The organism is Tenacibaculum salmonis (genome assembly GCF_041053065.1).
GTDB classification, from domain to species: domain Bacteria; phylum Bacteroidota; class Bacteroidia; order Flavobacteriales; family Flavobacteriaceae; genus Polaribacter; species Polaribacter pacificus_A.
Genome location: NZ_JBFCVV010000001.1, coordinates 1,045,344 through 1,103,014, shown reverse-complemented (window position 1 = coordinate 1,103,014; position 57,671 = coordinate 1,045,344). Strand labels below are relative to the sequence as shown.

51 protein-coding genes and 6 tRNA genes (1 of these 57 only partly in view) are annotated in these 57,671 nt (G+C 29.2%); 36 read left to right on the top strand and 21 right to left on the bottom strand.

Translation table 11 applies throughout. The features are described 5' to 3' along the window. Positions 1-38: 38 nt before the first annotated feature. The 15 genes from AB0T67_RS04700 (at position 39) to AB0T67_RS04630 (ending at position 13,627) form a co-directional block, all read left to right on the top strand. Positions 39-112 (top strand) — tRNA-Thr (locus AB0T67_RS04700). Between the two features lie 40 nt (positions 113-152). Continuing rightward, positions 153-235, top strand: a tRNA-Tyr gene (locus AB0T67_RS04695). A 72-nt stretch (positions 236-307) separates the two neighbouring features. After that, positions 308-380: transfer RNA gene (locus AB0T67_RS04690), tRNA-Gly, on the top strand. A 14-nt stretch (positions 381-394) separates the two neighbouring features. Further along, positions 395-467: transfer RNA gene (locus AB0T67_RS04685), tRNA-Thr, on the top strand. Positions 468-544: 77 nt separating this feature from the next. Continuing rightward, complete coding sequence (tuf, locus tag AB0T67_RS04680; RefSeq protein ID WP_369219355.1) at positions 545-1,732, top strand: elongation factor Tu; 1,188 nt, start codon at positions 545-547, stop codon at positions 1,730-1,732. Positions 1,733-1,801: 69 nt separating this feature from the next. Further along, positions 1,802-1,873 (top strand) — tRNA-Trp (locus AB0T67_RS04675). Between the two features lie 53 nt (positions 1,874-1,926). After that, complete coding sequence (secE, locus tag AB0T67_RS04670; RefSeq protein WP_271231572.1) at positions 1,927-2,118, top strand: preprotein translocase subunit SecE; 192 nt, start codon at positions 1,927-1,929, stop codon at positions 2,116-2,118. 2 nt (positions 2,119-2,120) lie between these two features. Then, positions 2,121-2,669 (top strand): transcription termination/antitermination protein NusG, encoded by a 549-nt coding sequence (nusG, locus tag AB0T67_RS04665; protein WP_271231573.1) that lies wholly within the window; start codon positions 2,121-2,123, stop codon positions 2,667-2,669. A gap of 68 nt (positions 2,670-2,737) precedes the next feature. Next, complete coding sequence (rplK, locus tag AB0T67_RS04660) at positions 2,738-3,175, top strand: 50S ribosomal protein L11 (protein ID WP_271231574.1); 438 nt, start codon at positions 2,738-2,740, stop codon at positions 3,173-3,175. A 20-nt stretch (positions 3,176-3,195) separates the two neighbouring features. Beyond that, complete coding sequence (rplA, locus tag AB0T67_RS04655; RefSeq protein ID WP_271231575.1) at positions 3,196-3,885, top strand: 50S ribosomal protein L1; 690 nt, start codon at positions 3,196-3,198, stop codon at positions 3,883-3,885. 18 nt (positions 3,886-3,903) lie between these two features. Continuing rightward, a complete protein-coding gene (gene rplJ, locus AB0T67_RS04650) occupies positions 3,904-4,419 on the top strand; it encodes a 50S ribosomal protein L10 (protein WP_271231576.1) in 516 nt (171 codons plus the stop codon). A gap of 46 nt (positions 4,420-4,465) precedes the next feature. Beyond that, complete coding sequence (rplL, locus tag AB0T67_RS04645) at positions 4,466-4,837, top strand: 50S ribosomal protein L7/L12 (RefSeq protein ID WP_271231577.1); 372 nt, start codon at positions 4,466-4,468, stop codon at positions 4,835-4,837. Positions 4,838-5,068: 231 nt separating this feature from the next. After that, a complete protein-coding gene (gene rpoB / locus AB0T67_RS04640; protein WP_369219354.1) occupies positions 5,069-8,881 on the top strand; it encodes a DNA-directed RNA polymerase subunit beta in 3,813 nt (1,270 codons plus the stop codon). A gap of 107 nt (positions 8,882-8,988) precedes the next feature. Further along, a complete protein-coding gene (gene rpoC / locus AB0T67_RS04635) occupies positions 8,989-13,260 on the top strand; it encodes a DNA-directed RNA polymerase subunit beta' (protein ID WP_369219353.1) in 4,272 nt (1,423 codons plus the stop codon). A gap of 58 nt (positions 13,261-13,318) precedes the next feature. Continuing rightward, on the top strand, positions 13,319-13,627 hold the full coding sequence (locus tag AB0T67_RS04630) for a DUF3467 domain-containing protein (RefSeq protein WP_271231579.1): 309 nt from the start codon (positions 13,319-13,321) through the stop codon (positions 13,625-13,627). A gap of 57 nt (positions 13,628-13,684) precedes the next feature. Here AB0T67_RS04630 and AB0T67_RS04625 read toward each other — a convergent pair whose 3' ends face one another. Further along, positions 13,685-14,371 (bottom strand): Crp/Fnr family transcriptional regulator, encoded by a 687-nt coding sequence (locus tag AB0T67_RS04625; RefSeq protein WP_369219352.1) that lies wholly within the window; start codon positions 14,369-14,371, stop codon positions 13,685-13,687. Between the two features lie 103 nt (positions 14,372-14,474). Here AB0T67_RS04625 and AB0T67_RS04620 point away from each other — a divergent pair, with 103 nt between their 5' ends. From AB0T67_RS04620 to hemN, 3 genes are read left to right on the top strand one after another with little or no spacing between them, the layout of a single operon-like run. After that, on the top strand, positions 14,475-16,847 hold the full coding sequence (locus AB0T67_RS04620) for a heavy metal translocating P-type ATPase (protein ID WP_369219351.1): 2,373 nt from the start codon (positions 14,475-14,477) through the stop codon (positions 16,845-16,847). A 17-nt stretch (positions 16,848-16,864) separates the two neighbouring features. Further along, positions 16,865-17,197 (top strand): AraC family ligand binding domain-containing protein, encoded by a 333-nt coding sequence (locus AB0T67_RS04615; protein WP_369219350.1) that lies wholly within the window; start codon positions 16,865-16,867, stop codon positions 17,195-17,197. 51 nt (positions 17,198-17,248) lie between these two features. Next, entirely contained in the window at positions 17,249-18,610 is a 1,362-nt protein-coding gene (gene hemN, locus AB0T67_RS04610; RefSeq protein ID WP_369219349.1) for an oxygen-independent coproporphyrinogen III oxidase, read from the top strand. Positions 18,611-18,756: 146 nt separating this feature from the next. On the opposite strand, the gene AB0T67_RS04605 is transcribed toward hemN, so the two are convergent. After that, positions 18,757-18,830 (bottom strand) — tRNA-Met (locus AB0T67_RS04605). Between the two features lie 101 nt (positions 18,831-18,931). On the opposite strand from AB0T67_RS04605, the gene AB0T67_RS04600 reads away from it, so the two are divergent. Continuing rightward, entirely contained in the window at positions 18,932-19,312 is a 381-nt protein-coding gene (locus AB0T67_RS04600) for an START-like domain-containing protein (RefSeq protein ID WP_369219348.1), read from the top strand. Positions 19,313-19,409: 97 nt separating this feature from the next. Then, positions 19,410-20,240: an aminotransferase class IV gene (locus AB0T67_RS04595; RefSeq protein WP_369219347.1), complete on the top strand. Its 831-nt coding sequence runs from the start codon at positions 19,410-19,412 to the stop codon at positions 20,238-20,240. Here AB0T67_RS04595 and AB0T67_RS04590 read toward each other — a convergent pair. Together AB0T67_RS04590 and AB0T67_RS04585 are read right to left on the bottom strand one after the other, a co-directional pair. After that, entirely contained in the window at positions 20,237-20,794 is a 558-nt protein-coding gene (locus AB0T67_RS04590; protein WP_369219346.1) for a YqgE/AlgH family protein, read from the bottom strand. The genes AB0T67_RS04595 and AB0T67_RS04590 overlap by 4 nt on opposite strands. 239 nt (positions 20,795-21,033) lie before the next feature. Next, the gene (locus AB0T67_RS04585; RefSeq protein WP_369219345.1) at positions 21,034-21,933 is read right to left on the bottom strand and encodes a DUF6607 family protein; all 900 of its coding nucleotides are present in this window, start codon (positions 21,931-21,933) and stop codon (positions 21,034-21,036) included. Between the two features lie 96 nt (positions 21,934-22,029). Between AB0T67_RS04585 and AB0T67_RS04580 the strand changes: the two genes are divergently transcribed. Together AB0T67_RS04580 and AB0T67_RS04575 are read left to right on the top strand one after the other, a co-directional pair. Then, positions 22,030-24,096: a TonB-dependent receptor plug domain-containing protein gene (locus AB0T67_RS04580; RefSeq protein ID WP_369219344.1), complete on the top strand. Its 2,067-nt coding sequence runs from the start codon at positions 22,030-22,032 to the stop codon at positions 24,094-24,096. A gap of 22 nt (positions 24,097-24,118) precedes the next feature. Further along, positions 24,119-24,754 carry an HmuY family protein gene (locus AB0T67_RS04575; RefSeq protein ID WP_369219343.1) on the top strand — a complete coding sequence of 212 codons (636 nt, stop codon included), beginning with the start codon at positions 24,119-24,121 and terminating at the stop codon, positions 24,752-24,754. 71 nt (positions 24,755-24,825) lie between these two features. On the opposite strand, the gene uvrA is transcribed toward AB0T67_RS04575, so the two are convergent. Together uvrA and AB0T67_RS04565 are read right to left on the bottom strand one after the other, a co-directional pair. Continuing rightward, positions 24,826-27,615 (bottom strand): excinuclease ABC subunit UvrA, encoded by a 2,790-nt coding sequence (gene uvrA / locus AB0T67_RS04570; protein ID WP_369219342.1) that lies wholly within the window; start codon positions 27,613-27,615, stop codon positions 24,826-24,828. A 407-nt stretch (positions 27,616-28,022) separates the two neighbouring features. Continuing rightward, positions 28,023-28,883, bottom strand: coding sequence for a glycosyl hydrolase family 18 protein (locus AB0T67_RS04565; RefSeq protein WP_369219341.1), 861 nt, complete (start codon positions 28,881-28,883; stop codon positions 28,023-28,025). A 1,055-nt stretch (positions 28,884-29,938) separates the two neighbouring features. On the opposite strand from AB0T67_RS04565, the gene AB0T67_RS04560 reads away from it, so the two are divergent. Together AB0T67_RS04560 and AB0T67_RS04555 are read left to right on the top strand one after the other, a co-directional pair. Continuing rightward, the gene (locus AB0T67_RS04560) at positions 29,939-30,526 is read left to right on the top strand and encodes an RNA polymerase sigma factor (protein ID WP_271231589.1); all 588 of its coding nucleotides are present in this window, start codon (positions 29,939-29,941) and stop codon (positions 30,524-30,526) included. Positions 30,527-30,587: 61 nt separating this feature from the next. After that, the gene (locus tag AB0T67_RS04555) at positions 30,588-30,731 is read left to right on the top strand and encodes a hypothetical protein (RefSeq protein ID WP_369219340.1); all 144 of its coding nucleotides are present in this window, start codon (positions 30,588-30,590) and stop codon (positions 30,729-30,731) included. A 35-nt stretch (positions 30,732-30,766) separates the two neighbouring features. Here the strand turns inward: AB0T67_RS04555 and AB0T67_RS04550 are convergent, their stop codons facing one another. After that, a complete protein-coding gene (locus AB0T67_RS04550; protein WP_271231591.1) occupies positions 30,767-31,423 on the bottom strand; it encodes an endonuclease III domain-containing protein in 657 nt (218 codons plus the stop codon). Between the two features lie 124 nt (positions 31,424-31,547). Here AB0T67_RS04550 and bcp point away from each other — a divergent pair, with 124 nt between their 5' ends. Then, positions 31,548-32,000 (top strand): thioredoxin-dependent thiol peroxidase, encoded by a 453-nt coding sequence (gene bcp / locus AB0T67_RS04545; protein ID WP_369219339.1) that lies wholly within the window; start codon positions 31,548-31,550, stop codon positions 31,998-32,000. 50 nt (positions 32,001-32,050) lie between these two features. Here the strand turns inward: bcp and AB0T67_RS04540 are convergent, their stop codons facing one another. The 4 genes from AB0T67_RS04540 to AB0T67_RS04525 form a co-directional block, all read right to left on the bottom strand. After that, entirely contained in the window at positions 32,051-32,683 is a 633-nt protein-coding gene (locus AB0T67_RS04540; RefSeq protein ID WP_369219338.1) for an alpha/beta hydrolase, read from the bottom strand. 73 nt (positions 32,684-32,756) lie between these two features. Further along, positions 32,757-33,083: a hypothetical protein gene (locus tag AB0T67_RS04535; protein WP_369219337.1), complete on the bottom strand. Its 327-nt coding sequence runs from the start codon at positions 33,081-33,083 to the stop codon at positions 32,757-32,759. Positions 33,084-33,085: 2 nt separating this feature from the next. Continuing rightward, complete coding sequence (locus tag AB0T67_RS04530) at positions 33,086-34,345, bottom strand: dihydroorotase (RefSeq protein ID WP_369219336.1); 1,260 nt, start codon at positions 34,343-34,345, stop codon at positions 33,086-33,088. Next, positions 34,342-36,285, bottom strand: a complete 1,944-nt coding sequence (locus AB0T67_RS04525; protein WP_369219335.1) for a BatA domain-containing protein — start codon at positions 36,283-36,285, stop codon at positions 34,342-34,344. The genes AB0T67_RS04530 and AB0T67_RS04525 overlap by 4 nt, the downstream gene beginning before the upstream one ends. Positions 36,286-36,636: 351 nt before the next feature. Here AB0T67_RS04525 and bshC point away from each other — a divergent pair, with 351 nt between their 5' ends. Together bshC and rlmF are read left to right on the top strand one after the other, a co-directional pair. Beyond that, on the top strand, positions 36,637-38,229 hold the full coding sequence (gene bshC, locus AB0T67_RS04520) for a bacillithiol biosynthesis cysteine-adding enzyme BshC (protein WP_369219334.1): 1,593 nt from the start codon (positions 36,637-36,639) through the stop codon (positions 38,227-38,229). Then, positions 38,230-39,084, top strand: coding sequence for a 23S rRNA (adenine(1618)-N(6))-methyltransferase RlmF (rlmF, locus tag AB0T67_RS04515; protein WP_369219333.1), 855 nt, complete (start codon positions 38,230-38,232; stop codon positions 39,082-39,084). 136 nt (positions 39,085-39,220) lie between these two features. Here rlmF and AB0T67_RS04510 read toward each other — a convergent pair whose 3' ends face one another. The 6 genes from AB0T67_RS04510 to AB0T67_RS04485 all read right to left on the bottom strand — a co-directional run bounded on the left by AB0T67_RS04510 (position 39,221) and on the right by AB0T67_RS04485 (position 45,113). Then, positions 39,221-39,832 carry a WbqC family protein gene (locus AB0T67_RS04510; protein ID WP_369219332.1) on the bottom strand — a complete coding sequence of 204 codons (612 nt, stop codon included), beginning with the start codon at positions 39,830-39,832 and terminating at the stop codon, positions 39,221-39,223. 5 nt (positions 39,833-39,837) lie between these two features. Continuing rightward, positions 39,838-41,418: a signal peptidase I gene (lepB, locus tag AB0T67_RS04505; RefSeq protein WP_369219331.1), complete on the bottom strand. Its 1,581-nt coding sequence runs from the start codon at positions 41,416-41,418 to the stop codon at positions 39,838-39,840. Positions 41,419-41,498: 80 nt separating this feature from the next. Then, positions 41,499-42,203: a 4-hydroxy-tetrahydrodipicolinate reductase gene (gene dapB / locus AB0T67_RS04500; protein WP_369219330.1), complete on the bottom strand. Its 705-nt coding sequence runs from the start codon at positions 42,201-42,203 to the stop codon at positions 41,499-41,501. A gap of 1 nt (position 42,204) precedes the next feature. Then, positions 42,205-42,732, bottom strand: coding sequence for a DUF5683 domain-containing protein (locus AB0T67_RS04495; protein WP_369219329.1), 528 nt, complete (start codon positions 42,730-42,732; stop codon positions 42,205-42,207). 233 nt (positions 42,733-42,965) lie between these two features. Beyond that, the gene (gene dnaN / locus AB0T67_RS04490) at positions 42,966-44,084 is read right to left on the bottom strand and encodes a DNA polymerase III subunit beta (RefSeq protein WP_369219328.1); all 1,119 of its coding nucleotides are present in this window, start codon (positions 44,082-44,084) and stop codon (positions 42,966-42,968) included. An 84-nt stretch (positions 44,085-44,168) separates the two neighbouring features. Then, positions 44,169-45,113: a lipid A deacylase LpxR family protein gene (locus tag AB0T67_RS04485; protein ID WP_369219327.1), complete on the bottom strand. Its 945-nt coding sequence runs from the start codon at positions 45,111-45,113 to the stop codon at positions 44,169-44,171. A 69-nt stretch (positions 45,114-45,182) separates the two neighbouring features. On the opposite strand from AB0T67_RS04485, the gene ppk2 (AB0T67_RS04480) reads away from it, so the two are divergent. Together ppk2 (AB0T67_RS04480) and ppk2 (AB0T67_RS04475) are read left to right on the top strand one after the other, a co-directional pair. After that, entirely contained in the window at positions 45,183-46,052 is an 870-nt protein-coding gene (ppk2, locus tag AB0T67_RS04480) for a polyphosphate kinase 2 (RefSeq protein ID WP_271231603.1), read from the top strand. A gap of 1 nt (position 46,053) precedes the next feature. After that, positions 46,054-46,833: a polyphosphate kinase 2 gene (gene ppk2, locus AB0T67_RS04475; RefSeq protein ID WP_369219326.1), complete on the top strand. Its 780-nt coding sequence runs from the start codon at positions 46,054-46,056 to the stop codon at positions 46,831-46,833. A 1-nt stretch (position 46,834) separates the two neighbouring features. On the opposite strand, the gene AB0T67_RS04470 is transcribed toward ppk2 (AB0T67_RS04475), so the two are convergent. Beyond that, complete coding sequence (locus tag AB0T67_RS04470; protein WP_369219325.1) at positions 46,835-47,467, bottom strand: low molecular weight phosphatase family protein; 633 nt, start codon at positions 47,465-47,467, stop codon at positions 46,835-46,837. An 82-nt stretch (positions 47,468-47,549) separates the two neighbouring features. Between AB0T67_RS04470 and AB0T67_RS04465 the strand changes: the two genes are divergently transcribed. From AB0T67_RS04465 to AB0T67_RS04445, 5 genes are all read left to right on the top strand, one after another. Continuing rightward, the gene (locus tag AB0T67_RS04465; protein WP_369219324.1) at positions 47,550-48,098 is read left to right on the top strand and encodes a Smr/MutS family protein; all 549 of its coding nucleotides are present in this window, start codon (positions 47,550-47,552) and stop codon (positions 48,096-48,098) included. An 8-nt stretch (positions 48,099-48,106) separates the two neighbouring features. Next, positions 48,107-49,261 carry a cysteine desulfurase family protein gene (locus AB0T67_RS04460; RefSeq protein ID WP_369219323.1) on the top strand — a complete coding sequence of 385 codons (1,155 nt, stop codon included), beginning with the start codon at positions 48,107-48,109 and terminating at the stop codon, positions 49,259-49,261. A gap of 218 nt (positions 49,262-49,479) precedes the next feature. Then, on the top strand, positions 49,480-50,403 hold the full coding sequence (locus AB0T67_RS04455) for a PorP/SprF family type IX secretion system membrane protein (RefSeq protein WP_369219322.1): 924 nt from the start codon (positions 49,480-49,482) through the stop codon (positions 50,401-50,403). Between the two features lie 11 nt (positions 50,404-50,414). Then, positions 50,415-52,481, top strand: a complete 2,067-nt coding sequence (locus AB0T67_RS04450) for an OmpA family protein (protein WP_369219321.1) — start codon at positions 50,415-50,417, stop codon at positions 52,479-52,481. A gap of 5 nt (positions 52,482-52,486) precedes the next feature. Then, the gene (locus tag AB0T67_RS04445) at positions 52,487-52,867 is read left to right on the top strand and encodes a hypothetical protein (RefSeq protein ID WP_369219320.1); all 381 of its coding nucleotides are present in this window, start codon (positions 52,487-52,489) and stop codon (positions 52,865-52,867) included. A gap of 110 nt (positions 52,868-52,977) precedes the next feature. Here AB0T67_RS04445 and AB0T67_RS04440 read toward each other — a convergent pair whose 3' ends face one another. Then, positions 52,978-53,748: a zinc ribbon domain-containing protein gene (locus AB0T67_RS04440; protein ID WP_271231611.1), complete on the bottom strand. Its 771-nt coding sequence runs from the start codon at positions 53,746-53,748 to the stop codon at positions 52,978-52,980. Between the two features lie 6 nt (positions 53,749-53,754). Further along, positions 53,755-54,849 (bottom strand): Nif3-like dinuclear metal center hexameric protein, encoded by a 1,095-nt coding sequence (locus AB0T67_RS04435; RefSeq protein WP_369219319.1) that lies wholly within the window; start codon positions 54,847-54,849, stop codon positions 53,755-53,757. Positions 54,850-55,065: 216 nt separating this feature from the next. On the opposite strand from AB0T67_RS04435, the gene lpxK reads away from it, so the two are divergent. Continuing rightward, positions 55,066-56,094: a tetraacyldisaccharide 4'-kinase gene (gene lpxK / locus AB0T67_RS04430; protein WP_369219318.1), complete on the top strand. Its 1,029-nt coding sequence runs from the start codon at positions 55,066-55,068 to the stop codon at positions 56,092-56,094. A 57-nt stretch (positions 56,095-56,151) separates the two neighbouring features. Then, the gene (locus tag AB0T67_RS04425) at positions 56,152-56,610 is read left to right on the top strand and encodes a thioredoxin family protein (RefSeq protein WP_271231614.1); all 459 of its coding nucleotides are present in this window, start codon (positions 56,152-56,154) and stop codon (positions 56,608-56,610) included. Between the two features lie 53 nt (positions 56,611-56,663). Here AB0T67_RS04425 and AB0T67_RS04420 read toward each other — a convergent pair whose 3' ends face one another. Then, positions 56,664-57,671 carry the 3' portion of a mannose-1-phosphate guanylyltransferase gene (locus tag AB0T67_RS04420; RefSeq protein ID WP_369219317.1) on the bottom strand. It continues 51 nt past the right edge of the window, so 1,008 of the gene's 1,059 nt are visible here — the last part of the coding sequence; its start codon lies off the right edge, out of view; the stop codon is at positions 56,664-56,666.

Genomic DNA, 57,671 nt, shown 5'->3' with positions numbered 1-57,671 from the left:
GTTAGAAATAGCGGATTGTTTTTTATTGACAATTAAAAGCCGATGTAGCTCAGCTGGCTAGAGCAGCTGATTTGTAATCAGCAGGTCGTGGGTTCGAGTCCCTCCATTGGCTCAATAAAAAGATAAAGTTCATTAATATAATAAAATACCAAGGGGAGATACCAAAGCGGCCAACTGGGACGGACTGTAACTCCGTTGTTTTACGACTTCGCAGGTTCGAATCCTGCTCTCCCCACTTTTTTAAAATTTAATCAGTCAGTATGTTGAACTTCAACTTTTAATTCTTGATTGAAGGTTTTGAAAATGTGCGAAAGTAGCTCAGTTGGTAGAGCGTCAGCCTTCCAAGCTGAATGTCGCCAGTTCGAACCTGGTCTTTCGCTCTGAAATTATCCACGCCGGTGTAGCTCAGTTGGTAGAGCGCATCCTTGGTAGGGATGAGGTCATCGGTTCAAATCCGATCATTGGCTCTTTTTTTAGGGTTTTTTTGAAAAAGGATTTTAAAGTAATACTAAATATATTTAACTAAAGAATTAAAATTAATATCATGGCAAAAGAAACTTACGATCGTTCGAAGCCCCACTTAAACGTTGGTACTATTGGTCACGTAGATCACGGTAAAACTACATTAACTGCTGCTATCACAAAAGTATTAGCTGATGCAGGATTCTCTGAAGCTAGAGATTTTGATCAAATCGATAACGCACCAGAAGAAAAAGAAAGAGGTATTACAATTAACTCTTCTCACGTTGAATATGCAACTCAGAACCGTCACTACGCGCACGTAGACTGTCCAGGTCACGCGGATTACGTAAAGAACATGGTAACTGGTGCTGCTCAAATGGATGGAGCTATTTTAGTAGTAGCTGCAACTGATGGTCCTATGCCACAAACACGTGAGCACATTTTATTAGGTCGTCAAGTAGGTATTCCTCGTATGGTTGTTTTCTTGAATAAAGTTGACATGGTTGATGATGAGGAGTTACTTGAGTTAGTAGAAATGGAAGTAAGAGAGTTGTTATCTTTCTATGAGTATGATGGAGATAATGGTCCTGTGGTTTCAGGTTCAGCTTTAGGAGCTTTAAATGGTGAAGAGAAATGGGTTAACACTGTTTTAGAATTAATGGCTGCTGTTGATGCTTGGATTGAAGAGCCTTTAAGAGAAACTGAAAAGGATTTCTTAATGCCAATTGAAGATGTATTCTCTATTACTGGTCGTGGTACTGTTGCAACTGGTCGTATTGAAACAGGGATTATCAATTCTGGAGACCCTGTTGAAATTATAGGTATGGGTACTGAGAAGTTAACTTCTACTGTTACTGGTATTGAAATGTTCCGTCAAATCTTAGATAGAGGTGAGGCTGGAGATAATGCAGGTATCTTATTAAGAGGTATTGCTAAAGAAGATATTAAAAGAGGAATGGTGATTGTTAAGCCAGGATCTGTAACTCCACATGCTAAGTTTAAGGCTGAGGTGTATGTATTGAAAAAAGAAGAAGGTGGACGTCACACTCCATTCCATAATAACTATCGCCCTCAGTTTTACGTGCGTACTACTGATGTAACAGGAAATATTGTTTTACCTGAAGGAGTTGAAATGGTTATGCCTGGTGATAACTTAACTATTACTGTTGATTTAATTCAACCAATTGCATTAAACTTAGGTTTACAGTTTGCTATCCGTGAAGGAGGTAGAACAGTAGGTGCAGGTCAGGTTACTGAAATTTTAGACTAATTTATTAGTTTATAAATAATATAAAAAAAAAGGAGTCTCTTAAATGAGAGACTCCTTTTAAAATAAAATACGGGCGTAGTTCAGCGGTAGAGCACTGGTCTCCAAAACCAGGTGTCGGGAGTTCGAATCTCTCCGTCCGTGCATAATAAAGCGAGTTATAATGATAAATTATAGCTCGCTAAAAGAATAACAACATGAATAACTTTATAGAGTACATCAAGGGTTCTTTTGAAGAATTGAATACAAATATGACATGGTCTTCTCGTGAAGAAGCCCAAAAGTCTACTGTTGTAGTTGCGGCATTTACGATTGTTTTTGCTTTACTTGTAGCAGGAATAGATAGAGTTTTTCAAACAGGATTAGATAATTTCTTTAAAATGTTTTAATAATGGCTGACTCAGTAATGAAGTGGTATGTGGTAAGAGCAGTTGGTGGTCAAGAAAATAAGGTTAAAGCCTACATCGAGACAGAAATTGCTCGTTTTGGTTTGTCTGATTTTGTAAGTAAAGTTATCGTTCCTACAGAAAAAGTTATTCAAGTAAGAAACGGAAAGAAAGTTAACAGAGAAAGAGTTTATTTTCCAGGTTATGTAATGGTAGAGGCTAATTTAGCAGGAGAAGTACCTCACGTGATAAAATCAGTAACAGGCGTTATTGGTTTTTTAGGTGAAACAAAAGGTGGTGAACCAGTACCTATGCGTAAATCTGAAGTGAACAGGATGTTAGGAAAAGTTGATGAACTTTCTGTAAAAGATGAAAATATTGCAATTCCTTTTAACACTGGTGAAACAGTAAAAGTAATTGATGGTCCTTTTAATGGTTTTGACGGTACTGTCGAAAAAGTTAATGAGGAGAAGCGTAAGTTAGAAGTAATGGTTAAGATTTTTGGAAGAAAAACACCATTAGAGTTAAACTATATGCAAGTAGAGAAAATATAATTGTTACACCTATATTTTGATGTGTTTGAAGCTTCCATTTTAAGCATATCGTTTTTAAATCTTAAACAATGGCAAAAGAAATAAGTAAATTAGTTAAACTACAAGTTAGGGGAGGTGCTGCGAATCCGTCGCCACCAGTTGGACCCGCTTTAGGTGCTGCCGGTGTTAATATCATGGAGTTCTGTAAGCAGTTTAATGCTCGTACACAGGACAAGCAAGGTAAAGTTTTACCTGTTGTGATTACTGTTTATAAAGACAAATCTTTCGAGTTTGTTGTAAAAACACCACCAGCTGCAGTACAATTGTTAGAAGCGGCCAAAATTAAGAAGGGTTCGGGAGAACCAAATAGGAAAAAAGTAGCAAGTGTTTCTTGGGATCAGATTCGATTAATTGCAGAAGACAAAATGGTAGATATGAATGCCTTTAAAGTTGAATCAGCAATGAAAATGATAGCCGGAACCGCTCGTTCTATGGGATTAACAGTAACAGGTAATGCACCTGCTTAAACTTTAAAAGATATTTAGAAATGGCAATTACTAGAAAGCAAAAAGAAGCTCGTTCTAAGGTAGATAGCTCTAAAGTTTACAGCTTACAAGATGCATCAGCCTTAGTTAAGGAAATTACAACTGTAAAATTTGACGCATCAGTTGATTTAGCAGTACGTTTAGGAGTTGATCCTCGTAAAGCAAATCAAATGGTACGTGGTGTTGTAACATTACCTCACGGAACAGGAAAAGACGTAAAAGTATTAGCATTAGTTACTCCAGATAAAGAAGCAGAAGCTATTGCAGCTGGTGCTGATTATGTTGGACTAGATGAATACCTTCAGAAAATTAAAGGTGGTTGGACTGATGTTGATGTGATTATAACTATGCCTAGTGTTATGGGTAAGTTAGGTCCTTTAGGTCGTGTATTAGGACCAAGAGGTTTAATGCCTAACCCAAAGACAGGTACAGTAACTATGAACGTTGCAAAAGCAGTACAAGAAGTTAAAGCTGGTAAAATTGACTTTAAAGTTGATAAGACTGGTATTGTACATGCTGCTATCGGAAAAGTATCTTTTGATGCTCAGAAGATTCAGGAAAATGCAAATGAGTTATTACAAACGTTAGTTAAATTAAAGCCAACAGCGGCTAAAGGAGATTATATAAAGAGTATATTTATGTCTTCAACTATGAGTCCTAGTATTGCTGTAGATGAAAAATCTATATCATAGGCACTTAAACTTTTAATTATGACAAGAGAAGACAAATTACAAGTAATACAAGATTTAACAGCAAGATTAGCAGATACAGGTACCATCTATTTAGCAGATATTTCTGGTTTAGATGCCGTTACTACTTCAAACTTAAGAAGAGCTTGTTTTAAAGCGAACGTAGAATTAGCTGTTGTTAAAAACTCATTGCTTTCAAAAGCAATGGAAGCTTCTGATAAAGATTTCGGAGATTTACCAGATGTTTTAAAAGGAAATACTTCAATGATGATTTCAGAGGTGTCTAACGCCCCTGCAAAAGTTATTAAAGAGTTCAGAAAAAAATCAGAGAAGCCTTTATTAAAAGGTGCTTTTGTTGAAGAGTCTGTTTATGTTGGAGATGACCAATTAGATGCACTAGTTAACATTAAATCTAGAGAAGAACTTATTGGAGATATTATCTCATTATTACAATCGCCTGCTAAGAATGTTGTTTCAGCATTACAATCAGGAGGTAATAAATTATCTGGTATATTAAAGACATTATCAGAGAAATAATACGCGCACGAATAAACTAAATAATAAAATTCAAAACACAATTAAAATGGCAGATTTAAAAGATTTCGCAGAACAATTAGTTAACTTAACAGTAAAAGAAGTTAATGAATTAGCTGATATTTTAAAAGATGAGTATGGTATTGAGCCAGCAGCAGCAGCAGTAGCAGTAGCAGGTCCAGCAGCAGGAGGAGATGCAGCAGATGAGCAAACTGAATTTGATGTTATCTTAAAAGCAGCAGGTGGTTCTAAATTAGCTGTAGTAAAGTTAGTTAAAGAATTAACTGGATTAGGTTTAAAAGAAGCTAAAGCAATCGTTGATAGCGCACCAGCACCAGTAAAAGAAGGAGTAACTAAAGATGAGGCAGAAGGTCTTTTAAAATCTTTAGAAGAAGCAGGAGCTGAAGCAGAGATTAAGTAATTTATAGCCCCGGTTTAACTGGGTAAAACAATTAAGGTTTAGGTACTAGAAACATACGTTTCTAGTCCTAAACCATTTTGTGTATATATTCGTTCTTTATTTGTTACAATTGAATTTGTAATAGTACGACTGTAAAGAGCTGATTTTGAATCAGCAAAGCAATTAAAATTGCATTATTGAAACAAGAAAGTTTCAAAAAATAATATTTTTAATTTAAAAATAGCATCTCTTTTGGCAACGATAAACACTACTGAAAGAATTAACTTCGCATCATCGCAATTAGGAACCGACTATCCAGATTTTCTTGATATCCAGGTGAAATCTTTCCAAGATTTTTTCCAATTGCAAACTAAAGCTGATGAGCGAGGTGAAGAAGGTTTGTATAAAACCTTCATGGATAACTTTCCGATTACAGACACCCGTAATCAATTTGTATTAGAATTTTTAGACTACTTTGTAGATCCACCAAGATATAGCATCCAAGAATGTATTGAAAGAGGATTAACACATAGTGTTCCTTTAAAAGCAAGATTAAAGCTTTACTGTACAGATCCTGAACACGAAGATTTTGAAACTATTGTTCAAGATGTGTATTTAGGAACTATTCCTTATATGACAAATTCTGGAACTTTCATTATTAATGGAGCAGAACGAGTTGTTGTATCTCAATTACACCGTTCACCAGGTGTGTTTTTTGGACAATCTTTCCATGCAAATGGAACTAAGTTGTATTCTGCAAGGGTAATTCCTTTTAAAGGTTCTTGGATAGAATTTGCAACAGATATCAATCAAGTAATGTATGCTTATATTGATAGAAAGAAAAAACTACCAGTAACTACGTTATTCAGAGCTATCGGTTTTGAAAGAGATAAAGATATATTAGAAATCTTTGATTTAGCAGAAGAAGTTAAAGTTTCTAAAGCTGGATTAAAAAAAGTATTAGGGCGTAAATTAGCTGCTAGAGTTTTAAAAACTTGGCATGAAGATTTCGTTGATGAAGATACAGGTGAAGTTGTGTCTATTGAACGTAACGAAATTATTTTTGACCGTGATACCATCATAGAAAAAGATCATATTGATGAAATAATCGATGCAGGTGCTAAAACTATCTTATTACATAAGGTAGATAACGACATGGCCGATTATGCCATCATTCACAATACACTGCAGAAAGATCCTACGAACTCTGAAAAAGAAGCAGTAGAACACGTCTACAGACAATTACGTAATGCTGAGCCGCCAGATGAGGAGACAGCAAGAGGAATAATTGAAAAATTATTTTTCTCTGAGCAACGTTATAGTTTAGGTGAAGTTGGGCGTTTTAGAATGAATACCAAGTTACAGTTAAACGAACCGATTGATCAGAAGGTATTAACTAAGAATGACATTATTACCATTATCAAATACTTAATTGAGTTAATTAACTCAAAAGCAGAAGTAGATGATATTGATCACTTATCTAACCGTCGTGTAAGAACTGTTGGTGAACAATTAGCAGGTCAGTTTGGTGTAGGTTTAGCTCGTATGGCTCGTACTATTCGTGAAAGAATGAATGTACGTGATAACGAGGTATTTACTCCTATTGATTTAATTAATGCAAAGACTTTGTCTTCTGTTATTAATTCGTTTTTTGGAACTAATCAGTTATCTCAATTTATGGATCAAACCAATCCATTAGCTGAGATTACGCACAAACGTCGTTTATCAGCACTAGGACCTGGAGGTTTATCTAGAGAAAGAGCAGGATTCGAGGTTCGTGATGTTCACTATACACACTACGGACGTTTATGTCCAATTGAAACTCCTGAGGGACCAAATATTGGATTAATTTCATCTTTAGCAGTATTTGCAAAGGTTAACAGTTTAGGTTTTATCGAAACACCTTATAAAAAGGTTATCGAAGGAAATGTAGATGTAAATCAAGAGCATATTTATTTAAGTGCTGAAGAAGAAGAAGGAATGAAGTTTGCACAATCTAATTTAGAGGTAAGTGCAGCTGGAGATTTTGTTGGAGATAAATTAATTTCAAGAGAAGGGGGAGATTTCCCTGTGGTAACACCTACTGAAATTGATTATATGGATGTTGCACCTAACCAGATAGCATCTATATCAGCATCATTAATTCCTTTCTTAGAGCATGATGATGCCAATAGAGCCTTAATGGGATCGAACATGATGCGTCAAGCAGTTCCATTATTGCGTCCAGAATCACCAATTGTAGGTACAGGGTTAGAGCGTAGAGTTGCAAAAGATTCTCGTATTTTAATTAATGCCGAAGGACCTGGAGTTATTGAGTATGTCGATGCTAATAAAATTAGAATTAAGTATGATAGATCGGATGAAGAGCGTTTAGTAAGCTTTGAATCAGATGATATTTCATATAATTTAATTAAGTTTAGAAAAACAAATCAAGGTACTAACATTAACTTAAAACCGATTGTAAAAGTTGGTGATAGAGTTGAAGAAGGTCAAGTGCTTTGTGAAGGATATGCAACACAAAAAGGAGAATTAGCTTTAGGAAGAAATATGAAAGTAGCCTTTATGCCTTGGAAAGGGTATAACTTTGAGGATGCAATTGTAATTTCAGAAAAAGTTGTTCGTGAAGATATTTTTACTTCTATTCATATTGACGAATATTCATTAGATGTTCGTGATACGAAATTAGGAGCTGAAGAATTAACAAACGATATTCCTAATGTTTCAGAAGAGGCTACTAAAGACTTAGATGAAAACGGAATGATTCGTATTGGAGCAGAGGTTAACCCTGGTGATATCTTAATTGGTAAAATTACACCAAAAGGAGAATCTGACCCAACTCCTGAAGAAAAATTATTACGTGCTATTTTTGGTGATAAAGCAGGTGATGTAAAAGATGCATCATTAAAAGCTTCTCCATCATTAAGAGGTGTGGTAATTAATAAAAAATTATTTCAACGTGCTGTAAAAGATAAAACAAAACGTGCTCGTGATAAAGAAGCTATTGCTACTTTAGAAGCATCTTATGTTCATAGGTTTGAAGATTTAAAAGATTTATTAATTGAAAAATTATTTAATCTTATTACAGGAAAAACTTCTCAAGGAGTATTTAATGATTTAGGAGAGGAAGTATTACCAAAAGGTAAAAAATTCACTCAAAAAATGTTAAACTCTGTAGGTGATTTTACTCACTTACATGGAACTTGGACTACTGATAAAGACTTAAATAGATTAGTTGTTGAATTAGTTCACAATTATAAAATTAAAGTTAACGATTTACAAGGTTCTTTACGTCGTGAGAAATTTACAATTTCTGTAGGAGACGAATTACCAGCAGGAATCTTAAAACTTGCCAAAATTTATGTTGCTAAAAAACGTAAATTAAAAGTAGGAGATAAGATGGCAGGACGTCACGGAAATAAAGGTATTGTTGCTCGTATTGTTAGAGCCGAAGATATGCCTTTCTTAGCAGACGGAACACCAGTAGATATTGTACTTAACCCATTAGGGGTACCATCTCGTATGAATATTGGTCAGATTTATGAAACTGTTCTTGGATGGGCAGGTCAAAAATTAGATCAAAAGTATGCTACACCAATTTTTGATGGAGCAAACATCGACCAGATAAACGCCTTAACTGATCAAGCAGGAATTCCACGTTACGGACATACATATTTATATGATGGAGGTACTGGTAAACGTTTCGATCAGCCAGCAACGGTAGGTATCATTTATATGATTAAGTTAGGTCACATGATTGAAGATAAAATGCATGCGCGTTCTATTGGACCTTACTCATTAATTACTCAGCAACCACTTGGAGGTAAAGCTCAATTTGGAGGTCAGCGTTTTGGAGAGATGGAAGTTTGGGCACTTGAAGCATATGGTGCATCAAGTATATTAAGAGAAATCTTAACCGTTAAATCTGATGATGTATTAGGTAGAGCCAAAACTTACGAGGCAATCGTAAAAGGTGAAACTATGCCAGAACCAGGTTTACCAGAATCATTTAATGTATTAATGCACGAACTGAAAGGTTTAGGATTAGATGTTAAATTAGAGGAATAACAAACAGTGAAATATCATTAGGTAATCGTCTTGATTATCTAATGATAAATCATTTTAAATATACGTCTCATTTAGAGGCAATTTTTAATTCGAATCCATTACTTATTATGGCAAGAAAGAACGAAAAATACACTGTTAAAAAGTTTAACAAAATTTCAATTGGTTTAGCATCACCTGAGTCTATTTTAGAGGCGTCAAGAGGTGAGGTTTTAAAGCCAGAAACTATTAATTACCGTACACATAAACCAGAAAGAGATGGTTTATTTTGTGAGCGTATATTTGGTCCTATAAAGGATTATGAGTGTGCGTGTGGTAAATACAAAAGAATCCGTTATAAAGGAATCATTTGTGATCGATGTGGAGTTGAAGTTACTGAGAAAAAAGTACGTAGAGACAGAGTAGGTCACATTAATTTAGTCGTACCAGTAGCACACATTTGGTATTTTAGATCATTGCCTAACAAAATGGGATACCTTTTAGGTTTACCATCTAAAAAGTTAGACATGATTATTTACTACGAGCGTTATGTAGTAATTCAACCAGGTGATGCTAAAACTGCTGAAGGAGAGTCATTGAATAAAATGGACTTCTTAACAGAAGAAGAGTATTTAGATATTTTAGATACACTTCCACAAGAAAACATGTATTTAGATGATACAGATCCTACCAAGTTTATCGCTAAAATGGGAGCTGAATGTTTAATCGATTTATTAGAAAGAATTGATTTAGACTCTTTATCATTTGAATTACGTCATAAAGCAAATACTGAAACTTCTAAGCAACGTAAAAACGAAGCATTAAAGCGTTTAAATGTTGTTGAAGCTTTTAGAGATTCTCAGAAAAATAGAGAAAATAATCCTGAGTGGATGATTATGAAGGCTGTGCCAGTTATACCGCCAGAATTACGTCCTTTAGTGCCATTAGATGGTGGTCGTTTTGCTACTTCAGATTTAAATGATTTATATCGTCGTGTAATTATCCGTAATAATCGTTTAAAACGATTAATGGAAATTAAAGCACCTGAGGTTATCTTACGTAATGAAAAACGTATGTTACAAGAATCAGTAGATTCTTTATTTGATAACACACGTAAATCATCAGCAGTAAAAACAGAATCTAACAGACCATTAAAATCTTTATCTGATAGTTTAAAAGGGAAACAAGGTCGTTTCCGTCAAAACTTATTAGGTAAGCGTGTTGATTATTCTGCACGTTCGGTAATTGTTGTTGGACCAGAATTAAAGTTATCAGAATGTGGATTGCCAAAAGATATGGCAGCAGAATTATACAAGCCTTTTGTTATTCGTAAATTAATAGAAAGAGGTATTGTTAAAACTGTAAAATCTGCAAAGAAAATTATAGATAGAAAAGAGCCAGTTGTTTGGGATATCTTAGAAAATGTAATTAAAGGTCATCCAGTTTTATTAAACCGTGCACCTACATTACACCGTTTAGGTATTCAATCTTTTCAACCAAAATTAATTGAAGGAAAAGCGATTCGTTTACATCCATTAGCATGTTCGGCATTTAATGCGGATTTTGATGGAGATCAAATGGCTGTTCACTTACCATTAGGACCTGAAGCTATTTTAGAAGCTCAGATTTTAATGTTAGGTTCTCACAATATTTTAAACCCTGCAAATGGAGCACCAGTAACGGTACCATCTCAGGATATGGTATTGGGTCTGTATTATATGACCAAAGAAAGAAAATCTACACCAGAAGTGATTATTAAAGGTGAAGGATTAACTTTTTATTCTCCAGAAGAGGTAATTATCGCCTTAAATGAAGAGAGAGTAGACTTAAACGCAGGTATAAAAGTTCGTACAGCAGATGTTGTAGATGGTGAGCACGTAACTAGAATTGTAGCAACTACGGTTGGTAGAGTTTTATTTAATGAAAAGGTACCAAAAGAGGCTGGATATATTAATGAGGTTTTAACTAAAAAATCATTAAGAGGTATTATTGGTGATATTTTAAAAGTAACTAATATTCCTGCGGTAGGAAATTTCTTAGATGAAATTAAAAATATGGGATATAAATACGCCTTTGAAGGTGGTTTATCTTTCTCATTAGGAGATATTATTATTCCTGAAGAAAAGGAAGGAATGATTGCTGAAGCTAATAAAGAGGTTGATGTAATTGTATCTAACTATAACATGGGAATGTTAACAAATAAAGAGCGTTATAATCAGGTAATTGATATTTGGGGGTCTGCAAATAACAGATTAACAGAGTTATCTATGAAACGTTTACGTGAAGACCAACAAGGGTTTAACTCGGTATTCATGATGCTTGATTCTGGTGCAAGGGGTTCTAAAGAACAGATTCGTCAGTTAACAGGTATGCGTGGATTAATGGCAAAACCTAAAAAATCGACTGCTGGTGGTGGAGAAATTATTGAGAACCCGATTCTTTCTAACTTTAAGGAAGGATTGTCAATTCTTGAATACTTTATCTCAACTCACGGTGCTCGTAAAGGTTTAGCGGATACGGCATTAAAAACAGCCGATGCAGGTTACTTAACTCGTCGTTTAGTAGATGTATCTCAGGATGTTATTGTAAACGAAGTTGATTGTGGTACTTTAAGAGGGTTAGATGTTGCTCCATTAAAGAAAAATGATGAAATCGTTGAATCTTTAAGTGATAGAATTACGGGTCGTACTTCTTTACAAGATGTATATGCTCTTAACAGTGATGAGATTATTGTTGGTGCAGGAGAATTAATTACTTCAAAATTAGCGGATACAATTCAAGCTGCTGGTATTGATAAAGTAGAAGTTCGTTCAGCATTAACTTGTGAATCTGAAAGAGGTATTTGTGAAAAATGTTACGGACAATCTTTATCAACAGGTAAAAAAGTTCAAAGAGGTGAAGCAGTTGGTGTAATTGCAGCACAATCTATTGGAGAGCCTGGTACACAGTTAACATTACGTACTTTCCACGTTGGAGGGGTAGCAGGAAACATTTCTGAAGAGAATAAGTTAATTGCTAAATACGAAGGTAAAGTTAAAATTGAAGATTTACGTACTGTAAATGGTAAAGATAAAGAAGGAAATGAAATAGAAATAGTTATTTCACGTACTGCCGAAATCAAAATCATTGACAAAAAGACGGATATAGTATTAAGTACTAACATTATTCCTTACGGATCTATTATCTTTAATAAAGATATGAAATCTATCAAAAAAGGAGATGCAGTATGTCAGTGGGATCCATTTAACGGGGTTATCGTATCTGAATTTGGAGGTAGAGTTAAGTTTGACAACTTAGAACAAGGTATTAATTACTCTGTTGAAGTTGATGAGCAAACTGGTTTCCAAGAGAAGGTAATGATTGACTCTAAGAATAAAAAAATCATTGCTTCATTAATTATTGAAGATGCTGATGGTAATGCTTTACGTTCGTATAGTTTACCAGTAGGTGCTCACTTAATGGTTAGTGATGGTGATAAAGTTCCAACAGGTCATACTTTAGTGAAAATTCCACGTAAGTCTGGTAAAGCAGGCGATATTACAGGAGGTTTACCACGTGTAACAGAATTATTTGAAGCACGTAACCCATCGAATCCAGCAGTAATTGCTCAGATTGATGGTGTAGTATCTTTCGGTAAAATTAAGCGAGGTAATCGTGAAATTATTATTGAATCTAAAACTGGTGATATTACTAAATATTTAGTGAAATTATCTAATCAAATTTTAGTTCAAGAGAACGATTTTATTAAAGCAGGTATGCCTTTATCTGATGGAGCAACTACTCCAATAGATATTTTAAATATTCAAGGACCTTCAGCGGTACAACAATATTTAGTAAACGAAATTCAAGAAGTATATCGTTTACAGGGTGTAAAAATTAACGATAAGCATTTCGAAGTTGTAGTACGTCAAATGATGCGTAAAGTTAGAATTATTGATTCTGGAGATACATTACTTCTAGAGAATCAGTTAATTCATAAGAATGACTTTATCAAAGATAACGATGCTATCTACGGAATGAAAGTTGTTGAAGACGCAGGAGATTCTGAGAATTTAAAACCAGGACAAATTGTTTCAGCTCGTCAATTAAGAGATGAAAATTCTATTTTACGTAGAGCAGATAAAAATTTAGTAGCCGCTCGTGAAGCACAACCAGCAACAGCTGAACAAATTTTACAAGGTATTACTAGAGCTTCGTTACAAACGAAATCATTTATATCAGCAGCGTCGTTCCAGGAAACTACTAAAGTATTAAATGAAGCCGCAGTAAACGGTAAAATTGATACCTTAGAAGGATTAAAAGAAAATGTAATTGTTGGTAAGCGTATACCAGCAGGTACAGGAATGAGATCTTACGATAAGCAAATTGTAGGGCCTAGAGAAGAAATGGAGAAAAATTTATAATTTTTAATACAAAGGCCTCTAAATTTTTTTAGAGGCCTTTTTTTTTAATATTTATATTATGGAAGAGAATAAAGATCCACAATTAAATATAGAATTAGATCAAGATATTGCTGAAGGTACTTATAGTAATTTAGCAATTATTAATCATTCTGTATCAGAATTTATAGTTGATTTTATAAACATTATGCCTGGTGTACCAAAGGCTAAAGTGAAATCAAGAATTATTTTAACACCACAACACGCTAAAAGACTAGCAAAGGCTTTAGTTGAAAATGTTCAAAAATTTGAGCAAGCAAATGGTGAAATAAAAGATTATGAGCAAGTGCCTATTCCAATGAATTTTGGAGGAACAACAGGTGAAGCTTAAAAAACAAAAAACGTCTATTATAGACGTTTTTTTGTTTTTATATTTAATGAAAGTAAATTAAAATCCTGTTGCAATATCTCTTAAAGCTTGCTTATCAAGAATAAAAACTTCTTTACCTTTTAAATTTATTATTTTTTTCTTTTTAAATTCAGAAAGCAATCGAATTGCCGATTCTGTTGCAGTACCTATAATATTTGCAATATCTTCACGAGATAACAATATATCTAAAGCACCATTTTCGTTTTTATAAAACTTACTATCAAGTCCTAATAATGTAGATGCTAAACGTTGTTTTACAGTTTTTTGAGCCATATCAACAATAACATTATCTGCAGTTTTAAGTGAAGAAGCCATGTTTTTAAGAACATCCATAGTAAATTTTGGATTTGTTTCTAAATCTCTAACAATTTCTTCTTTAGGGATAAAACAAATTTCCATATCATTTACAGCTATTGCTTTTAAGTTAGATACTTCATCATTAATTAAACTACGTTCACCTAACAAATCTCCTTTTCTTACAAGATTTACAATTTGATCTCGTCCGTTATCACTCATTTTTGAGACTTTACAAATACCATCTTTAATACAAAAAACGCCATTTATATGTTCTCCTTCTTCAAATAAAACATCTCCTTTTTTTATAATTTTAGATGTTTTACAACCTGCAATCCGAACCAATTCATCTTTTGTGAGTGATTTTAAAGAATTTAGTTTACGGATAACGCATTGTTCACATTTGCTCATAATAGTGTTTGGTTAGGCTAGTTCAAAGATAATAAAAAGCTGATATATATCATGTTTTAATTCAGCTTCTTATAAGACCTTTGCACTAGGCAAACGAGTAAATATGGAAAACGCAAAATGTTTTCATTGTGGTAACGAATGTGATACCAAAACCATCATTATTAAAGAGAAATCTTTTTGTTGTAATGGTTGTAAGACGGTTTTTGAAATTTTTTCAGAAAATGATTTAACCTGTTACTATGATTTTCAAAACAATCCTGGAGCAATTCCAGAAGAAATTCAAGGAAAATATGATTTCCTTGACAATAAAGAAATTACCGATAAACTACTAGAGTTTAACGATGGTAATTTGCATGTTGTTAATTTATATATACCTCACATACATTGCAGTTCCTGTATTTGGGTGTTAGAAAACTTGCATAAATTACAACGGAATATCAGTTCATCACAAGTTGATTTTCCTAAAAAGACAGTTCGAATTACTTACAATACCGATATTATTTCGCTAAAAGAAATTGTTTTATTGCTGAGTTCCATTGGATACGAACCATATATCAGCTTAGAAGATTACGAAGTAGGTCAAAAAAAAGTTGATCGTAGCTTAATTTATAAATTAGGAATTGCAGGTTTTGCTTTCGGAAATGTGATGTTTTTATCTTTTCCAGAATATTTTGAAGTAACTGGTTTTTGGCTAGAACAATACAAAGGAATATTTCGTTGGTTGATGTTTTTCTTCTCATTACCTGTAGTTTTTTATGCTGCGCAGGATTATTTTATTTCGGCATATAAAGGATTACGAGCTAAAATTTTAAATATTGATGTTCCGATTGCTTTAGGAGTTGCTGTTTTATTTATCCGAAGTTCTGCTGAAATTATTTTTGATATCGGAACTGGTTTTTTTGATAGTTTAACAGGCTTAGTTTTCTTTTTATTATTAGGGAAATTTTTTCAACAGAAAACATATAATTTCTTGTCTTTTGAACGTGATTATAAATCGTATTTTCCTATTGCAGTAACCCGAATTTCATCCGAAGGAAAAGAAGAAAATGTACAAATTTATGATGTTGAAAAAGGTGATAGATTATTAATTAGAAATCAAGAATTAATTCCTGTTGATGGAATTTTAATCAACGGAAATGCAAAAATTGATTACAGTTTTGTTACAGGTGAAGCAGTTCCTGTAGCTAAAAAATCGGGAGATAAATTATTTGCAGGAGGAAAACAATTATCGGGAGTTTTAGAGATGGAAGTTTTAACTTCGGTTTCACAAAGTTATTTAACGCAATTGTGGAGTAATGATGTATTTAAAAAAGATAAAAATTCATCATTTAAAACATTAACAGATAGAATAAGTCAGAATTTTACGATAACCGTTTTAATAATCGCTTTTGTTGCTACCGCATTTTGGCTTTATTTTGATTCAAGTAAAGCCTTAAACGTATTTACTGCTGTGTTAATTATTGCGTGTCCGTGTGCTATTGCTTTAGCAGCTCCGTTTACTTTAGGAAATATGCTTCGGATTTTTGGAAAGAAGAAATTCTACTTAAAAAATGCCACAGTTGTAGAACAATTGGCGGTAATTGATAGTGTTATTTTTGATAAAACAGGAACACTTACAACAAGTAAAGAAAATCAAATTGATTATAAAGGAAGTGAATTATTATCCGAAGAAAAAGCAATATTAAAAAGTGCTTTACGAGCTTCAAATCATCCGTTAAGTAGAATGTTATACGGTTTTTTATCAGTAGAAATGTTACCTGTTGATAGCTTTAAAGAATACACAGGAAAAGGAATTCAAGCTACTTATAAAAACAGAGTTATAAAAATTGGTTCGTCATCTTTTGTAAATAATACTGATGAAAAAATTAACTTAGATACTTCTGTTCATATTAGTTTTGATGGAATTTATAAAGGTAAATATGTTTTTAAAAATGCGTACAGAAATGGTGTAAAAGAGTTGTTTTCTGAATTAGAAGAAAATTACAATTTAGCCGTGGTTTCTGGTGATAATGAAGGAGAAAAGAAATTTTTAGAAGATTTATTACCTAAAAATACGTCGTTTTTATTTAATCAAAAGCCAGAAGATAAATTAAATTACGTTGAAGATTTACAAAATAAAGGAGAAAGTGTAATTATGATTGGTGATGGTTTAAATGATGCAGGAGCTTTGGCACAAAGTAATGTTGGAATTTCATTATCAGAAAATATTAATGTGTTTTCACCTGCTTGTGATGCTATTTTAGATGCTTCAAAATTTAATGAAATTTCAGGATACATAAAAGCATCAAAAAAAGCAATCAAAATAATTAAGTATAGTTTTATACTATCATTATGTTATAATTTAATTGGATTATATTTTGCAACAACAGGACAATTAAAACCCGTAATTGCAGCAATTTTAATGCCTTTAAGTTCTATTAGTATTGTATTATTTACAACGATTGCAACAAATTTATTAGGGAAAAAAATAAAATAATTTAAAAGATAATTATTATGAAAGTAGCCTCATTTTTAGAAGACATTAAGTTTAATGAAAATAAACCAGCAGTATCATTATTATTAGATACTGATTTTTCCAAAGAAATACGTATTGTCTTTAAAAAAGGACAAACTATGGAAGATCATCAAGCACCTTTTGCAATAATTGTTCAGGTGATAAAAGGCACTATTGATTTTGGTGTTGATAATGAAATAAAACAATTAAATACAGGCGATATTATTTCATTAAAACCTCAGGTAGTTCATAATTTAACAGCTTTAGATGAAAGTATTGTTCGGTTGTCATTATCTAAATTAGATACCTTAAAAAGAGTTGAAAACGTATAATTTTTTATCATTATAAAAAATTAGATTGATTATATATTTGAAAAAAAGCACATGAATTCACTGATACAAAAATACAACATTCCAGGACCAAGATATACGAGTTATCCGACAGTTCCTTATTGGGAAAATGAAACTTTTTCTAAAGATAAATGGATTGAAACTTTTAAAAAATCGTTTATAGAAAGTAATTCATCCGAAGGAATTAGTGTGTATATTCATTTACCATTTTGTGAAAGTTTGTGTACGTTTTGTGCCTGTCATAAGCATATTACCAAAAGACACGAAGTAGAAGAAGATTATATTGATACTGTTTTAAAAGAATGGAATTTATATACGGATTTAGTAGATGAAACTCCGATTATCAAGGAAATTCATTTAGGTGGCGGAACACCTACTTTTTTTTCAAAAGAAAACTTAAAAAAGTTAATTGATGGTTTATTTATCAATGCTAAAAAACATCCGAAGCATGAATTTAGTTTTGAAGGACATCCGAATAATACCACAAAAGAACAATTACAAACCTTATTTGATGTTGGTTTTACAAGAGTAAGTTACGGCGTGCAAGATTATAACGTAAAGGTACAAGAAGCAATACACAGAGTACAGCCTTTTGAAAATGTTGAAAAAGCAACCATTTGGGCAAGAGAAATCGGATATACATCTATTAGTCACGATTTAATTTTCGGATTGCCGTTTCAAACCAAAGAAAATGTAATTCATACTATTAATAAAACCAAAGAATTACAACCTGATAGAATTTCATTTTATAGTTATGCACATGTTCCGTGGGTAAAAGGTGTTGGACAACGAGGTTTTAATGATGAAGATTTACCAAAGAATCAAGAAAAACGTGAACTGTACGAAATAGGAAAGGAGCTATTTTCTGAAATGGGTTATGTTGAAATAGGAATGGATCATTTTGCGTTAAAAACAGATAGTTTATATAAAGCAACTCAGGAAAAAACATTGCATCGTAATTTTATGGGTTATACTGCCAATAAAACGAAATTAATGATTGGTTTAGGAATGTCGTCAATTTCTGATTCTTGGTACGGATTTGCACAGAATGTAAAAACCGTAAAAGAATATCAAAAAATAGTGAACGAAGGAGAAATTCCTGTTTTTAGAGGACATATTTTATCCGAAGAAGATTTAGTTATCCGAAAGCATATTTTAAATATTATGTGTCACTTTACCACTTCGTGGGATGCTGAAGATTTAAAGGTTAAATGTATCGAAATTCTTTTAGAAAAATTACAAGAAATGGTGGATGATAGTTTGGTTTTTATCGATGGAAACACTTTAACAGTTCCTGAAAAAGCAAGACCCTATGTTCGAAATATCTGTATGGCATTTGATAAGCGTTTACATAATAACAAGCCAGAAACAAAATTATTTTCAATGACAATTTAAATTTTCATTGAAAAAAGACTTTATTTATTCTGTTTTCAAATTAATTAATAAGATTTGAAAACAGAATATCGTTTGGCGAGTTCTTGACAAACATTTATTTTAAACAACAAAAAACCCTTTAAAATAAAGGGTTTTGGGTTGTTTTGTAGCGAGAAGCAGATTTGAACTGCCGACCTCAGGGTTATGAATCCTGCGCTCTAACCAACTGAGCTATCTCGCCATTGCGGGTGCAAATATACAACTTATTTTTAGATACACAATAAAAAAATGAATTTTTTTTTAAGAAATAAAGATATACCTTGCCATACTAAGAAAAAAAAAATGACAAAAGTTAAATACGAATTAGAATTTCCTATACATGCATCACCAAGTATGTTGTTTAATAGTTTGGCAACACCTTCAGGATTAGAGGAGTGGTTTGCTGATAGAGTTAATTCTCGCGGAAAATTAATCACTTTTACTTGGGATGATTCAGAGGAAGAGGCAAAAATTTTAGCAAAGAAGACGAATGAGCGCATAAAATATAAATGGGTTGAAAGTGAAGGTGATGAAAGTTATTTTGAATTTTTCATACAAGTAGATCCATTAACTAAAGACGTAGCTGTAATTATTACAGACTTTGCTGATGACGATGAAGTTGATGAAGCTAAAATGTTATGGGAAAGTCAAATTGAAAGCTTAAAAAATAGTATAGGAGCATAGTATCTTTATGCTTTATAAAAAAAACTCGGCATTTGTCGAGTTTTTTTATGGCTACTAATTGCCTAAATTGTAATTTTGCAATCAAATTTTTTAAAAAATGATAAATTTTAACGGAAAAATAATATCAGAAAAAGAACTACAATTATCTAATGATAATAGAGCTTTTAAATATGGTGATGCTATTTTTGAAACTGTAAGAGTATTAAATACAAAGGTTGTTTTTATTGAAGACCATTATTTTAGATTGATGGCATCAATGAGAATGTTACGTATGAAAATTCCAATGAAATTTACACTTGAATTTTTACAAGAGGAAATTTTAAAAACAACAAAAGATCTTCCAAAATCGGTAAATTATAGAGTTAGATTAACTGTTTATAGAAAAGATGGAGGATTATATAATCCAGCTTCAAACGAGATTGATTACTTAATCGAAGCAAGTGAGTTTAATTATATAGAAAAAACTAGTTATAAAGTTGATTTATATAAAGATTTTTATAATTATTCTGGATTATTATCAACGATAAAAACGACAAACAGAATGCTAAATACTTTATCTGCTATTTTTGCAGATGAAAACGATTTAGATAACTGTATATTACTTAATGAACGAAAAGGAGTTGTTGAAGCAACAAATGGAAATATTTTTGTAATAAAAGACGGTATTATAAAAACTCCAGCTTTAACAGAAGGTTGTATAAAAGGAATTATCAGAAAAAAAGTAATAGAAATTTTAGAAAAACATCCTGATTACAGTATTGAAGAAACAGTTATTTCTCCTTTTGAATTACAAAAAGCAGATGAGGTTTTTATTACAAATGCTATTGTAGGTATTCAGTCGGTTACAAATTATAGAAAAAAAGCATTTACAACAGAAATAACTAATAAAATAAAGAGTAGCCTTAAATTATTAGCTATTACTGGTTAATTCATTTGAATATCACTTGGTGCGTTTGCCCAAATTTTATATTTTCCACCTTTTTGAAGGAGTTTGTTTTTCCAAAAGTTTTCGTTGTTGGTTTCTAAAATATTTTTATAATCATTTTCAGAAATAAACCAAGACTCAATGTTTAATTCATCAATTAATTGGTTTGTATCCCAACCAGAATAGCCTAAAAAGAAGCGAATATCTGTTGGCTTTAACATATTTTCAATTAAGAGTTCTTTTAAATGATCAAAATTACCACCCCAATAAATACCATTAGCAACTTCAATGCTATTGGGAATTAATTGGGGTACTTTATGTATAAAGTACAAATTATCTTGCTCGACAGGTCCTCCTTGATATATTCTGAAATCACAGTCTATTTCAGGTACTAAATCACTCAAAGTATGATTTAAAGGTCTATTTAAAATAAAACCAACAGAACTTTTTGATGTGTGTTCTGTTAGTAAAACAATAGTTCGTTTAAAAGAGTTATCGTTTAAAATAGTAGGTTCTGCAATTAACAACCTACCTTTTTTGGGTTTAAGCGCAACCATAAATTTATCGTTTAAGTAATACTAAAATAGGTAAAAAATTAATAAAAGTTTAACATAATCGTTAAAATATATAATAAATAAAAAAAAGGTTGCTTTATTTTACTTTTAATAGGTACAAAAATGATTATTTTATAGAATTATAAATAAAAAATGATGTTAAAGAAAAAAGATACAACCAACACTAAAGTGATTATATCCTTTTTGTTTTAAATAAATAAAAATAATAGAATTTAATATTATTATTTTATAAAAGATTCAATAATAATATTTACATCTTTTTCTTCTTTTATTTTATCCGAAAACAAATGTTTATATAAAGGCTTATTTTTAACTTTTCTTTTTAAAGATAAATTTGTTTTTTTAGCAAATACTTTATTCCATTTATTTCTTGCTAATTTCCATTTTGTATTATTTTTAATCCACCAGTTTTGTGAAGCTTTACAACGACTATCAGCAACTTTAACATAAGTATTATAACCTTTTTCAGATGCTAGAATAATATCTTTTTCTCCTGTTTTTCTGATGATTTTTTTATTATCTTGATCATGTACCCAACCATAATTTGTGATTTCATGACGATTACCTCTTTCAGTTACATTATAATCATTTCTTTTAGTATATTCTCTACGAGGTAATGGAGCATCAGTAGTACTTTCCCAATAACTTTTTCCATTTAAATGTACCCAAAACCCTGAACCTTCATAACGAGGACTATCATCAACTTGAAATACTTTTTGAGACCATTGTTTTTTTACATCTTTTTTAGATTTATTTTCATACAACCAGTTATTATCTCCGTTATACATATAAAAATCTTGGTTTTGATACACCCAATCTTGTCTCCAATGCTTTATTATATGTGGTTTTGCGGGATTACCAACTTGTAATAAATGTTGAATAGTTATTTTATTATTATTATCTTCAACTAGTTCAGCCCATTCTAAAGCGCTATCTTTTTTTATTTTTGATGGTTTGTATAGTGAATCTTTACTATTATTAAATGTTTCAGCAAAATTGAACGTAACTTCAAAACAGCCACACATTTTTTTGATGGCATTTTTATCTTTTGTTTTTTTATTCTGCGCCTTTATTGTGCAGATTGATAATAGTATGAAACTTCCTAAAATTAGTTTTTTCATTTTTGTGTTTTTATTATTTATAATTTTCGGTAAAAATATAGATTTTATTTAGATTAATTTAAAATAAGAATATATATTTGTTGAAAATTATTAAGAATGTATCTAAATAAAAAAATATTTACTGCTTTTGCTTTTATTAGCTTAACTGTTTTTTCTCAAGAAAAAATAGTGGCTGATAATGAAAGTTTAGAAATATCTAATTTAGATGAAGTCGTTGTTACTGCTACAAGAACCAAAAGACAATTGTCATCTGTACCGATGCCTGTAACTTTAATAACAAAAGCTCAAATAATAAAATCGGGTACAGTAAGGTTAAAAAATATTTTAACTGAACAAACAGGAATAACTTTAGTTTCTGATTTTGGAGGTTCAGAAGGAATTCAAATTCAAGGAATAGCTGCAGATTATACATTGATTTTAATTGATGGAGTTCCAATAATAGGAAGATCATCTGGAAATATTGATTTAAATAGAATTACAGTTAATAATATTAAACAAATTGAAATAGTAAAAGGACCATCATCTTCTTTGTATGGGTCTGAAGCTATTGGAGGTGTTATTAATATTATAACAGAACAACCTAAAAATGAAAAATTAGAAGGTTTTATAGGCTATTTAGCAAAAGAAGGAGCTACAAACCAATTGGATATAAGTACTAATGTTAAATGGAAAAGAAAAGGTTTTGGATTGGTTTCAGGAATAAATTTAAATTCAAGTAATGGGTTTGATTTATCTCCAGAAACCCTTTCAAAAACAACGGAAGCACATCAAAATTTTACAGGAAATTTACAACTAAGTTATGATTTTTCAGAAAACTTAAAAGCCGTTGTTTCTAATCGATTTTATAAACAATATCAAGGTAATAATAGAGAAGATAATCAACAAACAGATTGGAGTATTAATACGAAATTACTTCATGAAATAACCAATAATTGGACGCTAGATTATAATTTTTATACAACAAAATATAAAGCAGAAAACATGTTTGATGGAAATGCTACTTTATATAATCAAACATTAACAAGACCCGAAATTAAATCGAAAAACAGCTTTAATTCAGGAACTTTAATTGTAGGTGTTGGTGCTAATTTTGATGTATTAGAAAGAACAGAATTTACAGGGATAAAAAAATACAATACGCCATATATTTTAGGGCAATTTGATTTCAATTCAATTAAAAATTTAAATATTGTTATTGGAGCAAGGTTTGAAGATAGTAATAATTACAAATCAGCTTTTACACCAAAAATAGCAACAAGTTATAAATTTAATAATTGGTTTACTGCAAAAGCATCGGTTGGTAGTGGATTCAAAGCTCCTGATTTTAGACAGCTTTATTTCAATTTTAGAAACTCAGCTAGTGGATATATAGTTTTAGGAACTCAAACTTTATATGATTTATATGCTAATTTATCAGAAATAAAAACCATAAAAAAAGAATTAAAACCAGAGAGTTCTATTGGTTATAATTTGGGTTTTCAGTTAAAACCAACAACAAGTTTAAAATTTAATATTAATTTTTTCAGAAATGATATTAAAGATTTAATAGATACTTTTGATACACAATTAAACGTATCTGATTTAGGATTGCCTTTAGGTACAAGAGTTTTTTCTTATAAAAACATAAATGAAGTTTATACTCAGGGTATTGAACTTGATGTTAATTATAAATTAAATTCAAATTTTACTGTTTTAGGAGGATATCAATTTTTAGATACAGGTGATAAAACAGCAACATCAAAAATAAAGGCTGGCGAGGTATTTTTTAGAAGAACACCGTCTTCATCATCAGAAAAAATGACAATGTCAAATTATTTCGGTTTGCCAAATCGATCTAAACATATGGCAAATTTTAAAGTTTTTTATCAAAATTATAAACACGATTTTTCTGCAAATATTAGAGCTATATATAAAAGCAAATATGCGTTGTTTGATACTAATAGTAGTCAGGGAATTATTGATCAGTTTGATGATTTTGTTTCTTCAAACACACAAATAAATATAGCAGGAGCAAAAACATTTTTTAGCTTAATGAATTTTCAATTAGGAATAGATAATCTTTTTAATGAAAAGGAATCTGCGAATAAAAAACGTTTTGCAAATAATGATAGTGTTTTACGTTTAGGGAGAACTTATTACTGTAATGTGCAATTTAATTTTTAATATATCTATAAATCAATAGAAAATGAATATCTTAAAGTCAATTTTAATAATAACAATACTTACTTTTATTACTGTTTCATGTAGTGATAATAATGATACATTACCAGAAGAATCAATATCTAAAAGAATAGATAATTTACATGCAAAACAAACTACTGATTATTCGGTAAATCCACCAAAAGCTTCTGGAGAATTTATTAAATTTAGTTTTAAAAAAGGAGTAATTGTAACCGATGATAATTGGGATATAGCTTTTAGAGCAACAACAATTATAGTAAACGGAGGAGAAAGTACAGGTATAAAAGAAGAACCTAATAAAACAGGAAATGCATCTTTATTATTAGTTGATGGAACATTTTCGAGTGTAAAAACAATATCTGATAATGCTATTTTTAAACAAGATGAAAAAGATGGAGTTTTAGCTTTACCAAAAAGTACTTGGTATAGTTATTTTCAGCCAGCTCATAGAATAGACCCTGTAGCAGGAAAAATAATTGTTATAAAAACAATTGATGGTAATTATGCTAAAATGGAAATTTTAAGTTACTATAAAGATATGGATAGTTCTAATTCTGCTGATCCTCAAAATTCAGGAGGACAATATTATACGTTTAATTATGTGTACAACCCTAATATTGGAGATAAAAATCTTCAATAATATATTTGTTTTTGTTAATTTTTGTTATGTAAAGCTGTCTGGTTATCTGGTAATCAGGCAGCTTTTCTATTTTAAGTTAGTTTTTCGGCTAAATAACTAGCTGTAAACGATTTTTTGTTTTTTGATAACTCTTCAGGAGTTCCTGTGAAAATAAGGTTTCCTCCATTTTTTCCACCTTTTAAACCAAGTTCTATTATATAATCGGCACATTTTATTAATTCAATATTGTGTTCAATTACAATAATAGAATGCCCTTTGTCGATTAAAGCATTAAAAGATGTTAATAATTTTTTAATATCATGAAAATGAAGTCCTGTTGTTGGTTCATCAAAAATAAATAAAGTTTTATCTTTTGTATTTCCTTTCATCAAAAATGAAGCTAATTTTATACGTTGCGCTTCTCCTCCAGATAATGTTGATGATGATTGTCCTAATTGTACATAACCTAATCCAACATCTTGCAAAGGTTTTAATTTACGAGCAATTTTATGTTGTTCTCGTTCATCGAAAAAAGTAATTGCATCATCAATAGTTAGGTTTAAAATATCATCGATTGATTTTTTACCGAAAGTAACTTCTAAAACTTCTTTTTTAAAGCGTTTTCCTTGGCAAGTATCACATTGCAAGTGTACATCTGCCATAAATTGCATTTCAATAGTAACTTCACCTTCACCTTTACAAACTTCACAACGTCCGCCTTCTACATTAAAAGAAAAATGTTTTGGCTGATAATTTCTGATGCTCGATAATTTTTGATCAGATAATAATTTACGAATATCATCATAAGCTTTTATATAAGTTACAGGATTAGACCTTGAAGAACGCCCAATAGGATTTTGATTGATAAATTCAACATTTTTTATATTTTCAAAACTTCCTGTAATATCAGTAAATTGACCTACTTTTTCGCCATATCCGACCAGTTTTTTCTGCATTGCAGGATATAAAATTTTCTTGACTAAGGTACTTTTTCCACTTCCAGAAACACCTGTGATAACGGTTAAAGTATTTAAAGGAAAAGAAACATCAATGTTTTTTAAATTGTTTTCACGAGCACCAATAATATTAATGGTATTTTTTGAGCTTCTACGTATTGTAGGAACTTCAATTTTTAATGCTTCGGATAAATACTTAGCAGTTAGCGAATCGGATTTCATAATATCATCAAAAGTACCTTCAGCAACTACGTTACCACCGTAAGTTCCCGCTTCAGGACCTATATCGATAATATAATCTGCTTCTTTCATAATATCTTCGTCGTGTTCAACTACAATAACGGTGTTCCCTAAATCACGTAAATCTTTAAGTACATCAATTAATTTTTCGGTGTCTTTTGGATGTAAACCAATACTAGGTTCATCTAAAATATACATAGAGCCAACAAGTGAACTTCCTAATGATGTTGCTAAATTTATTCGCTGACTTTCACCTCCAGAAAGCGTGTTTGAAGTACGGTTTAAGGTTAAGTAATTTAAACCAACATCGGTTAAAAACTGTAAGCGATTTTTTATTTCTGTAAGCAATCTTTTTCCTATTGCTAATTCGTGTTCATTTAGTTTTAAATTATTGAAAAATACTGATAATTCATCCAAAGGAAGTGTTACTAAGTCTGAAATTACTTTTTCATGTACGTGTACATAATTAGCTTCTTTTCGAAGTCTTTTTCCGTTACAATCGTTACAAGTTGTTTTTCCGCGATAGCGAGAAAGCATTACTCTATTCTGAATTTTATAACTTTTTTCTTCTAATTTTTTAAATAAATCGTGTATTCCTTCAAATTTATTAGTTCCGTTCCAAACTAATTTCTTTTGATTTTCAGAAAGCTCAAACCAAGGTTTATGAATAGGAATATCAAAATCAATAGCATTTAAGATTAAGTTTTCTTTATAAATTTTATAGCTATCTGTTTTAAAAGGAAAAATAGCATCTTCAAATATTGATAATCCTGTATTTGGAATTACTAATTCTTCATCAATACCAATTACGCTTCCGTAACCTTCGCAAGTAGGACAAGCTCCGTACGGATTGTTAAAACTGAATAAATGAGTATTAGGTTCTAAAAATGTAATTCCGTCTAATTCAAATTTATTGCTAAACTCTGTGGTTTTTTTATCATTTAAATTTTCAATAAAACAAATTCCTTTACCTTCAAAAAAAGCAGTTTGAATAGCATCTCCTAATCGATTATAAAAATCTTCTTCATTTTTAGTAACAATTCTATCAACAACTAAAAATAAATCTTCATTATTAAAATTATCAACAGGAAAATTTTCAATTCTTACAACAGTATTATTATATTTTAAACGAGCATATCCTTGTTGAGTTAAAACTTGTAAAACAGTTTTTAAATCTCTATTTTTATTGATGATAATCGGTGCTAATAATAACAGTTTTGTTCGTTCTTCAAATTTTTTTATATGATTAAGAACATCAGAAACGGTATGTTTTTTTACTTCAGTGCCTGATATTGGCGAAATAGTTTTACCAATACGAGCATATAATAATTTTATATAATCGTAAATTTCGGTTGATGTTCCTACAGTTGATCGTGGATTTGTTGAGTTTACTTTTTGTTCAATAGCAATTGCAGGAGCAATTCCTTTTATATAATCTACTTTTGGTTTGTGTAGTTTTCCTAAAAATTGACGAGCATAAGATGATAAACTTTCTACATAACGCCTTTGTCCTTCGGCATATAAAGTATCAAAAGCCAATGATGATTTTCCAGAACCTGAAAGCCCTGTTATTACTACTAATTTATTTCTAGGGATAACAACATCAATGTTTTTTAAATTATGGAGTTTTGCTCCTTTTATAATGATGTTTTCTTTGGGATTGATGCTAGAAAGGTCTCTTTTCATTTACTTAAAAAATAAGCTATAAAAATAAGGTTTCTGAATTTAATAAGCATCAAATGTTTAATAGTTTGTGAGCTTTTTATAAAGAAGAACTTCCATTACTTATCAGTAATAAAAGTTTAAAATTTTATAATAAAATAAACTATTATTTAGCTACAGTAAAAGTATAATTTGTATTACGTGACCCTTGTTATGATTAATGTAATCAGGGTGTTAAGTGCAATATTCTAAGTTTCCTATTTCTGTTAATTGAATTTCTTAGATAGCTGTTTTCTAAATCTGATTTTATGTTGTGAAAACAATGTATTCAGTCAATAATTTTTTTAGTTTATCTATAAAAATCAAAAGAACTCCAAAATATTACTTTTGAAACTCTTTTTTGATTTGTGTTTTTATAAAGCTGAAAGTTATTATATTTCTACTTTCATAGGATTTTCTATTTTGCTATTTTCGATTGTTTTAGCTATTGATTTACCCCATATTCCATTAATATCACTATCAACTTTCCAACCCATTACACCTCCAAATGGAATTTTGTTTGTGATAGCTGTACTTAAAATATCTTCAAAATTTTCTAGTGAAATATATCCTGTATTATTTACATCATCAGTAGTGATTGGTTTACCTACAATTAGTTTATTAGCAGGTATTCCTTGTCTGATAATACTAAGAATAGCAGTAGGGTTTTCTATATTATTATACATTTCTTCAAATAAGGATGTATAATCTTCATAAGATTGATATTCCCATTCACCTTGATTGTAGTACTGAATATTATAATAATTAATTATACCATTAGTTTTTTTTTCGATTTCACTATAGCCTTCATTAGCCATAAATAATGTGGCTTGAGGAGTATGATAAATTTCTAAAGGATAATTTTTTTCATTACTAATTTGATGCACAGTAATGGTAACATCAATTAACCATTGAATTACTTGAGATGTTATTGCTATATTTTTAATATCTAAATTAACGCCATCAAACTTATGTTGAATAGCAAAGTTAGCTAAGGCTGTACCATAATTAACTGCCTCGTAATTTAATGGATAAAAATATTTGCCTCCAGTAGCAAGAATACATTTTTTATTTTTACTTTTTAAGAATTCAAGAATTTCAGGTGTTTTTAAAACTTCTTCAGCAGCACCTGTCACACTTGTTTCAGGGTCTTGCCAAAACGAGAATAAAAGATCAGTATATCCTTCGTATTTGTTTTGAACCTCTTCTAGAGGAGTCCAATTGTTAAAATAGCCTATTACTTTTTTTTGCATAATTATTGGGGGGTTTTATATTGATGAAAAAAATGTGATGTAATATTACATTTGTTCTTGCTTGTTGAGTTTTATAATATCTTTTATTTTAGCGTGGTTCTGTATTTGTTTGTATCCTTTAAAAAAGATAAATAGTATTGATTATCTTATTATGTAAAATTATTTTTTTATTATATAAGAGCCTGTTTAAATTTAATCTAAAAAGAGTTTTATAGTTAAGAAATTGAATCTGTCAAACTGAATTTATTTCAGTTTCACACCTTGATTTGCCGTAGTTCTTCATTTTATGTGATTCTGAAATAAATTCAGAATGACGTTTATATCTTAAAAAAGATACTTTATTTGAAATTAAAACAGGCTTTAAGTATTTGGTTTAATGTTATTTTTATGAGTTTTTTTTGAAAAGGTGAAGTTTTAAGTCTGTGTATCTTATTTTTTATAAGAATTTTATAGATGATTTTTTTGTGTATGTTGATAGCTTTAATACCTGTTTTTGATTACAAAACTAGCCGTCTATAAGTCTGTAAAAAAGTTTAATTTTAAATAAATACATTTTTTAAAGGGGAGTTTTATTAAAAATAACGGGATTGTTATTTAAGCTAAAAAAGGGGATATGTTGAGGTTTATTTTTATGAAAAATAATATCTAACTGTCTTATTATTGCTTTAAAAGAAAAATAATTATCAGAAGGATAAATTAATGTATTAATGATTTTATAATTTGTATTTAACATGTTTTCGGGGGGTAAAATTTAATTTACTATAATTTGTTGTAATGTAATATTGTAAATATATGTAATAAAATTTTGTTAATCAGTTAATTATGTCTAAAATATGATGTGCTTATAATAATATTTGATGATTTAGAGGTTAAATCAATGAAATTTTAACTTTTTTTTAATAAATATTAAACAATTCTTGCTTTTTTGAAAAAAAAATCACATATTTGGAGTCTAATAATCAATTAATTACACGCCTATATCTAAAAAATTACTTTTAAAAAAAATATATCCCTTAACTAAAGAGTGCTTATAGTACTCTGTAAAAAAAAGTAATATGGTACATAAAGATATTGTAAGTGATAGTGTTTTAGTTAAAGACTACATTAACGGAAAAGAACTAGCTATAGAGTTATTGATTAAACGTCATAAGCAACGACTGTACAGTTTTATTTACAGTAAGGTACAAAATAGAGATACTACAGAGGATATATTTCAAGATACTTTTATAAAAGTAATAAGAACCTTAAAAAAAGGAAATTATAACGAAGAAGGTAAATTTTTACCTTGGGTTATGCGTATTTCTCATAATTTAATTATTGATTTTTTTAGGAAAAAAAACAGAATGCCTAAGTTTAATAATACTGATGATTTTGATATTTTTTCGGTATTAGCAGATGGAGCATTAAATGCAGAAAATAAAATTATTAAAGAGCAAATACTAGCTGATGTAAGGGATTTGTTAGAAGAATTACCTGAAGAACAGAAAGAAGTTTTAAAAATGCGTATTTATAATGATATGAGTTTCAATGAAATTTCTGAAAACACTGGTGTAAGTATTAATACTGCTTTAGGAAGAATGAGGTATGCTTTAATTAATCTGAGAAAAATAATTGAAAAAAATAAAATTATTCTAGTTAATTAAGCAATAAAGTAATATTGTCGTCGTTAAATACTTGAAAACAAAATGAATAAAGAAAAAAAGTATGATGAGAATTTACCTAGATAAATCTTCGGATTTAAAAATGAATCCTAAAAAAGAAACTATTCAATTTTTGATTAATTTTTCTAAATCATTGAAAGTAGAAAAAACATCGTCAAATTATTTTATAGAATTAAATTTGAATTAATAACAAAAAAGCTTCAACAAATGTTGAAGCTTTTTTTATGATTTATTTTTATGGTAATCATTTAAAACTGTTTTTCTACCAATCGTTTTCGTAATAATATCATTTTCTAAATTCCAGCCACGAGCAGGAGAATATTCTCGTCCATACCAAATTATTTGTAAATGAAGGTCGTTCCATAATTCTTCAGGAAATAATCGTTTTGCATCTTTTTCTGATTGAATTACATTTTTACCATTTGTTAAATTCCAACGATATAATAAACGATGTATGTGTGTATCAATAGGAAATGCAGGAACTCCAAACGCCTGACTCATAACTACACCAGCAGTTTTATGACCTACGGCAGGTAATTCTTCTAGATATTCAAAACTTTGAGGAACTTCTCCATTATGTTTTTCAATCAATATTTTAGATAAACCGTGAATTCCCTTTGATTTCATAGGAGATAAACCACAAGGACGAATAATTTCTTTAATTTCTTCGATGCTCATTTTTACCATGTCATATGGATTATCGGCTTTGGCAAAAAGTAACGGGGTAATTTTATTTACTCGAACATCGGTACATTGTGCCGATAATAAAACAGCAATCAATAAAGTATATGGATCTTTATGATCTAAAGGAACAGGTATTTCAGGATATAATTCGGCTAAGGTATCAATAACAAATTGTACTTTATTTTCCTTGGTCATTTTTTGTTTTTTTAATATAGATAAACAAAGGTACAAACTAACAAAGAACAACTATAAATTTATTGTTAATTCAAAGCAACTTTGTAACTTTGGTTTAATAACTAACTATTTTAAACTACAAATTATGACAACATTAAAAGTAGGAGATAAGGCACCTAGTTTCGAGTCTGTTGATGAAAAAGGAAATACAGTGAAACTTTCTGATTACAAAGGAAAAAAGTTAGTATTATTTTTTTATCCGAAGGCAAGTACACCTGGTTGTACAAATGAAGCTTGTGATTTAAGAGATAATTATCAGTCTTTTTTAGCAAAAGGATATGCTATTTTAGGTGCAAGTGCTGATTCTGCAAAGCGTCAACAAAATTGGATTAATAAACATGATTTACCTTTTCCATTATTAGCAGATGAACAAAAAGAAGTGATTAATGCTTTTGGTATTTGGGGACCTAAAAAATTTATGGGACGTGAGTATGATGGTATCCATAGAACAACTTTTGTTATTGATGAAAATGGAATTATTAAAGACGTTATTAGTAAAGTAAAAACGAAAGAACACGCAAGTCAAATTTTAGGATAAAATAAAAAACCGAGTTTTAAAGCTCGGTTTTTTTATTATAATTTAATTTTTTATAAACGGTTTTCTATCCATTTTTTAAAGCTATAAAAATTTTGAGGTGCAACACCATGACCTACATTATATTCTGAATAATCATTTTTTAAATTGTTAGCATTTAAAAATACAGGTGCTTTTCTTGCCCAATCAACAGGAATTACTTGATCAACAGTTCCATGAGAAATATAATAATCAGTATTACTTGGTGCTATTTTTTCAGGAACTAAGCCTTCATTAATATGACCACTTAATGCAATTACATGTTGTATTTTATTCGGATAATTAAGACTTAATGCATAACTTAAAATAGCTCCTTGACTAAAACCTAACAAAAATGTTTTATCAGGATTCGTATTGTATTTTGCTTTAATTTCATCAATAAAATCTGAAATTTTATCAACAGATTCTTTTGCTTGTTCTAAATCAGAAAATTTTTCATCATTGGCATCAAAATTAATTGCATACCAAGCAAAAGCACCACCACCCATAGTATAAGGAGCTTGTGCGCTAACAATTAGCATGTTTTCAGGTAGTTCTTGGGCAAACGAAAATAAATCTTCTTCATTACTACCATATCCGTGTAGTAAAATTAATAATGGCGGATTAGTAGTTGCCTGTTTAGGCTCTCTTACAATATAATTTAGCATCTAAATAAATGTTTTTTAATAAAAAAACATGCAAATAAATTAATTATTTGCATGTTTGTTATGTGTTTTTTGTTTAAATATTTTTAAACCAATCTTGAAATTGATCTCCCAAAAGAGGTATTTTCTTTTCTTCTCCTTTTAAGACTCCCATAAAACTAATTATCCAAAGAATCAATAAAACGATACTTATAGCCCAACCAATAAAACCACCTAAATATTTATAAACTAGCCATGCGTTTAGAGAAGAAAGGATGTGTAAACCTAACACTTGTCTAATGTAAAAGCTTGTAAAAGTATTTTTAGTATTAAGATTTAATACGAAAGCAATAATAGTTCCTATAATTAAAAAATGACTAATTATAGCATTTGTTTTTCCTTCTTTCACAGTATAGTTTTCCATAGTTATATATTTAAAATTAATTGTTTATTATTAAAAATACCATATACTTTTCCTTTTAATTTTTTCTCTAAAAAGATACTGTTTTTTGAAGTTGATAAAATATCTTTTTCACTAAAAATATGAGTTCCTTCAGGATTAAAAATAGATAAATTAGCAATTTCATTTTCCTTGATACTTGTTTTTTGAAGTCCAAAACGTTCTTTCGGATTATCAGATAAACAAGTTACAATAGTTTCTAAATCTAATACTGAATTTAAAACTCCAAAAGCAGTTTCTAAACCGATAGTTCCATCTTTTGCATTTGAAAACTCTACTTTTTTATGTTCTATATCAATCGGATTATGATCTGATGTAATCATATCGATTGTACCATCTTTAACACCTTTTAATAATGCTTTGATATCATCCGAAGTTCTTAAAGGCGGATTCACTTTTTTATTTCCATCAAATTGATGTAATTCATCATCTGTTAAAAATAAGTTATGAATGGCTACACTACAGCTAACATTCAATCCTTTCTTTTTAGCTTCTTTAATTAATTGTACTGATTTTTTAGTTGAAATAGTTGGAATATGTAATTTTCCGCCTGTATATTCTAATAAAAATAAATCACGAGAAACTTGTAATTCTTCAGCTAAAGCAGGAATTCCTTTTAATCCTAAAAGTGTACTGTTTTTACCTTCATGAACAACACCTTCTCCAGCAATTGCGTTGTTTTTAGGAAAACTAAGTGCTAATCCGTTAAAATTTTGGGTATAAAGTAAGGCTACTTTCAGTAAATTATCATTTGCTATTGGTTTTTTATAATCACCAAAAGCGATAGCACCAGATTGTTGCATGTCATATAATTCCGCCATTTCAATACCTTTCGATCCTTGAGTTAACGTACCGATTGGGTATACATTTGTGGCAAATCCGTTGGCTCTATAAATTAGAAATTCAACAGCTGCTTTGTTATCAATAACAGGATTTGTATTTGGGTTTACGGCAATATCTGTAAATCCGCTTTTACCAGCTACTTGTAAACCATTTTTAATAGTTTCACGTTCTTCATATCCAGGTTCACCTAAAGAAACACTGGTGTCAAACCAACCTGTAGAAACATGTAAATTATCAAGTTTTATAATTTGATATTCTTCTTTATCGGTAATATTACTATCAATTTTAGTAATAATTCCGTCAGTAATTAAAATATCTTTAGTTTGTTGGTGGTAAGGGCTATGCGCATCAATAATAGTTGCCGATTTTAATAGCGTTGTCATGGTTTAAAGAATTTTAAGATCAAAATTTCAACAAGCAAAGATACAATGGCAATCACTAAAAACCATTTCCAAAGCCATTGAATTTTGTATTCGTTGTTACTATTTATTAACGTTTGCTTTACTGATGTAGAAATTTTTTGGTTTTCAGTAGTTGTAATATCTAAAAAGTTTAACAAACTTTCTTTCTTCGGATAATTAAAAGCAATATTTTTTAAAATATTTTCTTGTTGTTTTATTTGATAAAATCCAGCTGTTAATGGTTGGTCTGTTGTTGTAATTTTTATACTATTTTGAAGTGTTTGTTGTAGCGGAATAAATGAAATTTCATTATTTGAAATAGATAGCATTTCATTTTTAGAAATAATCTTATCAATAGAAATAACATTTTGTTTATCAGTAATATAATATCCTTTAGATAGTTGTAAACTTTGTTTTCCAATAGTATAAAAAACAGGAACAATTAAAGGTGAATTTATAAAATTACTTTCTTCTTTATTAAGCGGAGATGCTAAAAAATAAACTTTTGAATTCACCGTATTTATTTGTTGTATAAATGGTTTTTTGTTTTCAAAAGAAACAATAGTATTGGTGTTTTTAAAAGTAGTATTATAAGCTGTTTTTACAAAAGGATATTGAAAATTACGCACTTTTTTCTCAAACACATTTTTAAATAATGGATGTTTGTAATTAATATCTGTAATTTTTAAGCTATCATTTTTTTGATTGTCATTTAATGAGTTGATATTTCCTATTTCAAGTCGATTTAATAAACTATTATAAGAAGAAATTGTTGCGTTTTTAGATGGAATAATAACTAAATTTCCACCTTTTTTAGAATAATCAATTAGACTTTTAATAAGTGTTTCTGATAAATTATCAATTTCATTTAAAACAATAAGATGTTGTTTCGGAATTAAATTATAATTTAACTTTTGTGTATTTAAAGCTGTAAAATCAAATTCATCATTACTATAAATTCGTTTTAAAAAGTTAGCATTTTTACCAATAGACAAAACTTTAATTTTAGAATTTGTATTAATCGCGAAATAAAAAGAATTATCAAAAGAATAAGTATCTTTAAAATTTAATTCAATTTTACCTAAAAAATCGGAAGTATTAATAATAGAAAAAACAACTTTTTTAGTTTCATTTTCTTCGATAGAAAACAGCTGTTTATTTATTAATTTTTCTTTGTTGTAGATAGCAATAGGAACTTCTTTTTTTGCATTTCCTTGATTTTTAACAACAATTTGTATTTCGAAATTACTTGAATTATTTGTGTTTACAAAAATACTATCAATAGATAAATTATTTTTTTCTTGCGGATTTAATTTTACGAAAGAAGTATTTTTAGGTAACTGATTGAGTGCTGTGTTTTTTACATTCTGAAAATCAGAAATAATAATATTTTTAGTGTTTTTATTTTTTAGTTGTTCACTCGAAATTTTTAATAATACAGTTTCTAAAGCTATTTTTTTAGCGGTATTTTTAACTTCTAATAAAATGTTTTTTAATTCTGAAGCTGTTTTATTTTGATGATAAGCATCATTTGTTAATAAAGAATATGTAGGTTTTTCTGAAGTGTTTTCAATAATTTCTTGAGCTGAAATTTGTAATAAATCACCTTTTTCACCTGCTGTATTTGTACTTAATGAATTATCTAAATAAATAAAAAAATGTTGTTGTTCATCACTTTTATGATTGCTAAAATAAGGTTGTGCAAAAGCTAAAATTAAAGCGGTAAGCAATAATAAACGAGTTGCTAAAATCAGCCATTTTTTTATGCGTGAACTTTTTCGGGTTTGTGTTACTAATTTTTTTAAAATAGCAACATTGGTAAACGTAACTTTTTCAAAACGTTGTAATTGAAATAAGTGAATCAATATCGGAATCAGTAAAAAAAATAAGAAGTATAAAATTTCAGGATGTTTAAATTGCATATTTTTTTACTGTTAAGTGTATTTTTTTAATGAATATTTTTTTTATTAAAAACAATAAGATTAAATTGAAGCAATTTCCCGCTTTCCGCACTCGCTCTTTTTTTGAAGAAAAATCAAAAAAAGGAGCTCAAACAATTGCTTCAATCGGGGCTAGGCATTTTTACAAATAATTAAATTACAGCATAAAAACCTAAATTCATTGTAAAAATAACAAAATCTCTGATTTAAAAAATAATGTAGTTAAAAATCTGTTAGATTATTGTTTTGTTTTCGACTTAGCATCAAATTTTAGTATTTTTGAACCATGATTATAAATGATAATGATTGTAAACTTCAAGAAAAAATAAGTATATGAAAGTAACACATATTCCTTTTAAAAAGACTGGTTTTTTCTCTAAAACAATGTTAGATTACTTAGAGCAATCTTCAGAAATAAAACCTTTTTATGCTAATTTTTCATCTTCAGAAGGATTTAAAAATCAAATAAAAACTAAAAAAGCTAGTTTTTCAATAAAACAAAGAAAAACACTTGTTAGTACTTTAGAAAAACAATATTTAAAAGTAACAACAACAGCAAATACGGCTCAAAATATTGCTAGTTTATCTTTAGAAAATACCTTTACAATAACCACAGGACATCAGTTAAATTTATTTACAGGACCGTTATATTTTTTATATAAAATAATTTCTGTTATTAATTTATGTGAAGATTTAAAGGCTAAAAATCCGAAAGAAAATTTTGTTCCTATTTATTGGATGGCAACAGAAGATCATGATTTTGATGAAATTAATTACTTCAATTTTAAAGGTAAAAAAGTACAATGGAATTCTACGCAAACAGGTGGGGTAGGACGTTTTTCAACCGAAGGATTAGCAGATGTTTTAGAGGTTTTATCGAATCATTTAGGAACATCAAAAAATGCTGAATATCTAAAGAAATTATTTGAAGAAGCATATATAAAGTGTGCTAATTTAGCCGATGCAACTCGTTATATTGCCAATGAATTATTTGGTGAATATGGTTTGGTAATTATTGATGCAGATGAACGAGAATTAAAACGTGAGCTTATTCCGTTTATAGAAACAGAATTAAAAAATCAAACATCGTATAAAAAAGTTACAGAAACGATTAAATCTTTAGGTGAAAATTATAAAATCCAAGTAAATCCGAGAGAAATTAATTTATTTTATTTAACAGATGAAATTCGAGAGCGTATTATTTATGAAGATAATATTTATAAAGTAAATGACACAAGTATTTCTTGGGATTTAGATGAATTATTAAAAGAAGTTAATGAATTTCCTGAGCGATTTTCGCCAAATGTAATTATGCGTCCGTTGTATCAAGAAGTAATTTTGCCGAATCTTTGCTATGTTGGTGGAGGTGGAGAATTAGCTTATTGGTTAGAATTAAAAAGTTATTTTGAAGAAGTTAAAGTGCCTTTTCCAATTTTATTATTACGAAATTCGGCACAAATAATTTCTGAAAAACAAGCTGGTAAATTAGATAAATTATCAATTTCATTAGAAGAGATTTTTTTGAAACAAAATATCTTACTTAAAAATAAAATATTAGAAGTATCCGAAGAAAAAATAGATTTCACCAAACAAAAAGAGTTTTTAAAAGAACAATTTGTTAGTTTAAAATCCTTTGCCGAAAAAACAGATATATCGTTTGTAGGAGCTGTAAATGCACAAGAAAAAAAACAATTAAAAGGATTAGATAATTTAGAAAAACGTTGGTTACGAGCAGAAAAACGCAATCATAAAAATTTAGTAGATAGAATTACATTATTACAAAATGAAATATTACCAAATGGAAGTTTAGAAGAGCGTCAGCGTAATTTTTCTGAATATTATTTATCCTATGGAAATACTTTAATAAAAGAGTTAAAAAAAGGCTTAAAACCTTTACAATTAGAATTTACAGTACTGATATTTTAGATGGAAGATAAAAAAGGATTACACGAAAATAACAAGCACAAAAACGGATACGATTTTAAATTTTTAAAAGAAAAGTATCCTCAGATTTCAGCCTTTGTTATTGAAAAATTTGATAAAGAAACTATTGATTTTTCAGACCCTGTTGCTGTTAAAGAATTTAATAAAGCATTGTTATTTGCTTATTATAATATTAAAGATTGGAATTTTCCTGATGAAAATTTATGTCCTCCAATTCCGGGTAGAGTAGATTATATTCATCATTTAGCCGATTTAATTGCTGATGAAAAAGATGTAACTGTGTTAGATATTGGTACAGGTGCAAGTTGTGTGTATCCGTTATTAGGTACTTCTATTTATAATTGGAATTTTGTAGCAACTGATATAGATTTAGATTCATTAGATTATTCACAAGATATTATTGATGATAATAATTTAGATGCTAAAATTAAATTACGCCAACAATTTGATGAGTTAAATATTTTAAAAGGAATAACAGAAGAAGATGATGCTTTTACTTTAACAATGTGTAATCCTCCGTTTTATAAATCGGAAGAAGAAGCAAGAGGTGCAAATAGAAGAAAATCGAGGAATTTAGGAAATAATACAGTTCGTAATTTTGCAGGAAACTCAAATGAATTATGCTATTTAGGAGGTGAAAAAGCTTTTTTACATACTTATTTATACGAAAGTTCATTACAACCAGAATTGAGTAAATGGTTTACTAGTTTAGTATCAAAAAAAGAAAATGTAAAAAGTTTACAAGATTCTGCTAAAAAACTAAAAGTAAAAGAATTTAAAGTAATTCCTATGAGCCAAGGAAATAAAGTAACACGTATTGTTTGCTGGAGGTTTTAAGGAATATTGATGAAATTTTTTATCCGTAGTAATTTTTTAAGCGATAAAAAATAAAATTAAAAATCTCAGATAAATTAATTTATCTGAGATTTTTTTGTGTAAAATTTAAAGGTAATAAGTTGTTTTTTAGTATAGTTTAAATTTTAATATTTTCTAAAAAAGTACTCGTATTTGGTCCTTCCATAAAAAGTAAATCTAAGATAGATAAATTAGGAATAAAGCCATGTTTATCATCAAAAATTTGAATATAACGTTCCATTTCAATTTCAATACCTTTTTTAGCGATTGCTAAATTTCTAAAATCTGGAATATTTGGTGTTACTTCATAAACTTCGGTTTTTGTAAACGATTCCGTAATTTGTAAAGCATCTGTAATAAATAAATGTGTATCAATATTTACATCTTGTAAATACGTATATTTTTTATGAAATATTTTAGCAATATCATCTTCAAAAAATTCAAAAAAAGGCGATGATTTATAAGCTGATTGTAATGATTTAAAGTGTTGTGTTTGCCACTGTGATTCATTATCAACTAAGGTATCTTTTGTTTTTTTTCTGTCTTCTTTATAAAGATGTTTTACAGGAATATTTAATGATAATTTTCCGTTAGCACCATAAATATAACATCGGTTTCGATAGGTTTGTTTTTGATAATTATCATCAAATTCAAAAACTACCGAATCAGCGTTATAAATTGTTGCGTATTGCGAAATAGGAGCAAAGTATGTTGGTATAAAAAGTGACATTTTAATTATTTCTTTTTACCTTTTTTAAAACTATAAAATGTGTAACCTGCAATAAGCATTATTGCTAACCATAAATAAGAAGTAGGTTTTCCGCTACCGCCTACGGTTGTAAACATTCTATCCCAACGAATAGAGTTTATTTTAGATACAAAACCAGGTGCATTAGGATTCCAACTTAACCAAATCATTACAGGTTTACCAACAACATGATCAAAAGGTACATATCCCCAGCTTCTTGCATCCAATGATTTTTGACGATTGTCTCCCATCATCCAGTAATAATCTTGCTTAAAAGTATAGCTTTCTGCTTTTTTTCCGTTGATGTAAATATCATCTCCAAAAATTGTTAAATCATTGTTTTCGTATCTTCGGATAATTTGCTCATAAAACGGAATTGTATCTTCATTTAAGGCAACTGTAACTCCTGCTTTTGGAATATAAAGTGGTCCGAAATTATCATTTGACCAAGCGTATTTAGGGCTATGAGGAAAAACAGATGCATCGTATGTTCCACTTGGCGTTAAATATTTTGTAACGCTTTTTACAATAGTGTTTTTTCTTAAAGAAGTTGCTTCATCATCAGTTAAATTAAGATAATAAATGCCATCGTTAGACATTTGTCCTTCACCATTTCTGTTAAATTCACGTATAGTTTCGTTAGATAATTTTTTACCTTGTGTATCTACTTTAAAATACCATTGTGGTTTTGCTCTATCTGGTAAAACTGTTTTTTTACCATTGATAAATACGTAACCATCACGAACTTCTAAAGTATCACCAGCAATACCAGTGGCTCTTTTTACATAATTTGTTTTTTTATCAATAGGTTTATAAGTTGCTACGCCCGATTTATCTCCCCACATAGTTTTTAAACTATCCGAAGGCCAACTAAACACAACAATATCGTTACGTTTAATTTTCTGAAAACCTGGGATTCTCATGTAAGGTAACGATGCTTTATTTAAAAATCCATCTTTATTTTTATCATCAGAAATAAAAGATTTTGTACCTAAAATAGGAAGCGTATCATGTGCCATTGGAGCTGCTATAGTGGTAGTTGGTATACGAGCTCCGTAATGAAATTTACTGACAAATAAATAATCTCCTACTAATAACGTTTTTTCTAAAGAAGAAGTAGGAATCGTGTAAGGTTGCATAAAATACGTGTGAACCAAAGTGGCTGCGATAATAGCAAATGCAATAGAACTTACCCATTCTCCTAAAGGAGAATTTGGTTGTAAACTTCTGTTTTCTATATAAGGTGTTTTTGTAATATAGTTGATATAATAGATATAAAATCCTAAGGTAAAAACGGCTAATAATGTATCAGTTCTTTTGTTAAAACCGAAACTTCTACAAGTTTCTATCCAAAGAATAGGGAACATTAATAAGTTTACAACAGGAACAAATAATAAAATTACCCACCATTTTGGTCGATTAATTATTTGCATTAAAACAATTGCGTTATAAACAGGTATTGCTGCTTCCCAAGCTTTTCTACCAGCTTTAACATACAATTTCCAAGTTCCTAAAAAATGAATAACTTGTACTATTAAGAAGAATATAAACCATTCTATAAATGTCATAATATATCTATTTTGTGTTCCTAATATTAGGAATCTAATTCAATGTTATTAGTGTGTTTTATTAGGTATTTGTTACGTAATTAACCTAAATTTAACACATCTCTCATAGTGTGAACCCCTTTTTTATCAACTAACCATTCAGCTGCAACAACAGCACCTAAAGCAAAACCTTGTCTGTTATGAGCGGTGTGTTTTATATCGATAGTATCAATAGAAGAACTATAACTTGTAGTATGAGTTCCTGGTACTTCGGGTGTTCTGATAGCTGTAATAGGAATATTTTCTTCGGATGTTTTAGTATCTAATTCCCAAGCTTTTTTATTCTTACTGTGTTCAATAATTCCTTCAGCTAAAGTAATTGCTGTTCCACTTGGTGCATCTAATTTTTGAGTATGATGAATTTCTTCAATAGAAATATTATACTCATCTAAAGTGCTCATCATTTTAGCAAGCTGTTTGTTAAGTTCAAAAAAAACATTAACACCTAAACTAAAGTTTGATGCATAAATAAACGCACCTTTATTTTGGTTACATAATTCAACAGCTGAATCATATTTATCTAACCAACCAGTTGTTCCTGAAACAACAGGTACGTTGTTGTTTAAACAAAGACTAATATTTTTAAAAGCAACATCAGGGATGCTAAAATCAATAGCAACATCAGCATCTGTGATATCGTATTTTTCTACTCCTGAGTCTTTTATAACTATTTCGTGACCTCTTTGTAAAGAAATTCTTTCAATTTCTTTACCCATTTTACCATAACCAAGTAATGCTATTTTCATATTAAAAAGAATATTTTAAAGTTAAACCAACTTTGGGTGCTTCTATAAATAATGGATCTGGATATACCATTGGTTGTAATGATAAACTGTCATCCGTATTAAATTGTAATAAGTGAGCATTTACACTCGCTTCAACAATTTGTAAGACATATAATAAAACACCTGTTAAAAGAGATAAGTCTCTATTTTTTCGAAGTACTTTTTGTGCATTTTCTAAACCAGGAGTAGAGATTAATTCTTTTCCTGTATCATCAGTAAATTCATCTTTTAAACCTTGTGTTCTTAGTTTAAAAGCAGTTCTATATTTATCATATTGATTACTATTATCTACATAAAAATAAACACTAGTACCAATAGCAGCCCAAACAATAGGAGCTTTCCAATATTTTTTATTATAAATTTGTCCGCCTCCAGGAAAAATAGCTGAATAAAAAGCTGCTTTTGTTGGAGATAACGGATTGTATTTGTCACTACTTATTTGTAGTTGATTAACTTTTACAGCTATAGAATCTTTTTGAGCAACTGACATTTGGCTCAAAAAAAGACTCCAAAAAACGAATATGAGAGTACGAGTATGCAATTGCTTTAAATAAATTTGAATACAGTTAAAATCTTCTTATAACTAGTTTTGAAAAAAGGTAAAATTACAACTATTTATCTTTTTTTTTAGTGAAAATTGTTAAGAAATAAATGTACAATAATTGATTGATACAAAAAAAGCCACATACTTGAATATGTGGCTTTTATATTTATAGGTGTTTTTTATCCGTTTAACATTACTGGCATAACTAACATAGTAACCTGTTCACCTTCATCTGTTCCATCAATAGGAGTTAAAATTCCTGCTCTATTTGGTAAAGACATTTCAATTAAAACATCGTTTGAATTTAAATTATTAAGCATTTCACTTAAAAAACGAGAGTTAAATCCGATTTGCATGTCATCTCCTTGATAATCACAATGTAAACGTTCATCAGCCTTATTAGAATAATCTAAATCTTCAGCAGAAATATTTAATTCTGTTCCTGCCATTTTTAAACGAATTTGATGTGTTGTTTTACTAGAGAAAATAGAAACACGACGTACAGAGTTTAAAAAAGAAGCTCTATCTACAGTTAATTTATTTGGATTCTCTTTAGGAATTACAGCTTCGTAATTAGGATATTTTCCATCAATTAAACGACAAATTAATACAACGTTTTCAAAAGTGAATTTAGCGTTTGTATCATTATATTCAACAATAACATTGTTTTCTGATCCACTTAAAATTCCTTTTAATAAGTTTAAAGGTTTTTTAGGCATGATGAATTCTGCTGATTTATCGGCAGTAACATCAGTACGAGTATATTTTACTAACTTATGAGCATCGGTAGCAACAAAAGTTAATGCTTTAGCGTTGAATTGAAAAAAGACACCACTCATTACAGGTCTTAAATCGTCATTTCCTGCTGCGAAAATTGTTTTTGAAATTGCAGTAGCTAAAATATGTGATGGAATTTCTGTACTACTTGGAGCTGGTAACTCAACAGCTTTAGGGAATTCTTCTCCGCTAAAATATGCCATATCATATTTACCTTGTTCAGAAATAATTTCAATAATACTATCACTTGCTACATTAAAAGTAAGTGGTTGCTCAGGAAATGTTTTTAAGGTATCTAACAATAAACGAGCGTTTATAGCTATTGATCCAGCATCGCTGCTTTCTACATCTATAATTGAACTCATCGTTGTTTCAAGATCTGACGATGATACTTGAAGTTCACTATTAGTTAGTTCGAACAGGAAGTTATCTAAAATAGGTAATGTGTTATTGCTGTTTATAACACCTCCTAAAACTTGTAATTGTTTTAATAACTGAGAGCTAGATACGATAAATTTCATTGAGTATGTTTTCTGTTTATTAGATTTACAAATATATCTTAATTTGATGATTTTAAAAATTATTTTTTCGTCTAGATAAATAATTTAATTAAATTGGTAATTAAGTTGGATTGTTCCGTAAAAATTTTTGTTAGGCACACGCACACTTTTTAGTTTTTTAGTGTGATAATTTATCGCGTAGCCAAAATTAAAACGATTTACTGTAAAACGTATTCCTAATTCTGTGGTAAAATTAAAAGGTTTAATATCGTAAATAATAGGACTTGTATTATTTAAAAAACTTCCTTCAATTGTTGCGTCATACATAACATAATTAAACATTGGTTTCAAATAAATGAATGATTCAGTTTTATTAAGATAATTTGTATGACTATCATTTAAATTACTGTTAAATGCAATTGAATTTATGATTCCTTGAAGTGGTTTTAATCCAATTCGTCCATAAAAACCTGTAGCCAAATTAGTATAAACAGTTCCTAATTCTAATCTGTTAACCCAATTAATATCAAAATAATTATTACTAGCTAAACTTTTAATATAATCAATATTTAAATTGATACCAATAGCTTTTTTAATTTGATATTTCCATCCGATTGCTTTTTCATAGCCGTATATAGTATGCACAAAATCCTGAAGTTCTTTACTCATAGCATTACTACCAAGGGTACCTACTTGTATTGATGTTTTTAATATGTTTTCATTTTTATAAAATCGATTGATACCAAAACTACCAAATAAATATCCTGCAAAAGGTCGATCATGATTCATGTATTGATTTACAGTTGCTTTAAATGGCGTGTACATATGATGCCCAAGCTGAATTTCAAATGTTTTTTTCTCAATGTTTTCCGATGTTTTTTGACTTAAATATCGGTAGGTTAAAAGTACTCCGTTTGTATAATACCTGTCTTGTGTTGGTGAAATGAATAAATCATTATCATTTAAAAAATTAAACTCTTTACTGTATTTCTGTTGAGACAAAAGAGTGAAAGAGTATAGGGTTAAAAATAAAAAGATTTTTTGTTTCATAGAAGTTTATATCGTCTTATTTTAGCAATGTAGGGTTAAATTAGTAGTAATTCAACATAATTTGTTAAAATGAAAAATAGAGAAAAGCTTACAATTGCCGATTTTGAAAGTGTTGCAACAAATGAGCAACTATTAAATTTGATTGAAGAAAAAGGAATATCGATTAACAAGGTTAACGATCATTTAATATATGAACAAGAATTAAAAAAACTTCAGATAGAGTTAGTTAAACTTCAGCAATGGGTTGCTAAGAATAATAAACGAGTAGCTATCATTTTTGAAGGAAGAGATGCTGCAGGAAAAGGAGGGAATATTCGTCGTTTTATGGAGCATTTAAATCCGAGATCTATGCGTTTGGTTGCATTAAATAAACCAACGGATGTTGAAAGAGGACAATGGTATTTTCAACGTTATATTAAAGAACTACCAAACCCAGGAGAAATTGTTTTTTTTGATAGAAGTTGGTATAATAGAGCTGTAGTTGAACCTGTAATGGATTTCTGTTCAAAAGATCAGTATAATAAATTCTTGGTTCAAGTACCAGAATTTGAACATATGTTACACGAAGACGGAGTAACTATTATTAAGTTTTGGTTATCTATTTCGAAAGATGAACAAATGCGTCGATTTGATGCAAGAAATGACAATCCTTTAAAAAGATGGAAGTTTAGTCCTGTTGATAAAAAAGGACAAGAGTTGTGGACTAAATATACCTTTTATAAAAACGAAATGTTTACCAGAACACACACTACTTATAGTCCGTGGATAGTCGTAAAAACAAATGACAAAAAGAAAGCACGAACAGAGTGTATCAGACATGTATTATCTCAGTTTGATTATCAAGAAGAAGTAGATGAAGCATTAAAATTAAATACCAATACCAATCCTGATCCTAATATAGTAATGCGTTATTATCGATCAGCAAATTATTTAGATTAATATGGAGAGTTTAACACAGAAAGACGTTAATAAATTAAATTCTAATAAAGGGTTAAAAGCTATTTTATCTAAACCGTTTAATTTAGAAAAAGCAATTCGTTATGTAGACTATGGACGTAAACTGAAAAAATTACAAGTAGAATTAATTCGTTTACAAACTTGGGGTATTAATAATGATGAACGTATTATTATTATTTTAGAAGGAAGAGATGCTGCTGGTAAAGGAGGAGCTATACGTAGAATGACAGAAAGAATTAATCCACGTCATATGCGAATTGTAGCTTTACCTAAACCTAATGAAGACGAAAAAGGACAATGGTATTTTCAACGATATGTAGAGCAGTTTCCTAAAGCAGGAGAAATTGTTTTTTTTGATAGAAGTTGGTATAACAGAGCAGTGGTTGAACCTGTTAATGGGTTTTGTACAAAAGAAGAGCATGATATCTTTATGAATCAGGTGAACGATTTTGAAAGAATGATTTTAGAATCAGGTATTCGATTGGTAAAAATTTATATGTCTATCAATAAAAAAGAACAAGAAAAACGTTTTAAAGAGATTGTGAATAATCCATTAAAACAATGGAAAATTACTCCTGTAGATTTAAAGGCGCAAGAGCTTTGGGATGATTATACCGATTACAAACGAGCTATGTTTTCTAAAACAAATACAGCAACATCACCATGGAAAGTGATTAGAGCAAATAGAAAAACAATAGCACGTATTAATGTAATAAACCATGTATTAAAAAGTATACCATATGATAAAGATACAGTAGTGTAAACTACTGTTCTTTTTTTATCATATTAAAAATGAAAAATATTTCGCCAGCAATTTGTTTGCTGGTTTTTAAATAACCTTCTGTAACTAAATCTGTATTATCAGTACTTTTAGGATCTGAATATGGTAAGTGAAATCTAGAGATTGCATCGGGTATAAAAGGGCAATTTTCATCAGCGCTATCACAAGTTGTAATGGCAATATATGGATAGGTGTTATTAGGGTCATCATAGATTTTCGAAAAGCCTAAAATATTATTTTTAGAACCTTTAAAAGATATTATGTAATTTGGGTTTTGATGAGAGAAATTTTGAATGTTAAATTCAAAACCTGTTTTTTGTAAACTTTTTACTGTGTTTCTATGAAAAGCAGTAACTTCTGTTCCTCCTGAGTAAGCGAAAATATTTTTTAAATTAAAGTATTCAATAGCAAAAAAACTCCAAACTTGTGCGAATTGACTTCTTCTAGAATTGTGAGTACAAATAAAATTTAAATTGATTCTTTCTCTTTCTTTATATTCACTAATAATTAAGTTAGCTATATTAGTCAGTAGATCTTTACGTGTATCACTAATTGTTATTTCTTTTTTAGCTTCTTCAAAGAATATTTTTGTATTGATATTTTTAGTGTTTATCATTTTTTTACAGTTCTTTTGTAATATGCAATTATTGCAAAAATACAATGTAAAGCTCTTTTTTTGAATTAAGTAAATGTTAAGTATGTGTTTAGAAACAGGAAATAAAGTAGCAGTATTAGATGCTGATATTAGAGGGGTTATAGCACGAAAAGAAAATGATCTTTTTTTTGTTAGAGATGAAGATGGAATGGAGTTTCCTTTTCTAGCATCGGAGTTAATTAAAATAGAGGTGTCTCAGTATGAGATAAGTAAACATGTACGTGTTAACAAATCATTATTGAAAGAAAAAACTCAAGAACCAATTAAAAAGAAAAAATCCTTTTTTGTAAAGGATAAAAATGAAGTAGTCATGGAGGTAGATTTACATGCTGAAAAATTAGTAAAATCTACTAGAGGAATGGATAATTACGATGTATTGTCGTTGCAATTAGAAACAGCAAAACATAAATTAGAATACTGTATTTCAAAAAGTATTTCAAAACTTGTGTTAATTCACGGAGTTGGTGAAGGAACTTTAAAATCGGAATTAGATTATTTATTGAATAATTATCCTGTAAAATATTACGATGCTTCTTATCAAAAATATGGTAAAGGAGCTACTGAAATTTATATTTTTCAAAACCCAAATTAATTTACTTTATGAAAACTATTTATTTAGATAATGCTGCTACTACGCCTATTTTGCATGATGTTGTTGAGGTAATGCAACAATCAATGTTACATAATTTTGGCAATCCATCTTCAGTTCATCAATTTGGAAGAAAAGCAAAATCAGCTGTTGAAACAGCACGAAAAAATATTGCGAAACATTTTAACGTATCTCCAAGTGAAATAATTTTTACAGCGGGTGGTACTGAAGCAGACAATTTAATATTATACAATGCTGTTTTAAATTTAGGTGTAACAAGAATTATTACTTCTGAAATAGAACATCACGCTGTTTTACGAACTGTTCAATATCTTCAAGATAAACACCAAATAATTGTGGAATTTATCCCTATAAATAACCAAGGAGAAGTTGAATTAAATGAATTAGATACTATTTTAAAAAAATCAACACAAAAAACTTTGGTTAGTTTAATGTATGTAAATAATGAAATAGGTAACTTATTACCAATTGATGCGGTTGTTGAAGTATGTAAAGAGAATAACGCTTATTTTCATTCTGATACTGTACAGGCAATTGGACATTATCAATTAGATTTACAAAAAACACCTATAGATTTTATTGCAGCAAGTGCGCATAAATTTCATGGACCAAAAGGTGTTGGTTTTGCATATGTAAAAAAAGGTATTTCGATAAAACCTTTGTTACACGGAGGTAAGCAAGAAAAAGGGGCAAGAGCAAGTACGGAGAATGTACATGCTATTTTAGGAATGGAAAAAGCTTTAGATATTTCGTACGAGTATTTAGAGGAAGATAAAAATCATATTGAAGGAGTAAAAAAATATTTTATAAAGCAATTGAAAACACAGTTTAAAAATATTGAATTTAATGGTTTTTCTGAAAGTTTAGAAAAAAGTAGTTATACAATATTAAATGTACGTTTTCCTGTACAGGATAAAATGATGCTTTTTAATTTAGATTTACAAGGAATTGCAGCTTCAGGAGGAAGTGCTTGTCAGAGTGGAGCAAGTAAAGGTTCTCATGTATTGAGAGCTTTTTTAGATGAAAAAGCTACTGAAAAAACATCTGTACGTTTTTCATTTAGTAAATTAACAACACTAAATGATGTTAAATTTACTATTGAAAAACTAAAAAAAATAAAAGTAATTCAACATTTTTTGGTTTAATATTAAAAAAATAGATTGATATTATTTAGAATTAATTTAAGTATTCTTATCTTTCTATGAAAATGGTGTTTTTGAATTTTTTATCTATCATATTATTTTTTACATCAAAAATAAAGCTGTTGATTTGTAATCAAAAATTACGAATAATATCTTTATTATTAGGAGTATAAGGTATATTTTTAGTGTTATTAAAAGAAATAAACATAAAAGTACATAAAATGAAGTTATTTTTGAATATAATCTTAGTATTTGTCTTTAGTATTTGTGTATTAACAAATGTAACAGCACAGCAAGATCCTCAATATTCACAGTATATGTATAATACTATGAATGTAAATCCTGCCTATGCAGGTTCTAAAAACTTTGGTGTTATTACAGTTTTAGGAAGAACGCAGTGGGTTGGTTTTGAAGGTGCTCCAAAAACTCAAAATATAAGTTATCACACTCCGTTAGGGGATTCTGGATTAGGTTTAGGAATTAATATAATGAATGATGAAATTGGTCCTTCAAAAGAAATTTATTTAGATGCAAACGCATCATATACCATTGAAACCGATTTAGAAGGTAATTTAGCTTTTGGTTTACGTTTAGGAGGACGTTTTTTAAATATTGATTGGAGTAAAGGAAAGGCTGATGAGCAAGAAGCTGTTTTTGGAGAAAATATAAGTAAATTTTTACCAACTATTGGAGCAGGGATTTATTATTATAAACCAGAATGGTATGTTGGATTATCAGTGCCTAATATTTTAAGGTCAGAACATTATGATAATAAAAAACAGTTAGGGCAAACAGCTGTTGAAAAAATGCATTTTTTCTTAATAGCAGGGTATGTGTATGATATAAATTATGATTTAAAATTTAAACCAGCACTACTATTAAAAGCTGTTTCAGGAGCTCCTTTATCTTTAGATGTATCGGCTAATTTATTATTTAAAGACAAATTTAGAGCAGGTTTAGGATGGAGATGGGATGACGCTATAAGTGCTCTTTTAGGTTTTCAAGCATCGGAAAGTTTACTTGTTGGGTATTCATACGATTTAACAACATCTAATTATAATGTAACAAATTCAGGAACTCATGAAATTATGTTACAATACGAATTATCAAGAGGTGTAAAATATAGATCTCCTAGATTCTTTTAAAATGATATTATATGAGTTTAAAAAAAATATTATTATTATTAATACTGATAATAACTGTTAAAAATTTTGGTCAAAGTAAAAGAGTTGCTGATCGATATTTTAATGAATTCTCATATCTACAATCAGCTAAGCTATATAAAGCTTTAGTTCAAAAAAAAGGAGATACATCTAAACATGTTCTAAGTCGTTTAGCTGCATCTTATTATAATAATTCAGAAACAGTACAAGCTGAAATTTGGTATAAAAAATTACTAGAAGTTCATAAAGATATTTTAGAAGATAAATATTTATTTAAGTACGCTCAAGTATTAAGAAGTAACGGAAAGTATAAAAAATCAGACTCAATTTTTTTATTATTATCTCCTTCGGATAAGAGTAATAGAAAAGAAGAACTTGAAAATGAAAATTATTTATCAGATTATTCTAATGAAGATATTCAAGTTGGAGTTAGAAATTTATCTATTAATACAGCGTATTCTGATTTTGGAGGTTTTTTGTTAAATGGAAAATCGTATTACACCTCTGCAGCGCCAAAAGGAGGTAAAAAAGAACGTATTTATAAATGGAATAATCAACCTTTTTTAAATGTTTATAAGGCAGATGAAAAAATAAGATCTTTTAATAAAAATCAAAAAGATACGATTTTAACACTTGTTAATAAACGTTTACTTACCGCTCCAATTAGTTCAGAGTTTCATGAATCTAATCCAGTTTTTACAAAAGATGGGAAAACTCTCTATTTTACAAGGAATAATGTAAAATTAAATGCTAAAAAACCAAAAACAGATAAAAAAAACACATCAAATTTAAAAATTTACAAAGCAAGTTTTATTAATGGATTTTGGGTAAATGTCAAAGAATTACCATTTAATAATGATGCTTATTCAATTGGACATCCAGCATTAAGTGCTGATGAAAAAACATTGTACTTTGTTTCTAATATGCCAGGTGGTTTCGGAGCTACAGATATTTATAAAGTAGCTGTTTTAGGAGATAATAATTATGGAATTCCTATCAATTTAGGTGAGAATATTAATACTTCAGATAAAGAAATGTTTCCTTTTGCTGCTGAAGATGGGAATTTATATTTTTCATCAAACGGACATTTAGGCTTTGGTCTTTTAGATATTTTTCAATCAAAAATAATAAAAGATTCGACTTATTTAAAAGCTAGGAATTTAGGACGTCCTTTTAATAGTCAAAGAGATGATTTTTCTTTTTATATAAATGAAGATGGTAAAAAAGGTTTCTTTTCTTCGAACAGAAAAGAAGGAAAAGGTGATGATGATATTTATAGTTTTTATATGTATACTGATTCTCCTGTTTGTAGTCAATCGATAGAAGGTACTGTAAAAGAAACGGTAAACAATACGTTAATTCAAGGAGCACTTGTAACACTGGTTGATAATAAAGGTAAGGTAATTAGTGAAACATTATCCGACACTAAAGGTAAGTACTTTTTCAAGAGTGTTTTATGTGATGGTAAGTATACTGTTTTTGCTAAAAAATTAAATCATAAACCAAAAAACATAAAACAAATTACTGTAGTTAAAGAGCAAGTTAGTATCGTAAATTTAGATTTAATTCCTTTAGTTATAGGAAATCAAATAGTTATTAATCCAATATTTTTTGATTATGCGACATCAATTATAAGAGAAGATGCTCAATATGAATTAGAAAATATTGTGTCGGTAATGACAAGTAACCCAGAAATAAGTATTAAAATTGAATCACATACTGATAGTAGAGGTACTAAAGATTACAATAGAAAATTATCTGATAAAAGAGCTAAATCAACAAAAAAATATATACTTGAAAGGGGGATTGATAAAAATAGAATTATAAGTGCTATTGGTTACGGAGAAGATAAGTTATTAAATAAATGTAACGATTTTAGTAATTGTTCAGAAGAAGAGCATCAAAGAAACAGACGCTCTTATTTTTATATTACTAAAGGTGCTGAAGTTATAAAAAAGAGAGAAGTATTAGAAAAAATGAAACCTAGAAAACTAACTCCTAAAAAGAATAATTTCTTGCTTTTTTTGAAGAATAATTTTAAAAATAAGAATCAAAAATAATATTAATGGAAGATCTGTTTAAAGACGATTATCAAATATTAGAAGAAGAACCTTATGAATGTTTTTTAAATAGATTTAAAGGATTTGGAAAAGAACTATATACTGAGATAAAACTTCAAATTCCTTTGGTTTTTAAAAACTTAAAATTGTATAAAGCAATAAAACTTAGAAAAGAATACAATGGAGTTTGTCTTCAAGATTTAGATAGTTATGCGCACTATTCTTTTGATAAAATAATATTTAGAATTTATATTGATCCTGAGTCAGAAGTTATCGGAATTCACAATTATGACCTTCTTTTTGAAACAGGGTTTTGGTCAGAAAACCCTACAAAAGAGATAGTTAATTTTATAAAAAAGGAAATTATATCCAATAATTATATGTGATTACACTTACGAAAGCTTTTAGTTTTTTTTATTCTATCAAAATTTTGATAAAATAAAAAAAGCGCTCATTTTTGAGCGCTTTTAAAATATATTGTAAAGTAAAATTTTGATTATACAAATAAGTTATCAATCTTTTCTTTTTCTTCTTGAGCTAAAGCAGCATCAACTAAAATACGTCCACTATGCTCATCAATTGTAATTTTCTTACGATTAGCAATTTCTAATTGTACCTGAGGAGGTATCGTAAAGAAAGAACCACCAGCAGCTCCACGCTCAATTGCTACAACAGCTAAACCGTTTCTTACTTTTGTACGTATTCTGTTATATGCAGTTAATAAGTGTTTATCGATAGATTGTGCATATTCTTCAGATTTCTCTTTTAATAATTGCTCTTCTTTTTCAGTTTCTTTTAAAATATCATCAAGCTCATTTTTTTTATGAGTTAAATGTGCTTGTTGTTGTTTTACTTTTTCCTTAGTTTTTTCAACAACTCCATTTTTTTGAGTTATTTTAACTTTGTACTCTTTAATTCTTTTTTCAGATAATTCAATTTCTAATTCTTGAAATTCAATTTCTTTTGTTAAAGCTTCAAATTCACGATTGTTACGAACATTTTGTTGTTGTTCTTCGTATTTTGTGATTAAAGCTTTAGATTCTACAATTGCAGATTTTTTATTACTAATATCAGTATCTAAACTACCAGCTTCTTCTTTTAATTTAGAAAGTCTAGTATTTAATCCGGCAACTTCATCTTCTAAATCTTCAACTTCTAAAGGTAATTCACCACGAACGTTTCTGATTTCGTCAATTCTAGAATCGATTAACTGTAAATCGTATAACGCTCTTAATTTTTCTTCTACCGTTACTTCTTTTTTTGCCATCTCTGTTTATATATAGTGTATTGGATTTGTACTTTCTTCGCTTAAAGCAATCGCAAAAGTACTAAATTTTTTGCTAAGATAATCAACCAAAAGGTTTTTTGTAAACTGTTCACTCTCATAATGTCCAACATCGGCAAGGACTATTTTTCCTTCGGCTTGAAAAAACTCATGATATTTAAAATCGGCACTTATATAAGCATCTGCATTTTGTTGTATCGCATTTTTTATAGCAAAACTTCCCGAACCGCCTAAAACAGCTACTTTTTTAATTGGTTTTTCTAATAATTCAGAATAACGAATACAATCAGTTTTAAATGTTTTTTTTACAAAAGATAAAAATTCATGTTCATTCATCGGAGTTTTAAACTCGCCAATCATTCCCATTCCTATATTCTGATGACTATTATCTAAAGTAATTATTTCATAAGCAACCTCTTCATACGGATGATTATTAAATAATGTTTTAAGTATTTTTCCTTCTAAATTATTGATAAAAGTTACCGAAATAGCTATTTCTTCTTCGGATATAAATTCACCTTTTTCACCTATTCTCGGATTTGAATTTTCATTTCCTTGATACGTTGTTATTCCTTTAGAATTAAAAGAGCAATTATTGTAATTTCCGATATTTCCTGCACCTGCTTCAAAAAGTTTTGTGCGTAATTTTTCGGCATTTTCAATAGGAACATAGGTTGTTAGTTTTTTTATAATTCCTTTTTTAGGAATTAATGTCTGACAATTTTCTAAGCCTAAAACTTCACACATTTTAGCTGAAACACCATTGTTTACATTATCTAAAGCAGTATGTGTTGCATAAATTGCAATGTTATTTTGAATCGCTTTCAAAACAACACGTTCTACATAATTTTTGCCATTTAATTTTTTTAATCCGCTAAAAATAATAGGATGGAAGCTTACAATTAAATTACAATTTTTAGCAATTGCTTCATCAACAGTTTTTTCTAAAGTATCTAGTGTTACTAAAACACTTGTAACTTTTGTAGAATAATCGCCAATTAATAAGCCAACATTGTCAAAACTTTCGGCATAAGCAAGCGGAGCTAGTTCTTCAATATAATTTGTAACGTCTTTTATTTGCATTTTTTTTAATTTAAAAAAGATGTTTCAAAGTTACTAAAACTTGCTTTTGATATGTTTTTTATTTTAAAAGATGAACAATTTTTAAATAGAGTACAAATGCCTAGCCCCGATTGAAGCAATTGTTTGAGCTCTTTTTTATTTTTCTTTTCGAAAAAAATAAAAAAAGCGAGTGCGGAAAGCGGGAAATTGCTTCAAATTATTTTTACTTTTGATGTTATGAAATTACTTCGATTTTTATTGTTTCCGTTTGCTGTTTTATACGATGTTATTACAACAATTCGTAATTGGTTTTTTGATATTAATATTTTGAAATCGACTTCTTTTAAAGTTCCTGTTATTTCGGTAGGAAATTTAAGCGTTGGCGGAACAGGGAAATCGCCACAAATTGAATTTTTAATCCGATTATTAAAAGATGATTATAAAATTGCCGTTTTAAGTCGTGGTTATAAACGAAAAACGGAAGGTTTTCAGTTGTTAAATGACACACATTCTGCTGATGATGTTGGCGATGAACCGTTACAATTTTATACGAAATTTAAAAATGATGCGACTATTGCAGTTGATGCCGATAGAACAAATGGAATTCAAAATTTATTAAAAAATGATGCAAATTTACAAGTCGTTTTGTTAGATGATGCGTATCAGCATCGAAAAGTAACGCCAAGTACAAGTGTTTTATTGACAAAATATGATGATTTATATGTTGATGATTTTATATTGCCAACAGGTAATTTAAGAGAAGCTAGAAGAGGAGCAAAGCGTGCAAAAATTATTATTGTAACAAAATGTCCTAAAAATTTATCTGAAGAAAAACAACAAGAAATTATCAGAAAGATAAAACCAAAAGCGCATCAGCAATTATTTTTTACAACGATTTCTTATGATGAAAACTTAAAAGGACTTGATACAAATTTGACTATTTCAGATTTAAAAAATAAAGAAGTTTTATTGGTTACAGGAATTGCAAATCCGACATCATTACTAACATTTTTATCCGAAGAAAAAATAAATTACAAGCATTTAAAATATCCTGACCATTATGATTTTAAAATAAGTGATATTGAAAAAATAAAAATGGAGTTTAATCAATTACCTTCTGACAATAAAATAATACTAACTACAGAAAAAGATTATATGCGATTACAATATAAACTACAAAATGTATGTTATGTATGTATAAAAAGTGCTTTTTTAAATAACGAAGAAATATTTAATGATTTTATTATCACGCAAATAAAATGTTAATTTTTTTTATTTTTGGTATTATTTTTGATATTTTTGAAGTAATAAACAATAATCATAATGAGAAATATATTTTTTATTTTAGTATTTTTTTTAGGAGTAAACACTTCTTTTGCTCAACAAAGTGTTCTAGATGGAAACGTAAAATGGGAAGAGTCTTTTGATAGCGCAATTAAAAAAGCTAAAAGTGAAGATAAACCATTATTGCTTTTTTTTACTGGTTCGGATTGGTGTCCGCCTTGTCAACAAGTAGATAGAGAATTATTTAATACAGATAAATTTAAAGGGTTTTCAGATGAAAACTTAATTTTATATAAAGCTGATTTCCCTAGAAATAGAGATTTAGTTCCTTTATGTACCAAGCAACAAAATAGCAAATTACAAAATAGATATGGAATTAGTGCTTATCCTACAGTGTTAGTTGTAAACGCTAAAGGAAATGTTTTAGGTAAGAAAAAAGGTGCTTATATGGCAGAATATTATTATCCTTTTTTAGAAAAAATTATAAAAAATAACTAAATAAAAAACGAAGCTATTAAGCTTCGTTTTTTATTTAATAACAATTTATAGTATTAAAATTTTTGATTAGCAGCTGCACTAATTTGTTTAATATCTTGTTCATCTTTTTTAGGACAAATTAAAATAACATCTTCTTTTTCTACAATAATAAAATCATTTAAACCTTGAATGATTATTTTTTTACCACTTTCTGTGCTAACCATATTTCCGTTTGCATCTCTAAAAATAGCATTTGCGCCTACAACAGCATTTTGATGAGTATCTTTATTTAATTTTTGATATAACGAACCCCAAGTTCCTAAATCGTTCCATCCAAAATCGACGGGTAGTATATGTACATTATTTGAAGGTTCCATAATTCCGTAATCAATCGAAATATTTTCACATTTCTCATAATTATTTTTTATAAACTTACTTTCATCATTAGTATTATAAACAGTAGTACTGTTTAAAGTAGTTAACATATTTGGTAAATGAGTTTTAAAAGCATTTAAAATACTTTTTGTAGACCAAACAAAAATACCTGCATTCCATAAATAATCGCCACTAGCTAAAAATTCTTTAGCTTTTACTATGTTTGGTTTTTCGGTAAAGTTTTTTACTTTTTTAATTTCTGAAATATTTTCTTCAAACTTAATATAACCATAACCTGTATTTGGAGCATCAGGCTGAATACCTAATGTCATTAAAATATCATTTTTAACTGATGCTTCAAAGCTTGTTTTTATATTTCTTAAAAATTCAGTTTCGTCTTCAATCCAATGGTCTGAAGGAGCAACTAACATTACAGCATCAGGATTTTTACTATTTATTTTTAAAGCAGCATATAAAATACACGGAGCTGTATTACGCATTGCTGGCTCTAACAATAATTGTTTTTTTGTGGTTTTTGGTAACTGTTTTAAAACTAATTCTTCGTAACGTTCATTTGTTGAAATTAAGATGTTTTCAGCAGGAATTAATTGATTAATTCGGTTAAAAGTACGTTGAATTAATGATTCTCCAGTACCTAACATATCATGAAATTGTTTTGGGTATTCTTGTGTGCTTACAGGCCAAAA

Excerpts from the sequence above, each read along its gene's own strand:
- AB0T67_RS04625 (WP_369219352.1), bottom strand. The coding sequence starts at position 14,371 with ATGAGCAAATGTGAACAATGCGTTATCCGTAAACTAAATTCTTTAAAA.
- AB0T67_RS04575 (WP_369219343.1), top strand. The coding sequence starts at position 24,119 with ATGAATATCTTAAAGTCAATTTTAATAATAACAATACTTACTTTTATT.
- AB0T67_RS04560 (WP_271231589.1), top strand. The coding sequence starts at position 29,939 with ATGGTACATAAAGATATTGTAAGTGATAGTGTTTTAGTTAAAGACTAC.
- rpoC (WP_369219353.1), top strand. The coding sequence starts at position 8,989 with ATGGCAAGAAAGAACGAAAAATACACTGTTAAAAAGTTTAACAAAATT.
- rplK (WP_271231574.1), top strand. The coding sequence starts at position 2,738 with ATGGCAAAAGAAATAAGTAAATTAGTTAAACTACAAGTTAGGGGAGGT.
- AB0T67_RS04425 (WP_271231614.1), top strand. The coding sequence starts at position 56,152 with ATGAGAAATATATTTTTTATTTTAGTATTTTTTTTAGGAGTAAACACT.
- lepB (WP_369219331.1), bottom strand. The coding sequence starts at position 41,418 with ATGACATTTATAGAATGGTTTATATTCTTCTTAATAGTACAAGTTATT.
- nusG (WP_271231573.1), top strand. The coding sequence starts at position 2,121 with ATGGCTGACTCAGTAATGAAGTGGTATGTGGTAAGAGCAGTTGGTGGT.
- uvrA (WP_369219342.1), bottom strand. The coding sequence starts at position 27,615 with ATGAAAAGAGACCTTTCTAGCATCAATCCCAAAGAAAACATCATTATA.
- secE (WP_271231572.1), top strand. The coding sequence starts at position 1,927 with ATGAATAACTTTATAGAGTACATCAAGGGTTCTTTTGAAGAATTGAAT.
- AB0T67_RS04590 (WP_369219346.1), bottom strand. The coding sequence starts at position 20,794 with ATGGTTGCGCTTAAACCCAAAAAAGGTAGGTTGTTAATTGCAGAACCT.
- dapB (WP_369219330.1), bottom strand. The coding sequence starts at position 42,203 with ATGAAAATAGCATTACTTGGTTATGGTAAAATGGGTAAAGAAATTGAA.
- AB0T67_RS04450 (WP_369219321.1), top strand. The coding sequence starts at position 50,415 with ATGAGTTTAAAAAAAATATTATTATTATTAATACTGATAATAACTGTT.
- rplJ (WP_271231576.1), top strand. The coding sequence starts at position 3,904 with ATGACAAGAGAAGACAAATTACAAGTAATACAAGATTTAACAGCAAGA.
- AB0T67_RS04530 (WP_369219336.1), bottom strand. The coding sequence starts at position 34,345 with ATGACAACGCTATTAAAATCGGCAACTATTATTGATGCGCATAGCCCT.
- lpxK (WP_369219318.1), top strand. The coding sequence starts at position 55,066 with ATGAAATTACTTCGATTTTTATTGTTTCCGTTTGCTGTTTTATACGAT.
- AB0T67_RS04435 (WP_369219319.1), bottom strand. The coding sequence starts at position 54,849 with ATGCAAATAAAAGACGTTACAAATTATATTGAAGAACTAGCTCCGCTT.
- AB0T67_RS04535 (WP_369219337.1), bottom strand. The coding sequence starts at position 33,083 with ATGGAAAACTATACTGTGAAAGAAGGAAAAACAAATGCTATAATTAGT.
- rlmF (WP_369219333.1), top strand. The coding sequence starts at position 38,230 with ATGGAAGATAAAAAAGGATTACACGAAAATAACAAGCACAAAAACGGA.
- tuf (WP_369219355.1), top strand. The coding sequence starts at position 545 with ATGGCAAAAGAAACTTACGATCGTTCGAAGCCCCACTTAAACGTTGGT.
- AB0T67_RS04495 (WP_369219329.1), bottom strand. The coding sequence starts at position 42,732 with ATGTCAGTTGCTCAAAAAGATTCTATAGCTGTAAAAGTTAATCAACTA.
- AB0T67_RS04580 (WP_369219344.1), top strand. The coding sequence starts at position 22,030 with ATGTATCTAAATAAAAAAATATTTACTGCTTTTGCTTTTATTAGCTTA.
- AB0T67_RS04630 (WP_271231579.1), top strand. The coding sequence starts at position 13,319 with ATGGAAGAGAATAAAGATCCACAATTAAATATAGAATTAGATCAAGAT.
- dnaN (WP_369219328.1), bottom strand. The coding sequence starts at position 44,084 with ATGAAATTTATCGTATCTAGCTCTCAGTTATTAAAACAATTACAAGTT.
- rplL (WP_271231577.1), top strand. The coding sequence starts at position 4,466 with ATGGCAGATTTAAAAGATTTCGCAGAACAATTAGTTAACTTAACAGTA.
- AB0T67_RS04485 (WP_369219327.1), bottom strand. The coding sequence starts at position 45,113 with ATGAAACAAAAAATCTTTTTATTTTTAACCCTATACTCTTTCACTCTT.
- AB0T67_RS04510 (WP_369219332.1), bottom strand. The coding sequence starts at position 39,832 with ATGTCACTTTTTATACCAACATACTTTGCTCCTATTTCGCAATACGCA.
- hemN (WP_369219349.1), top strand. The coding sequence starts at position 17,249 with ATGAATTCACTGATACAAAAATACAACATTCCAGGACCAAGATATACG.
- ppk2 (WP_271231603.1), top strand. The coding sequence starts at position 45,183 with ATGAAAAATAGAGAAAAGCTTACAATTGCCGATTTTGAAAGTGTTGCA.
- AB0T67_RS04565 (WP_369219341.1), bottom strand. The coding sequence starts at position 28,883 with ATGCAAAAAAAAGTAATAGGCTATTTTAACAATTGGACTCCTCTAGAA.
- AB0T67_RS04555 (WP_369219340.1), top strand. The coding sequence starts at position 30,588 with ATGATGAGAATTTACCTAGATAAATCTTCGGATTTAAAAATGAATCCT.
- AB0T67_RS04460 (WP_369219323.1), top strand. The coding sequence starts at position 48,107 with ATGAAAACTATTTATTTAGATAATGCTGCTACTACGCCTATTTTGCAT.
- AB0T67_RS04525 (WP_369219335.1), bottom strand. The coding sequence starts at position 36,285 with ATGCAATTTAAACATCCTGAAATTTTATACTTCTTATTTTTTTTACTG.
- AB0T67_RS04615 (WP_369219350.1), top strand. The coding sequence starts at position 16,865 with ATGAAAGTAGCCTCATTTTTAGAAGACATTAAGTTTAATGAAAATAAA.
- bshC (WP_369219334.1), top strand. The coding sequence starts at position 36,637 with ATGAAAGTAACACATATTCCTTTTAAAAAGACTGGTTTTTTCTCTAAA.
- AB0T67_RS04440 (WP_271231611.1), bottom strand. The coding sequence starts at position 53,748 with ATGGCAAAAAAAGAAGTAACGGTAGAAGAAAAATTAAGAGCGTTATAC.
- AB0T67_RS04470 (WP_369219325.1), bottom strand. The coding sequence starts at position 47,467 with ATGATAAACACTAAAAATATCAATACAAAAATATTCTTTGAAGAAGCT.
- ppk2 (WP_369219326.1), top strand. The coding sequence starts at position 46,054 with ATGGAGAGTTTAACACAGAAAGACGTTAATAAATTAAATTCTAATAAA.
- AB0T67_RS04585 (WP_369219345.1), bottom strand. The coding sequence starts at position 21,933 with ATGAAAAAACTAATTTTAGGAAGTTTCATACTATTATCAATCTGCACA.
- AB0T67_RS04595 (WP_369219347.1), top strand. The coding sequence starts at position 19,410 with ATGATAAATTTTAACGGAAAAATAATATCAGAAAAAGAACTACAATTA.
- bcp (WP_369219339.1), top strand. The coding sequence starts at position 31,548 with ATGACAACATTAAAAGTAGGAGATAAGGCACCTAGTTTCGAGTCTGTT.
- AB0T67_RS04445 (WP_369219320.1), top strand. The coding sequence starts at position 52,487 with ATGGAAGATCTGTTTAAAGACGATTATCAAATATTAGAAGAAGAACCT.
- AB0T67_RS04620 (WP_369219351.1), top strand. The coding sequence starts at position 14,475 with ATGGAAAACGCAAAATGTTTTCATTGTGGTAACGAATGTGATACCAAA.
- AB0T67_RS04465 (WP_369219324.1), top strand. The coding sequence starts at position 47,550 with ATGTGTTTAGAAACAGGAAATAAAGTAGCAGTATTAGATGCTGATATT.
- AB0T67_RS04540 (WP_369219338.1), bottom strand. The coding sequence starts at position 32,683 with ATGCTAAATTATATTGTAAGAGAGCCTAAACAGGCAACTACTAATCCG.
- AB0T67_RS04600 (WP_369219348.1), top strand. The coding sequence starts at position 18,932 with ATGACAAAAGTTAAATACGAATTAGAATTTCCTATACATGCATCACCA.
- rplA (WP_271231575.1), top strand. The coding sequence starts at position 3,196 with ATGGCAATTACTAGAAAGCAAAAAGAAGCTCGTTCTAAGGTAGATAGC.
- AB0T67_RS04455 (WP_369219322.1), top strand. The coding sequence starts at position 49,480 with ATGAAGTTATTTTTGAATATAATCTTAGTATTTGTCTTTAGTATTTGT.
- AB0T67_RS04550 (WP_271231591.1), bottom strand. The coding sequence starts at position 31,423 with ATGACCAAGGAAAATAAAGTACAATTTGTTATTGATACCTTAGCCGAA.